This is a genomic window from Echinicola pacifica DSM 19836 (assembly GCF_000373245.1).
Taxonomy (GTDB): domain Bacteria; phylum Bacteroidota; class Bacteroidia; order Cytophagales; family Cyclobacteriaceae; genus Echinicola; species Echinicola pacifica.
Genome location: NZ_KB890738.1, coordinates 461,372 through 519,042 on the forward strand (window position 1 = coordinate 461,372; position 57,671 = coordinate 519,042).

Annotated in this window: 39 protein-coding genes (2 of these 39 running past the window's edge); 18 read left to right on the top strand and 21 right to left on the bottom strand. The window is 45.0% G+C overall.

From position 1 onward, the window contains the following. The 12 genes from B050_RS0101935 to B050_RS0102005 form a co-directional block, all read right to left on the bottom strand. Positions 1-1,234: the 5' portion of a glycoside hydrolase family 28 protein gene (locus tag B050_RS0101935; protein ID WP_018472186.1), read on the bottom strand. The gene continues 365 nt to the left of window position 1, outside the view; 1,234 of the gene's 1,599 nt are visible here — the first part of the coding sequence; it begins with the start codon at positions 1,232-1,234; the stop codon falls past the left edge of the window. 149 nt (positions 1,235-1,383) lie between these two features. Next, the gene (locus B050_RS0101940) at positions 1,384-2,808 is read right to left on the bottom strand and encodes a glycoside hydrolase family 140 protein (RefSeq protein WP_044201636.1); all 1,425 of its coding nucleotides are present in this window, start codon (positions 2,806-2,808) and stop codon (positions 1,384-1,386) included. A 94-nt stretch (positions 2,809-2,902) separates the two neighbouring features. Then, the gene (locus B050_RS0101945) at positions 2,903-5,995 is read right to left on the bottom strand and encodes a DUF6298 domain-containing protein (RefSeq protein ID WP_157492487.1); all 3,093 of its coding nucleotides are present in this window, start codon (positions 5,993-5,995) and stop codon (positions 2,903-2,905) included. 72 nt (positions 5,996-6,067) lie between these two features. Then, entirely contained in the window at positions 6,068-6,724 is a 657-nt protein-coding gene (locus tag B050_RS0101950) for a DUF3826 domain-containing protein (protein WP_157492488.1), read from the bottom strand. 114 nt (positions 6,725-6,838) lie between these two features. Next, positions 6,839-8,554 (bottom strand): pectate lyase family protein, encoded by a 1,716-nt coding sequence (locus B050_RS0101955; RefSeq protein ID WP_229802426.1) that lies wholly within the window; start codon positions 8,552-8,554, stop codon positions 6,839-6,841. Positions 8,555-8,947: 393 nt separating this feature from the next. Continuing rightward, positions 8,948-10,945: a RagB/SusD family nutrient uptake outer membrane protein gene (locus tag B050_RS0101960; RefSeq protein WP_018472191.1), complete on the bottom strand. Its 1,998-nt coding sequence runs from the start codon at positions 10,943-10,945 to the stop codon at positions 8,948-8,950. Positions 10,946-10,975: 30 nt separating this feature from the next. After that, positions 10,976-14,224, bottom strand: a complete 3,249-nt coding sequence (locus tag B050_RS0101965; protein WP_229802425.1) for a SusC/RagA family TonB-linked outer membrane protein — start codon at positions 14,222-14,224, stop codon at positions 10,976-10,978. Between the two features lie 865 nt (positions 14,225-15,089). Next, entirely contained in the window at positions 15,090-16,211 is a 1,122-nt protein-coding gene (gene pelA, locus B050_RS0101980; RefSeq protein WP_018472195.1) for a pectate lyase, read from the bottom strand. Further along, a complete protein-coding gene (locus B050_RS0101985; RefSeq protein WP_044201638.1) occupies positions 16,208-17,833 on the bottom strand; it encodes a glycoside hydrolase family 28 protein in 1,626 nt (541 codons plus the stop codon). The genes pelA and B050_RS0101985 overlap by 4 nt, the downstream gene beginning before the upstream one ends. 194 nt (positions 17,834-18,027) lie before the next feature. Beyond that, a complete protein-coding gene (locus B050_RS0101995) occupies positions 18,028-19,599 on the bottom strand; it encodes an Rne/Rng family ribonuclease (RefSeq protein WP_018472198.1) in 1,572 nt (523 codons plus the stop codon). A gap of 182 nt (positions 19,600-19,781) precedes the next feature. Continuing rightward, positions 19,782-20,600, bottom strand: coding sequence for a tetratricopeptide repeat protein (locus B050_RS0102000; RefSeq protein WP_026235547.1), 819 nt, complete (start codon positions 20,598-20,600; stop codon positions 19,782-19,784). A gap of 18 nt (positions 20,601-20,618) precedes the next feature. Then, on the bottom strand, positions 20,619-20,927 hold the full coding sequence (locus B050_RS0102005) for an HU family DNA-binding protein (protein WP_018472200.1): 309 nt from the start codon (positions 20,925-20,927) through the stop codon (positions 20,619-20,621). Positions 20,928-21,085: 158 nt separating this feature from the next. Between B050_RS0102005 and mutY the strand changes: the two genes are divergently transcribed. The 5 genes from mutY (at position 21,086) to B050_RS0102030 (ending at position 31,019) form a co-directional block, all read left to right on the top strand. Beyond that, positions 21,086-22,159 (top strand): A/G-specific adenine glycosylase, encoded by a 1,074-nt coding sequence (gene mutY, locus B050_RS0102010; protein WP_026235548.1) that lies wholly within the window; start codon positions 21,086-21,088, stop codon positions 22,157-22,159. Between the two features lie 209 nt (positions 22,160-22,368). Beyond that, positions 22,369-22,836: a single-stranded DNA-binding protein gene (locus tag B050_RS0102015; protein WP_018472202.1), complete on the top strand. Its 468-nt coding sequence runs from the start codon at positions 22,369-22,371 to the stop codon at positions 22,834-22,836. A 66-nt stretch (positions 22,837-22,902) separates the two neighbouring features. Further along, entirely contained in the window at positions 22,903-24,252 is a 1,350-nt protein-coding gene (gldE, locus tag B050_RS0102020) for a gliding motility-associated protein GldE (RefSeq protein ID WP_018472203.1), read from the top strand. Positions 24,253-25,036: 784 nt separating this feature from the next. Beyond that, on the top strand, positions 25,037-29,536 hold the full coding sequence (gene gltB, locus B050_RS0102025) for a glutamate synthase large subunit (RefSeq protein WP_018472204.1): 4,500 nt from the start codon (positions 25,037-25,039) through the stop codon (positions 29,534-29,536). Position 29,537: 1 nt separating this feature from the next. Then, entirely contained in the window at positions 29,538-31,019 is a 1,482-nt protein-coding gene (locus B050_RS0102030) for a glutamate synthase subunit beta (protein ID WP_018472205.1), read from the top strand. A gap of 201 nt (positions 31,020-31,220) precedes the next feature. Here B050_RS0102030 and B050_RS0102040 read toward each other — a convergent pair whose 3' ends face one another. From B050_RS0102040 to B050_RS0102055, 3 genes are all read right to left on the bottom strand, one after another. Then, the gene (locus tag B050_RS0102040; RefSeq protein ID WP_018472207.1) at positions 31,221-31,823 is read right to left on the bottom strand and encodes a TIGR04282 family arsenosugar biosynthesis glycosyltransferase; all 603 of its coding nucleotides are present in this window, start codon (positions 31,821-31,823) and stop codon (positions 31,221-31,223) included. Positions 31,824-31,990: 167 nt separating this feature from the next. Next, the gene (locus B050_RS0102050) at positions 31,991-32,383 is read right to left on the bottom strand and encodes a DUF4890 domain-containing protein (protein ID WP_157492489.1); all 393 of its coding nucleotides are present in this window, start codon (positions 32,381-32,383) and stop codon (positions 31,991-31,993) included. A 522-nt stretch (positions 32,384-32,905) separates the two neighbouring features. Then, positions 32,906-33,151 (bottom strand): hypothetical protein, encoded by a 246-nt coding sequence (locus B050_RS0102055; RefSeq protein ID WP_157492490.1) that lies wholly within the window; start codon positions 33,149-33,151, stop codon positions 32,906-32,908. A 186-nt stretch (positions 33,152-33,337) separates the two neighbouring features. Here B050_RS0102055 and B050_RS0102060 point away from each other — a divergent pair, with 186 nt between their 5' ends. Then, on the top strand, positions 33,338-33,784 hold the full coding sequence (locus B050_RS0102060) for a gamma-glutamylcyclotransferase family protein (protein ID WP_018472211.1): 447 nt from the start codon (positions 33,338-33,340) through the stop codon (positions 33,782-33,784). A gap of 517 nt (positions 33,785-34,301) precedes the next feature. Here the strand turns inward: B050_RS0102060 and B050_RS0102070 are convergent. Next, positions 34,302-35,639: an NAD(P)/FAD-dependent oxidoreductase gene (locus tag B050_RS0102070; protein WP_018472213.1), complete on the bottom strand. Its 1,338-nt coding sequence runs from the start codon at positions 35,637-35,639 to the stop codon at positions 34,302-34,304. A gap of 158 nt (positions 35,640-35,797) precedes the next feature. On the opposite strand from B050_RS0102070, the gene B050_RS0102075 reads away from it, so the two are divergent. The 4 genes from B050_RS0102075 (at position 35,798) to B050_RS0102090 (ending at position 38,026) form a co-directional block, all read left to right on the top strand. Then, entirely contained in the window at positions 35,798-36,505 is a 708-nt protein-coding gene (locus B050_RS0102075) for a YebC/PmpR family DNA-binding transcriptional regulator (RefSeq protein WP_018472214.1), read from the top strand. Between the two features lie 291 nt (positions 36,506-36,796). Beyond that, the gene (gene yjjX / locus B050_RS0102080; protein WP_018472215.1) at positions 36,797-37,369 is read left to right on the top strand and encodes an inosine/xanthosine triphosphatase; all 573 of its coding nucleotides are present in this window, start codon (positions 36,797-36,799) and stop codon (positions 37,367-37,369) included. Positions 37,370-37,473: 104 nt separating this feature from the next. After that, positions 37,474-37,788, top strand: a complete 315-nt coding sequence (locus tag B050_RS0102085) for a thioredoxin family protein (RefSeq protein WP_018472216.1) — start codon at positions 37,474-37,476, stop codon at positions 37,786-37,788. Then, entirely contained in the window at positions 37,769-38,026 is a 258-nt protein-coding gene (locus B050_RS0102090) for a DUF6952 family protein (RefSeq protein WP_018472217.1), read from the top strand. Before B050_RS0102085 ends, B050_RS0102090 begins: the two co-directional genes overlap by 20 nt. 86 nt (positions 38,027-38,112) lie before the next feature. Here the strand turns inward: B050_RS0102090 and B050_RS0102095 are convergent, their stop codons facing one another. After that, positions 38,113-38,715, bottom strand: a complete 603-nt coding sequence (locus B050_RS0102095) for a nitroreductase family protein (RefSeq protein WP_018472218.1) — start codon at positions 38,713-38,715, stop codon at positions 38,113-38,115. A gap of 224 nt (positions 38,716-38,939) precedes the next feature. On the opposite strand from B050_RS0102095, the gene B050_RS0102100 reads away from it, so the two are divergent. The 4 genes from B050_RS0102100 (at position 38,940) to B050_RS0102115 (ending at position 46,097) form a co-directional block, all read left to right on the top strand. Continuing rightward, complete coding sequence (locus B050_RS0102100) at positions 38,940-39,371, top strand: VOC family protein (protein ID WP_018472219.1); 432 nt, start codon at positions 38,940-38,942, stop codon at positions 39,369-39,371. 194 nt (positions 39,372-39,565) lie between these two features. Then, positions 39,566-40,738 (top strand): MFS transporter, encoded by a 1,173-nt coding sequence (locus B050_RS0102105; RefSeq protein WP_157492491.1) that lies wholly within the window; start codon positions 39,566-39,568, stop codon positions 40,736-40,738. A gap of 460 nt (positions 40,739-41,198) precedes the next feature. Then, positions 41,199-44,375, top strand: a complete 3,177-nt coding sequence (locus B050_RS0102110; protein WP_018472221.1) for a SusC/RagA family TonB-linked outer membrane protein — start codon at positions 41,199-41,201, stop codon at positions 44,373-44,375. Between the two features lie 21 nt (positions 44,376-44,396). Continuing rightward, a complete protein-coding gene (locus B050_RS0102115; protein WP_018472222.1) occupies positions 44,397-46,097 on the top strand; it encodes a SusD/RagB family nutrient-binding outer membrane lipoprotein in 1,701 nt (566 codons plus the stop codon). Between the two features lie 108 nt (positions 46,098-46,205). On the opposite strand, the gene gldB is transcribed toward B050_RS0102115, so the two are convergent. After that, positions 46,206-47,207 (bottom strand): gliding motility lipoprotein GldB, encoded by a 1,002-nt coding sequence (gldB, locus tag B050_RS0102120; RefSeq protein WP_018472223.1) that lies wholly within the window; start codon positions 47,205-47,207, stop codon positions 46,206-46,208. 118 nt (positions 47,208-47,325) lie between these two features. Between gldB and B050_RS0102125 the strand changes: the two genes are divergently transcribed. Continuing rightward, positions 47,326-48,675 (top strand): fasciclin domain-containing protein, encoded by a 1,350-nt coding sequence (locus B050_RS0102125; RefSeq protein WP_083923229.1) that lies wholly within the window; start codon positions 47,326-47,328, stop codon positions 48,673-48,675. A gap of 28 nt (positions 48,676-48,703) precedes the next feature. Here B050_RS0102125 and B050_RS0102130 read toward each other — a convergent pair whose 3' ends face one another. Together B050_RS0102130 and B050_RS0102135 are read right to left on the bottom strand one after the other, a co-directional pair. Beyond that, positions 48,704-51,016, bottom strand: coding sequence for a glycoside hydrolase family 20 protein (locus B050_RS0102130; protein ID WP_157492492.1), 2,313 nt, complete (start codon positions 51,014-51,016; stop codon positions 48,704-48,706). A gap of 287 nt (positions 51,017-51,303) precedes the next feature. After that, positions 51,304-52,653 (bottom strand): DUF1214 domain-containing protein, encoded by a 1,350-nt coding sequence (locus tag B050_RS0102135; RefSeq protein ID WP_018472226.1) that lies wholly within the window; start codon positions 52,651-52,653, stop codon positions 51,304-51,306. Positions 52,654-53,039: 386 nt separating this feature from the next. Between B050_RS0102135 and mtgA the strand changes: the two genes are divergently transcribed. Beyond that, the gene (gene mtgA / locus B050_RS0102140) at positions 53,040-53,732 is read left to right on the top strand and encodes a monofunctional biosynthetic peptidoglycan transglycosylase (protein ID WP_044201642.1); all 693 of its coding nucleotides are present in this window, start codon (positions 53,040-53,042) and stop codon (positions 53,730-53,732) included. A 28-nt stretch (positions 53,733-53,760) separates the two neighbouring features. Here mtgA and dgt read toward each other — a convergent pair whose 3' ends face one another. Next, positions 53,761-55,107 (bottom strand): dGTP triphosphohydrolase, encoded by a 1,347-nt coding sequence (dgt, locus tag B050_RS0102145; protein ID WP_018472228.1) that lies wholly within the window; start codon positions 55,105-55,107, stop codon positions 53,761-53,763. A 193-nt stretch (positions 55,108-55,300) separates the two neighbouring features. On the opposite strand from dgt, the gene B050_RS0102150 reads away from it, so the two are divergent. Together B050_RS0102150 and B050_RS0102160 are read left to right on the top strand one after the other, a co-directional pair. Continuing rightward, positions 55,301-56,359 carry a carbohydrate-binding family 9-like protein gene (locus B050_RS0102150; protein WP_018472229.1) on the top strand — a complete coding sequence of 353 codons (1,059 nt, stop codon included), beginning with the start codon at positions 55,301-55,303 and terminating at the stop codon, positions 56,357-56,359. Positions 56,360-56,941: 582 nt separating this feature from the next. Continuing rightward, positions 56,942-57,671: the 5' portion of a DUF4382 domain-containing protein gene (locus B050_RS0102160; RefSeq protein ID WP_018472232.1), read on the top strand. The gene runs 83 nt beyond the window's last position; only the first 730 of its 813 coding nucleotides appear in the window; its start codon is at positions 56,942-56,944; its stop codon lies off the right edge, out of view.

A 57,671-nucleotide genomic window follows, 5' to 3' on the forward strand; every position in this document is an offset into this window, starting at 1 on the left:
TGATATTAGAAAAGCTTATATTCTCTATCGGCATCTCAGGGATTCCGAGAATTTTCCCTGCCACATTGACTTCTGAGCCAGTGACATTAGAAATATGGATATTTCTAAACTGCGGGGTTTTCTCTGTCACCGGGCCTTGGGAGGTGTTTTTGTCATAAAAAAGGTTCATCACAATGGCTTCCAGCTGGATATTCTTCATGACCACATTATCTATGCGGATCTCCTCCACGATGCCCCCGCGTCCACGGGCAGCCTTGAGACGGATGCCACGGTCTGTTCCATCGAAGACACAATTGGAGATGGTGATTTTTCGGATACTTCCCGAAACTTCGCTGCCGATCACCACGCCACCATGACCACTGAGCATGGTGCAGTTGGTGATGGTTACATTTTCTGTAGGCGTATCCCATTTCCGTCCATCGATATCCCTGCCTGATTTGATGGTGATGCAGTCATCTCCCACACTGATATGGCAATCAGAAATATGGACATTCTTGCAGGAGGTAGGGTTGATCCCGTCGGTATTCGGGGAGGGAGGATTTTCGATGGTGATCCCTGTGATGGTCACATTTTCGCAAAAGGCTGGGTTGACGGTCCAAAAGGGTGAATTGACGATCGTCACACCCTCGATGCGCACGTTCTTGCAGCGGAATGGCTGGATAAGTGGAGGCCTAAAAAACTTAAGGCTCATGGTTTTTTGGTAATACGGCTCCGTTTCCAAATCAGGATTTGCGGCAGTCCACATTTTTTGATACTTGGTCTCTTCTAGGGTGTTGGGGTCTGCCTCATGGATACGGTACATCTCCATCCACCAGTCATACCCCTGTCCGTCGATTTTGCCGCGACCCGTGATGGTGATGTTCTCTGCTTCAAACGCATAAATTAATGGAGAGAAATTCTGCATCACTGAGCCCTCCCAGCGCGTCTGCACAAAGGGTAAATAATGATCAAAGTTGGTCGAAAACCGCAATACTGCACCCGCTTCCAAATGGATCGTAGTATTACTCTTCATCCGTATGGCGCCAGTAAGGTAATCCCCAGCGGGGAAATATACCGTCCCTCCGCCGCGTTGATTAGCCTCATCGATGGCCGACTGGATAGCCCCAGTGCACAGCTCCCCCTTATTATTTCCCCCGGCTTCCAGGATATTGATCCAGCCCGGAGTCCTGGCAAATACACCATTCAGGCAGGCCACTGCCGTCAGCACTAATAAAAAACTTACTATTCTTTTCATGGTTATTTTAGGCTTTCGGATGAATAAAGAGGAACATCTCCAGGTCATCCTATTATCATTAGGCAGCTGCCACCGACTATTATCCTTCGGCCCAGCTCCCTTTTTATTCCTTCTTAGGACAGATTGATTATTTCTACCCTCTAATTACTCTATTCGTAATTTAAGACCAAGACCCAGTCATTGCCATCCTGCACCTCCCCGTCTGGCTTAAATCCCTCTGTTCCTTCTGCCCGAAACTCCCCTATCGGATGCTTCTTGCCTGTCCGTGGATCAAACCAGCTGGCTTTGACTTTTTCTCCTTTGATCAGCCCCATATTCACCTGGATAGCTCTACCAGTATAAGTATAGATCAAGGCATAGTCATCCCCTCTGGTCGCTGCTAGATGGTCATGCTTCTCCCCTTGATTCGCAATAAGCGACTGATCAGGCACTCGCTCTAGGTAGGGAAATTCCATCATCAGGTTTTTCAGATAGGTCATCTGTATTGCCCCCGGATCATTGATCGCTTCGGTCCATAGCTTCGTATTGCCATAGGCACCGACCTTATCATCCTCGGGCCCCTGCATCTGCATCACCGCACTATGTCCATAAGTATGGCCTGCCGCCCCGGAAAACACCGCCCAATAGGCGTATCTTCTGGCATCTTCGGCTTGCCAAAAACCCTCTTTTGGATCATGCAATCCCTTAGGGATACCCTCATATGAAGGCTCCCCATCCAGGGTAGGCATGATCCGGGCTTCCGCATAGTCATCCTCCACATACCGCCAATTGTCCTCCCCATAAGCCCGCTCGGTATCATCCTGATCATAGCGTCGATGGCCCGATTGGAACATATGAAAATCCATCCATGAGGCCTCCGTAAACCAATCCGAGGATTGCATCCTGCCAAATGGGTGAAAGGTAATCAGGTGATTGGGGTCATTTTGATCAAGCGTCTCCCCAATGGCATTCCAGACCTCGGTGTATTCATCGCCTTGGGTATCACCGCCATTGAGCCAGATGACATTGGGCTGATCTCTATACCGATCCGCCAAAAACTTCGCATAAATGGTGGCCTGATCTACCGACACTTTCCCGTCTTTTACATTGGTCCCCCAGACAGGCACCATGGCGATATATATCCCCCTTTCTTGCGCAGACTGGATCACAAAATCCACATGATCCCAGAAATCATACGCTTCAGAATCCGAAAAATCATGCCCCTCTGTCAGCAGGGGCGCACCGACATTTTGATTTACCAAAGCACTATCTCCATACGCATTGCTCATATCAAGGCTGTGCAGGGTCATGACTTGGATTATATTATACCCCTTGTCCTGGCGGTCATCTAGATAAGCCAACGTCTCCTCCCTGTCCAGCTTCCTTAGCAGCAGCCAGCCCGTGTCTCCAAGCCAAAAAAATGGTTCCTTATCCTCGGTTACGAAATAGCGTTTATTATCGGAAACTTCCAGCAGAGGAAGACCTGTCGATTTGACGGCCACCTGTTCGATGGAGGACTTCTCCCTAGAGGACTGGCATCCCAATAGAGAAGCTATACTCAGGACGGCCATGCCCAGCTTGATTGTATTTTTCATGCTTGTTGTAGAATTATTATTTTTATCCATTTTGGGTTTCTATTTTTTCTTTCCTTTTGGAAAGGTGACTCTTATGTTCAGTTTTCAAATCATCTTATTCTACCATCCGAATCCAGCAAATCAGTGGAATGTCTTCCGGAAAGCCATTTACCGGCTGGCCATTTATGAGTTGGTCTTCGGCGATTATTTTTCCATCTTGAGGAGAGATATAGATTATTTTGGCCTCCGGCAATACTGATAAATCCATGGGTAGATCATTATTCCTCTTATAGATCATATAGTCTCCGGCATCATTTTTCATTTTCCAATGACCTTTGTTATCCTCCAGCGGGCTCATGGTGCTGAGGCTTTTCTTCCATTCAGGGTGCTTTACTGCGGGGATATTGGGTAATGAACCTCCCCCAAAAAGCACGGCCCAGCCATATCCAGCCCCCGCTGGGCTGGAATAGATAAGGGCTTTATCCGGATAGGTCTTTCGGTACCGCCGGATGCCTTCATATACTGCGGCGGGGTTTTCCTTTCCTGCTTTCATCTGCCTGGCATGTTGGCGAGGAGCGAGATGCTTGCCTCCGGGAGGGGCATAATCCCCTTGCTCCGTAGGATGCCAATACCTAATATCGATCACCTCCACCAGTTTACTTCTAAGGGGATCTTCCAATATCGCATCTTGGACATCTTTGGTGGCACTCAAGGTCACCATGGCGTCCTTGCCGGTTTCGGCTTCCCACTCGGCGATTATATCCAGCCAAAACTCCATAAAATGCAAGGGCCCGGTGTATTCTGCACTCGTGAGCTGCAGCACATTACTGTATTGAGCAAAATTGTCAAGACACTGCCGGATGTATTTCCGGTGCAGTTCTCGCCTTTGGGGATGGGAGATATCATAAAAATACTCCCCCATAAATATCCTTTTGTCGCCAGCATACGGGGGTGGCTCGGGGAAGCCCGTGGCATTGATATTATTGGCTGGCCGCCATGGGGAATCAGCCCAATGAGCTCCTGCCTCCAGGATATTATGCTGAAAATAATTTTGGTGTAATAATAATATCCCCTCCTGCTCGGCATATTGGGCAAAGGTGGCGAGCCTGCTCCAATAGAAATAATTATAGCGGCTAAGGTCGTATTTACTAAGCCGGTCCCAGGCCTCCCCCTGACCACTACGCGCAAAGGGCTGCTCATAAAAAGGAGGCCACACTTCTGGGTCCAGCCTTCTTACCCGCTCATGATCATCCCTTCGCCTATCGTACCAAAGTCCATAATTATGATCCATCGCTACACTTCCTTCCTGCGCCATATTGGTCACTAGGTCCGGGAGAATATCGGTATAAGCCGGACCATATCTTCCCGGCACAAATCGCGTAATATGTGGCCTTGCTGTCGCAATATCCCGAGGACGCAGGCTGCCTCGCCACCATTGGACAGACTCGGTGGCACCTGTCAGCAGCTGCCCATCCCATAGGATCCTGCCCTGCTGGATATGGACTTTTGCTGCGCTGGAAGCTTGCTTCTCTTTCGGGGCCAATCCCAAAGCTTCGAAAGTCTCCGCTTGGGTGGCTTCAGAGGAAATAGGATTCCGGTCCCGGGATCGGCGGATCCACTCCTTGAGCACCAATACCGGCTCGGTGGCCATTGCTGTCAGTGCCGCTGCCTGCTCCACCGTGGGGCTGCTGGAGGGCTCAGAGCCCATGGGCAATAGCTGTGGATCCATTGGTAATTCCCCTAGGCGATCCTCCAGCTGAGCGTAAAATAAGCTGAGAGGACGGACATGGTTATTGGTCTCTGCCCAGTATCCATCTCCCTCAAACTGACCCCAGCTTCCTATGGCCCAATTCTGTGCTGTAGGAGGGCTATAGTTTATTATTTTGGCAGCATCACACTGCCACAGGACACTATTGGCAGCGGTCCATCCCGCTCCCCGGCCATCTTGCATTCTATTGGCGAAAGCTAAGGCCTGGCCATCGATGCTGATCCTATCAAACAGCATCCCCGTGGCCCATCCCTGCTGGGTTCCGCTAAAGCCAAATGATCTATATGCCTGGCATTCCACAAAGGCATTGGGCCCCGCAACTGACAGTCCTGAGCTGAAGTCATGGATGCCAAACTCCGAATAACAGCGCTGAAAAAGGGTCTGCTGTCCTTCTGTGAAAAAAGTGTTGCGACGCTCTCCTCCTATCTCAGATATAGGATCAAAAGACCGACAATCCTCCACCGTCACCCTTCTGCCCGACTTATATACGGCAACAGCCGACCCTGCAAAATGCTGGAAATCTATTTGCCTTACCCATGCATCCTGTACATTTTCCATAGAAATGCCCGACCATCGGTGGTCTTCATCTTTTTTATTTTTATGATCATAACTGGAGCGAAGAATTAGGTTTTCCACTCCTATATGGCTGATCCTTCCTGGCCAGCTATATTGCACCAAAAAAGCCCTCCCAAACTGTCGGTCAAGGCTATTGGTAAGTGGCAGGTCCAGCATCACTTTCCTATTATTTACCTGAATAATCTCCCGATCCCACATCAGAGTATGACCGCCTGGCTTCCATCCTATCCAGCCGGTCTCCCCACCAAACTCCACCATCCTCAAGGTATCGATCCAGGCCTGAGTGGAAGGACGAACCACCATCACCGCCTGCCCTGCATCTGTGGGGCCATCTACCGAAAAACTAGAGGCATTTACAGGAATATAGTCATCTGTCACCTGTACGGTATCCCCAAATACCTTATCGTCAATTCCTCTGATCTGGATCAGCGTCTCTCTGCTTTTTCCCTTCCCAAGGATCAGAGTTTCTCTTTCTCCCTCCCGGGTTCCTCGGAGGACCACGCCAGAATGCCGCATCAAAAGCTGCCCCTCCACTTCATAAATTCCTGCCTCAAGCACTACCGCCCCCCTGAATCCATGCGCATTCATCGGCAACTGGCCCACATATTCTAATGCCGCCTGAATTCTCGCTGTATTGTCACCCTCTTCGGGGCTAAGCAGCACTTTGGCGGGGAGATTCGGGATAGGCACTTCGCTGGAACCATAGCCACAAAAGGAGAAATCAGGCATGCGATCGCCATTCTGTAGGGCTGAATAATGAAGTTTTCCGTCTTTATAATACACCGCCTGATCTTCCTGTCTTGCCTTTGCCGGCAGGCACAGAAATCCCAGAAGGCTAAGCACAAGAAAATTCGAGAAAAACATTTTTCCCGAATTTTGATTAAATAAACCCCATATTCTATGCAAAAGCATATTTCTATATTTCATTACTCCTGATCAATGAGTGGATGCTTTTTGTCTTTCCATCATGTCCTTTTCAGCTTGCTTGAGATCCACACCCAGGTCAGAAAGGTAATTATTGATCTTACCCTTATATTTCCCAAACCAAGCATGCTTATCATGAGAGGAGCCAGCATCCATCGCATGCTCCCGGGCTTCCACCAGCCATGACCAGATTTGCTCCTGCTGATCCTGGCTAAGGTCAGGAACCATCTCCTGATACACCTTATAGGTCCTCGGCGCCACACTATAAGTCATCCCATCTTTCACCTGGTCCACCTGGTCGGCGGTGAGGACTTCATTGAGCTGGCTCAGGTATTTCTTATGTAATTTGGCCAGGGCCCTATCTGATTTCTTTTCTACTTTGTCCATCATCTTCAGCTTTTTATCCCCTTCATACTGCTCCTTTACCTGGGCGAGTGCCTCATCCCTTTGTTCATGGATCAGGCTCAGGTTTTGGTATTGCTCCGCTATATATCCCTTCACCTTCCCCGCTGTCTCCGCATCTGCGATATCCATTTGGCTTATGATTTTTTGGGCTCTTTCATTGGTCACCTTTATATAGGCCGCTTCCACGGTTTGGGCTTTTGCAGGATAAGCCCAGCTCAAAAGCAGCAGTCCAGCCATTCCTATAGTTTTTATGATTAAATCCATGATGTATCTTTTTACGTTTTTACTGACTTTATTATGCTTTCTCTGCTTCTCCAGCGCTCCTCTTTTGATGGAAAATGGCGGAGGCCAGCAGGGAACTATTTCAGGAGCTGCCGCTTACTGAAGCAGTCCTCCATTTTTGGCTATCTCCAGCAGGGTATCCTTATTATTCTCCCACTTAGTCCAGTCGGTTTTGGAGCGAGGGTCTATGCCATTGAGGTATTTCTCTAGATTGGTATAGCCATCCCCATTGAGGTCTTTATTGGCATCTGAAGGGTCTTTTGGGTCAAGGCCATATTTCTTTTCCCAGGCATCCGGGATACCATCTCCATCGCTCTCCACATAGGGGCTTCCCGAGTATTCGGGGTATCCACCCACTTGGTCAGGGTGGACGATGATCCCTTTTTTATAAGAATCCTTATCCAATCGTCGATTGATAAATTCTGCTCCGATCTCCATTTGGCGACCTTCGGGGGCATTGATTTCTCCAGAGCTTACATTTTTGATGATCCTAAGGTCCACAGCATCTCTTCGGGGCAGGGTAGCGCCAGCATTCTCCAGGACGAAATCATAGGCTTCCTTAGCGGATAGGATATTCAGTGGAGCCATCTCAAAAGGCTTTTGCTGCTTCATATAGGCGAAGTGCTTTTGAGCCTCTTCCCTGCTGAGGTCACCAGGCTGCACGCCCCCCGCCCAGTTGTCAGCGGACACCTTGTCATTTCCTTCCACCACATTGCCCTCCACATAGGCCCGTCCAAAGGTCTTTGGATCCATATAGCCAGACTCAGGCTTGAGGATACGGTAGCTTATTGGCTCGCCTTCAGGAGTCATCGGGCCTGGTTTATAGTAGTTATTGATGATATTATAGAGCGAGCGATAATCCCCCCCATCCACGGAGCGATTCCACCAGTTGAAAAGTACATTATTCACAAAAGTGAAGTCCCCATACATCCCAATGGACGGGTTGCGAGAGATATTATTGGCCCATAAATTACGGATAAAGGTGCTGTTAAGTCCGCCGATAGTGCTTCCAAATGCATGATTATACGTGTCCAGTCCTTCGGAGGAAATGGTATTTTGGATGGTAATATTGGCAGTGGGTAACTTCTGTGTTTTGGACTTATCATCCGCTTGGAACATATTTCTGTACATGGAAATATTCTCATCCAGCCCCCAGCTTACCGAACAGTGGTCGATAATCACATTCCCCATGGGATCACCGCTCAAGGCATCATCCCTGCGGGTGACGTCTGTGGCTCCACGTCGAAAACGCATATGCCTAATGATGACATCATGGGTATCTACTGCAAAGGTCTCTCCGGCCACGCATACTCCATCTCCAGGGGCAGTCTGTCCGGCGATAGTCACATAGGGGGCACGAATGCTAATGGGTTTCTCAAGTTGGATAATCCCAGCGACATTGAACACGATGGTTCTGGCCCCGCCAGCTTCACAGGCTTCCCGGAGGCTGCCTGGCCCACTATCTGCAAGGCTGCTCACCACATACACCTTTCCTCCACGGCCTCCGGGGGTATAGGCTCCACCTCCTTCAGCACCGGGAAATGCCGGAATGTCTGCCTTCACAAAGTCCTTTGGATATGAAGCCCAGCGCAAATAGGGTTTTCCTTCTGCCGCTTCCTTCTCAATAATTGGATAGATAGTTTGCCATACCTGATCCAATCTCGCCTCCTCTATTGCCATGATAGAATCCGTCTTGGCCTGTAAGGCAGGTGGAATTTTAGGGTATTGAGCTAGTGCAGGAAAACTCAAAAGTGCCGTGACAGCCATTAGCGCTATCGATTTTGGGACTTGGGTCATGCAAGGTATATTCATCAGCTAGATTAGGTTTTGGGGAAGGGTTATTTTGATAATCCTTCGCTTGTTAATTGATGGTCGCAGAAGCCTCATTGGTGAGTAAAGGGCGATCCCCTTCGCACAATGAACTTTAACTTCCTTATGTAAAGTTACTTATAAACCAGGCTAAACTTACCTGAACTATCCTGCCCGAGGTGCCTGCATCTCCTTCGAAATGGATATTCGTGCTATGAAATGGGATATAATGCCTCCCAATCAAAATAATAATTTAGCCTTCCAATGAATATTTTTAAAAAATCTCTGGCAAATTAATAGACGCTAGCCCTATGCATCAGCGGTATTCTATAAAGCAAAAAAAATCCCCGAAACCAGTGAGTTTCGGGGATTAACAGCAATCATTAAACCATTTTATTATTCTGCTAAGGGATCAAAAGTCCCGTCTCCATTCATGCTATTCCAGCCTACCGTCTGCTCCAGGTAGGGCGAGGAGCTCAGTATTTCCTCATCCAGCCCAAAGAAATAGTATTCGGGATACCAGGTGAAGGTCCAATCATTGTTGGTAGGGTCAAGATCATCCTTTATGCCCACCTCAAAATAATTGTCGTATAAATAATCCAAATACTCGTCTTCATTGGTAATTCCCTCAGGGTATTCCTCGGGGCTACGATCGATTACAATGGCATTTCCATCACTGTCAGCGATCATAGGGTCGTCATTTCCAATATATAATTCTCCAGCATCATCCTTTACCATCACATAGATTCCTTTTCTTCTCATGCCATTGATAGGCTCCACACCCAGTCGCTGCGTGGTGCCGTAGGTATCATCCATGAGTAGCCATCTTCTCAGGTCCCAGAATCTTCTTCCTTCAAAGGCAAATTCCACCTTGCGCTCGTTAAGCACCGTGGCAAAAGCCTGATCTCTTCCGGCCACTCCGGACAGGCCAAAGGAGCCATCGAGGTTTTCTACACCTGCGCGTTCTCGGATTTCCATGATGGCGGTAATCCCTTCCTGAATATTGCCGATGCCAATCGCAGCCTCCGCAAGATCAAGGACCACTTCCGCAAATCGTATTTCCATGATATCTGTGCCGCTTACAGCGAAGTTATCACTGCTGGAAGCGCTAGGATTATTAGCTTTCTTCATATACACCCCACTGGCATTGGCCCCCTGGGTTTCGGTGGTTTTGCTAGGCTTTTCCTCTGAGGCAGTTTTGAACCATCGATAGGTCCAGTGTCTGTAGGCTGCATCTTCTTTATAGGCCCAGGGAGCACCGTTGAAGACGAAAGTCTGGTAAAACCTAGGATCTCTATTTTTATAGAAATGGTTCAGGTCATACTGATAGGTGGGAGACTGCCCTATGGGGCGGCCATCCTTCATCGGGAAGGCATCCAGCAGCTGGATGGTGGGTTCCATACGTCCTCCACCGCCGAGGTTTCTCGGGCGACAGGCATTTTCCCATCCATTATTTTTTTGTGTTTGATCCGAAGTTTTATTGTTAAAACCATAAATCATGACCGCTTCGGGATTGCCTACTTCCTTGACAAACATATTACCCCAGGCTTCACCATTTTCCAGGTTTCCTTCTTTATATAAACCAAAGCCATTGCTTTCGAGGATGGATCGAGCCTCAGTGGCAGCCGCATAAGCCATTTGCCATCTGGAAGGATCATCATTTCTATTAAATAGCGGACTTGCCCAAGCGATGAGCACCCGGCTCTTGAAGGCTGCTGCAGCGCCGCTCGTAATCCTTCCCCAGTCAGAATCTGGCCATCTTCCTGGCAATAAACTCATTGCCAAGTCTAGATCTGCCACGATCTGATCGATACATTCTTTGGTGCTGCTGCGAGGTACCTCCGTCTGCTCAGCATCAGCAATAATGGGATTTTGGGGGTCCAATACGATGGGTACTCCTCCATATAATTTCACAAGATCATAATACTGCCAAGCTCTCCAAAAGTACATCTGACCTTTGAGGTTATTCCTGGTTTCTTCCGGAAGGCCTCCATCATCGATCTGATCGAGAAACAAATTGATTTCTTTCATCCTAGTCCAGGTATTATTCCTGATACTGGTGGACATCCGCTCACCGAAATAAGGGAGAGCATGATCCTCCTGGTAGGAAATCTGAGCGTACTCGCGATTGATAGCACTATTGCCCGGCATTTCATCGCTATTTTTGGAAAATTCAAATCCTCCGTATAAATCCCAGATTAGATTTCTCCCGTTATTTCCGGGGGAAAACAAATAATACACATAATCTACATAGGCTTGAGCCATGGAAGCATCCTCAAAAACCTCCTCATTGGCACCTGTAAGATCTTTCTTCTCTTGTAAGAAGTCATCATTGCAGCTGGACAGCACGAGCAAGCCAAGTGCAAGGGTCCATATATTTTTAAATTTCATCATTGCTAATAATATTTTGGGTTTGCAAATAGCTTATAGTGACAGATTGATACCCAGCGAATAGGTCCTCAACACTGGATAAGCATCCCATGAACCGCTAATGGGGCTCTTATAGCCATAAGGGTTGTAGAAGTTTACAGGATTCAGAGCCGTAAAGAAGAACCTTGCATTGCTTACTTTAAGCTTATCATTGATATGACCTGGAAGGCTGTAGCTTACCGTGATATTACGGATATAAGCTCTGAAGCTATTGATTTTCCAAAATTCCGAACGTGGAGACAGGCTTACACTTTCATAAGCTGGATTTGGGAATTCACCGCCAGGATTAAGTTCCGGGTCGTAGATATTATTCCAGTATTTAGGGACACTTTGGTAAGTTCTGCTGATGCTTTGGTTCATGGCTTTTCGTGCATCATATTCATACCATCCTCCCCATGAGGAGGACAGCACGGCATTCAAGCTGATGCCCTTATATGCCAATTTGATGGTGGAGCTCATCCCATGCTGGGCATTTCCTTTGGCCAGCTGGATCTGGTCATTATCATCGATGATGCCATCTGGAGCTGCAAAGGAGCCGTCCGCCTGCAAAGGTCCACGGATATCACGGTAGTAGAGCATTCCCGGCTTGAGGTTATCCGATACGGTACCGAAAACCTGGGTGATATCATATTGCTCGATATAGTTATCAATGTCTGCCTGATTTCTGAACATCCCTAGGTAATCAAATCCCCAGGTGCCATTGTCAGAGGGCTCTCCGGGGCGGTTTTTCCATGGGTAAAGTGCATCAGTATCGTTAAAGTTACCCACCATCACCTTATTATATCCTCGGCCATACCGCACATCCAAGCCGTATCTAAACTCCCCAATATCATCGCTCCAGCCTAAGCCCAGCTCAAATCCGTAGGAGTTTAGCTCCATATAGTTCTCCGCAGCTACCGTCCCGCCTACAGTGACTGGTACATTGCCTGTTCTCTCGCCCAGTTTATTGGTTTCTTTATTATAAAACATCTCCAAGGTGGCTCGGAGTTTTTCGTTCATGAATCGCGCATCCACACCTAGGTTATTTTTGAACTCATCGCCCCAGGTGGCATCGCGGTTTGGAGAGGCTTCCATCTTCATGCCTGTGCTAGACTCTGAATTGCCTCCAAATACTGCTCCCTTGCCATTTTGGAAGGTATATCGCTGTCTCCACTGCCAGGCACGCAGCTCATCCCTCCCTAGGAGACCTGCTGAATAGCGCACTTTCAGGAAGTCTATCCATGAGGAATTAAAGAAATCTTCGTTGGAGATAATCCAGCCTACCGACCCAGAATAAAACTTGCCCCAGTAATTTTCGGGAGCAAACTTCGTGGAGGCATCCGAGCGAAACAGAAACTCCGCCAGATAACGTCCCCCATAGCTATAATTTACCCGGCCTACATAGCCTAAGGAGCCAGACTCAGACCCTGAGGTACGCCCATCGATCTGTCCAAAAGCAGTACTAAACTGGCCATTGGTATAGGCAGTAGGCTGCTCTTTCCACACATCCTCCTGAGAACTCTCTCCCTCTGCCTTTTCTATGCTGAACACCGCACTTATATTATGCTGGCCAAATTCATTATCATAGCTCAAGGTTAGGTTGGATTGGGTACTTAGGAAATTCTGATTGGAATAATATAAGCGGTCTCCATTTTTATATTCTTTACTGCTGGCGACTTCTGCACCATCATAGATATGTCTATTTTCACCTAGATTATCGAACTGATACAGACGATAGCGTGTGCCGACCTGGGTACCTCTTCCGCTGCCCATATTACGGCCATAGGAGACCCTGGCACGCAAGCCATCTATGAATGGTACCTCGTATTCTGCAAATAAGTTTACACTCATATTCATATCCCTATTGGTCGCTAGATTTCCTAATCGCTGGATTTCAAAGTAATGATAGTCCCCTACATTATTGCTAGGTGGATCCACTGGCAGGCCATTTACATAGGCGGGGATATAGCGAGGAATCATCAGCAGGTTTTTATAATCATTTTCATCATTTTCACCACCGATTTTATTGAATGTCTTAGTACGATCTGCGTAATATCCGGCTACTTGCAGGCCCGCTTTCAGATTGTCCATCACTTCTATATCTGCGCCGGCACGAAAGTTCCAACGGTCATAATCAAGGGTGCCCAGATTACCATCCTGAGTAAAATAAGAGGCATTGGCAAAGTAATTTGACTTGGCAGTTCCGCCACTTACATTTAGGTTTTGCTTCATCGTAAATGCTGAAGACCAGGCATCCTCTAACCAGTCGTTATTGATGGTTTTGAAATAAGCCATCTCATCCTGAGAGAACACATAATCGCTATTATTATCGCTGGCGACGCGATTGGAGCCATTAGGACCATTCATGATATTATAATACATCCCAAACTCATAGGCATCAAGCATCTGTGTCCGGTAGGTCTCGTCGGCTATACCGTAAGAACTGCTGTAACTGAACCTAGGCTTCCCATCTCTGCCACGCTTGGTGGTCACGATGATGGCGCCATTGGCACCTCTGGAGCCATAGATTGCTGCTGAGGCATCCTTCAGGAAGGTGATGGTTTCTACTTCATTTGGGTCAAGATTGTTGAAGCGTGTCTCGTCATTACTGCCGTCAGCGGAGATTTGGATGATCCCATCGATGACATATAAAGGGGTGGTACCACTGCCATCCTTAGCGAATGTTTCAGGGTTTCGAATGCGGATAGATGCAGGATCTCCGGGACGTGTCCCTCCACCACTTACGCCCACGCCAAGTACTCTCCCCGCAATCATGGTGGACAGATCCCCCGCTGGGAGGTTGGCGATTTCCTCGGCTTCGAGGGTTTCCACCGCCCCAGTAAGGTGGGATTTCTTCACTTCTCCATATCCTGTAAAGACAAATTCCTCTAGTGAATTGATATCCAGTTCCAGGGTCACGTTGATCTCTGAGCGATTACCGACCTGCACTTGTTTTTTGATAAAGCCTATAAAGCTAAACTGGAGGGTGGCACCTTCTTCCACATCTAAGGAATATCGGCCTTCGCTATCGGTAACGGTGCCTTTGGCAGTACCCACCACCGTCACTGCAGCTCCCGGGAGGACCTGTCCATCATCATCAGTCACCGTACCGGTCACCTTGACTCTTAGGTCAGCGCTCTCCTCCAAAAGGAATCCTCCAGTGGGAGCCTCCGCATATAGGAGCGTGGGAGAAAATGCCTGCATGGCAAGCCCCAATAGGCATATACAGCCCATGGTTTTAAGGGGGTATAGTTTTTTTCTCATAATCATTGGTATTTTGGTTAATTGTTAATTGTACCTGATAGGTGATTTAGTCACTTATATCAGGTTGGTTTTGGGTTTGAAATTTTCTTTAGCCACTCTACTCCTAGCAGCTGTGGCCACAGTCTGTTTGCTTTAATCATCCCCTTCGGGAATATTATTTAAAGGCCCCCAAAGGGATTTATAGTACTGATCCAGAACTAGCTCCAGCATAGGCCCGCTAATCTCAGGTATGGACCTTATAGGCTACTTCATGCTAAAAGGCATCCTCCGGATCCAATATCGATGTGTGGTAAAATGGCCAGAAATACCATTCGTCTATCCTGTGGCAGGATACCAGAAGGAAATTTCCTTCATCTATTCAGTGCGCTGAGCTAGGTTTTATAACAGGTCTTGCATAATCAAGTCCATGGAAATCGCCCTTGCTAGGTCTGCTAAATCGCCCTAGCAAAAAAGAATTTTCAATAGCTGCCTTCTTGCTTTACAAATAGCATTTTTGGGTTTTTCTAGCTTATACAAAATTATAGTTCTTGATTTCTAAACCTCCCTGTACTTACCTGCAATAGGCTTTTTTGATCCTTTTAAATGGAAAATTCCCCAATGATCAGATTTGCGCAACTTGCCAAATCAGCCAGCATGCAGATCAAAACAGCCCAAAAACTGACAAATGATGCGGAGATAAAAAGAGGTGAATTTTAAGGAAGTAGGGCTGAATATATGTGCCAATAAGATTTCTATCTGGCTGGAATTAGAATAAAAAAATAAGAATTAAGGTAATAATCCCATCAAAATAAAAGACGTAGCGATTCCCTCCAAATGAAAATGGCATAAATCAACCAGCAGCAAGGACCTGCCGGCATGGACAGGTTTAATACACCTTGGCCTTCCAGGCAGGATATTCCACCTCCAAAAGCTTCTCTGCATAGTTTCCTATATAGCTATAGCCCACTCTGCGTTCGTACTCGATTTCAGAAAGCTGCTTTTTGGGAATGCCATCTCTGCCTACAAACATAGGTTCCTGCTCTTTGAGATCGTAAAATCTCGCCCATAGTGGGCCGGCATTAGCATCATCCTCTATCACGAGGTCGTAGCCTTTGGCGAGTGATTCATCTTTAATCTTCACCACTTTCTTACCTCTGATTGCATGGCTCCCAAACCAGGCTACGGCGCTCTCTATGGCCTCTATCACCTGCTGATCGGGCTGATCCAGACCCATCAGAAATTTCACTATCCCCACACTTTCGGCACTAGAAAGACTAGGTAGTTCATAGGCTCTGGCCTTGGCAGGAGCTAGGCTTTGTTCATCATGCTGGGCACACCAGATGGTTTTCTTCCCTGCTATCTCCACCTGTGTTTGTACTATGATTTGCAGGCCTTTTTGCAGGGCAAGGCTGGCTTGATCCCGTCGATCCTGATCCACAAAGTCATAAGGAGCACTTCCTTCGGCGATACTCTTTAGGCTGAGCATCACGGCTATCATCGCATTATCATTATAGGTGATATGGGTGTAATAGCCCTTTCGCAACGGATAATATTGCGGCCAGCCGCCATTATCATATTGGGCGGCGAGGAGGTAGTCGATTCCTTTCACCAATGCCTGCTGATATTTCTTTTCTTTGCTGGCCTGATATACTTTGGCCAGATAATTCATCTGGCTGGTCGTGGCGCCATTATCAATGGTGGTACCGATTTCTTTAGATTTATCAGCAGATAGCTTTTTCTTATCCGCCTGATCGAGCACTTTTGCCATATCGATATTCTTATTCCAGCCCCCATTATTATTCTGGAATAGCAGGACATTATCAGCGATTCTCAGCGCCTCCGCACTGCCAAACCATTCCCCTTTTTGCCTTTGCGCTTCATTCCAGGAGAGATTTTTACCAGATTGGGCCTGCGAAGTAGTGGCGATGCTGATCAGCACTAGCAGGCAGGAAACTAATATCCTAAGCAAATAAGCAGGGAATCGGTTAGCTTGTCGGGTATTTTTCATGGTTTATAGTAGTTGGATGAAGCCCAGCCTTTCGGTTTGGAGGGCTGCGTATTTATAAATCGTATGCTATCGGAGGCTTCCCCTTTTATAGTGCTAATAATATTGCCGCCAGGCACATGAAAAATAGCCTTATCGAAAACCACCTCTCGGGTATCCAGGAACTGGAGAAGGGAGTCGTCACTGACCACTTCAATATTCCTGAAGCTCAGCTGCCTGGCATCATCGGCCCGGAATAGTTTTCGACTGTCTTTGACCACTACATTCTCCATTTGGAGATTTTGGAGGGGTGACTCGGGGATTCCATTGATATTCACAAAGGTGGAGGCGGTCTCCACCAGAATATCCTTGATATAAATATCCTTAAACTGCGGGGTGAGCTCATTGACTTCCCGCGGTGGATTTCTTTTGGCCAGCTCTCCCACATATAATTCCTGACCGAGCATATCCCATCGGAAGGCTGTCTGCCGGAGATTCATCCTCAATCTTTCATAGTATAGATTTTCGCCACCACCACCTCTGGGTCTGCGGGTTTTGAAGCGTATGCCCACGCCTGTATTGTCAAAAACACAGTCATGGACATAGATATTCCTGATCTTTCCTGCGGTCTCGCTGCCCACGGTGATCCCTCCATGACCTTCCTTGGCCAGGCAGTAGCGCACCACCACATTTTCGGTGGGCTTATTGACGCGAATGCCGTCTATGCCCCGCCCAGCTTTCATGGTAAAGCAATCATCACCATTGTTCAAGGTGGAGTATTCGATGAGCACATTTCTGGAAGATTCTATATCGATACCATCTCCCCGAGGGATACCCACCGAGTTTACCGTGACGCCACGGATGATCACGCCGTCGCAGTACACCGGCACAATATTCCAAAACGCAGTCTGCTCAAGGGTGAGCCCTTCGATATACACATTGGTGCAGGCGGTGGGCGAGATGAACATGGGCAGGAAAATCGATTCACCATCATGGCCCTCATATATTCGTTGATGCACGGGCAGGTCCACATTGACAAAATTCTCTGTGACATCCTCGGTCATCATCTGGTCCTTGACGGGTCCATCTTCAGGGCCGAATAATGTACCTTGGCCCGTCAGGGCAATATTATCCTGCTGGTACGCGTATATGCAGGCGCCGAGGGACATGACTTCCACCCCCTCGTGCCGTGTAAATACCGCTGGGCGATAATCTTCCAGCTGTCCACTAAAATGCAGCTCGGCGTCCTTTGCCAGGTGAAGGTTTACATTGCTCTTCAGGCTGATTCTGCCGGACTTCCACCGTCCTGCCGGAATCAGGACCTTACCACCACCCTGCTGGCTCACCTCGTCGATGGCTTTTTGGATGATGGCTGTCGCCAAAACACCTTCCTCCGCACCCCGGTCTTTGATGCTGATAGTGAGCGCCGGGAAGGTAGGAATCTGAAAGCTCGGCATTGGAAATGGGGCCTCCACAGGCTCAATGATTGCGGGCATAGCTGCGGCCCCCACCTGATCTTTGGTCAGGAGGCTGTCTAGTGGAAAGGGGGCCTCCTGGCTTTGGCTGCTATGATTGGGATCAGAGCAGGCAATAAGCAAGGCAGATATGCTGAGCAAAAAGACCCTTGGAAGGAGATGGTTTATCATTGGGAACATTGTTTACCTACTGGATCAAGGTACTAGGAGTATTCTCAAAAGCTATCCTGTCCTATCCTGAAAGTCAGGAAAAAAAGTGAATGGGAAGTGGGATGGGGAAGACTATATGATTTGGGGGGGGCAGTGGAGGGATTAGGGGTTTGGCAAGGGAGGCTGAAGAAAATTTGGGCAAAAAAAAACGGAGCTTATTCGGCTCCGTCTTTTACTTCCAGTTCTATTTCTTCTCCTGATTGATCCAGGAATTTATACTCCGTCACTGGTAATGAAGAATCTTTGATCAAGGTTACCCATTTGAAATACTTAAAAAACCACTTGACCCTTTTGGATATCATGCCATGGGTAAAGTAGGCATGAAGGTAAGGGTGTAGACCAATTTTAATGGTTGATAAGTTTTGGTGCACTGCAGTATGTTCAAGGTCTCTTTCCAGTTTGTCAGCTACCAGGATCGAAGCCTGGATTTTGCCTGTACCATTACAAGAAGGACAGGTTTCTTTAGTGACAATATTTACTTCCGGTCTGACGCGCTGCCTGGTTATTTGCATTAAACCAAACTTAGTGAGTGGCAGGACGGTATTTTTGGACCGGTCATCCTTCATTTCATTTTTCATGGCATCATAGATGGCGCGTTTATTTTCGGCCTTTTTCATATCTATGAAGTCAATGACAATGATACCTCCCATATCCCGGAGGCGAAGTTGTCTGGCAATTTCTTTTACGGCAACCAGGTTAGTTTTCAGTGCTGTAGTTTCCTGGTCACTTTCTTGATTGGACTTATTACCGCTGTTCACGTCGATGACGTGCAGGGCCTCGGTATGTTCGATGATCAGATAGCCACCGTGTTGGAGGCTAACTGACTGTCCAAAGAGACTTTTGATTTGTTTTTCAATACCAAAACTTTCAAAGAGCTTAGCTTTTCCGTTGTAAAGCTTAACAATTTTTTCCTTTTCTGGGGCGATAGATCTTATATAAGTTCGTATCTGATCATAAATTACCTCATCCTCTACCGTGATTGCATCGAATGATTCGTTGAGCAGGTCTCTCACAATGGAGCTGGCCATGCTCATTTCTCCTATAACCTTGTCTTTGCTTTTGGCTTTCATCAGCTTGACCATACCTTCATCCCAGCTTACTACCAGGTTTCTGAGGTCTTTGTCTAATTCTGTGACAGATTGACCTTCAGCAACAGTTCTGATAATAACGCCGAAATTATCGGGTTTAATGGAAGTGATGAGTCTGGCGAGTCTTTTTCTTTCCTCTGCTTTGCGTATCTTTTTGGATACGTTGACAGTATTGGAGAAAGGTACCAGCACCAAGTAACGACCGGCTAGGGAGAGCTCACAGGATAGTCGTGGGCCTTTTGTAGAAATAGGCTCCTTTACAACCTGAACTAAGATTTGGTTATTTTTAGAAAGGACTTGGGAAATTTTTCCCAGCTTTTCTATCTCAGGTTCTAGATTAAAGCCCTTAAGGGTGGGTTCCTGTTGGTGGTTATTCCTGATCTGTTTGGTATATTTGATCAGGCTTTTCACCTTAGGACCTAGGTCTTGGTAGTGCAAGAATGCATCTTTTTCGTATCCTACATCAATAAAAGCCGCATTAAGGCCATTGACGATTTTACGAACAGTACCTAGGTACATGTCCCCCACTTTAAACTGATTGCTGTCCTCATCAGAGTGCAGCTCCACCAGTCCCTTATCTTTTACGAGGGCAATTCGACTTCCGTTTTGAGCAGAATCTATTACTAATTCCGTACTCAAATCGTGTCTCCTTTTTTATGTTAATGAACGTGTTTGTTTAAAAACTCAAAAAGAAGAAGTGTATTACTTCTTCTTATGTCTGTTTTTTCTTAGTCTTTTCTTACGCTTGTGCGTAGAGATCTTATGTCTTTTTCTTTTTTTACCGCAAGGCATAATCTTATGGATTTAAGTTTAACAATACTTTATAGTTGTCCCATATAATTCTCCACACTTGAGAGGATCATAGGATCTTCTGTCATGTCTTGAACCAGCTGAAACTGTTTTTTCGCTTTATTTTTTTGATTTGATTCCAGATAGCTTACGCCCAGATAAAACTGGCCCTGAACGTTCTCAGGATAATAACCTATCAATTCTTCAAATCGTTCCACCGCCCTTTTGTACTGACCGGACTGCATGGAAAGTACTCCCATATTGAAGAGTGCTTCTTGGTTGGTCGGGTCTTCCTCCAATACTTCACGCAGCATCATGATGCCTTGCATGGGATTGGTGGAGGACACATGAGTCATCGCGACTTTGGTCTTCAGGTCCAGACGCTCCGGCTGATCTTCCAAAACCTTGTTAAGATAACTGCGGGTTTCTTCTGCCAAAACGGCCATTTTCTCCTGACTCATTGCGAAGCCAAAGGCCTCGTAATAGGCATTTCCTGCTTTTTCCATGTTATCTACAGTGGGATACTGCGCTGCAGCTTCCCCCAAATAGTAAGCCGCACTGTCGTATATCCCTGATTTACGGTAGATACCTGCCAATGAATCTGCAAATATAGTAAATTTTTCTTTACTATCTGCAATTTTCAGTTTGGCTATCAGGCTACTAACCGCATCTTTCTCACCATCGGACACTCGAGCATCATGGGCCTGGAGAACAGAATCAGTTGCCACAGCATCATTCTGACCGATATTTTCACTCTCCTCAGCATTATCCACCACCACGCGGGGCAAAGAATAAATTATTCCTACTAAGACAATAACAACAACGATCAGAATGATTTGTGACTTCTTCATATGCCTTTTTGCTCCGGATTAATCCTGTAGAGCGACTTGTTTAACTTTTTTACTGTTCTTGATTTTGTCAATGAACACCTTGGACGGCTTGAAGGCCGGCACATAATGCTCGTCAATCACAATAGCAGTGTTTTTAGAAATGTTTCTAGCGATCTTTTTAGCTCGCTTCTTGTTGATGAAGCTGCCAAAGCCTCTCACGTAAATATTCTCTCCCTCAGACATAGAATCTTTCACTACTTTGAAGAATGCTTCAATAGTCTGGGTCACGTCATCCTTCTGGATTCCTGTCTTGTCCGAAATCTTGGTAATTACCTCTGCTTTAGTCACTGTATTTGAATTTTAATTTGATTAAATTGCTTAACAATCTATTAACCAACTAATTTTGGGACTGCAAATTTAAATGATGCTTTTCAATATAAAAACAAAATGACGAAAATTAGCGTCTTTTGTTCAACGAAAAGTTTTCTCATAAAATTCCAAACATTTTGACTTTCAGCCCTTTTACCCCCCAGCTCTTGCATTGGTACCCCCTTCACAAAAGGGATTTGCCTTGGAGAAACACCCAAAATCCATACATCATTTGGCTGTCAGAAATCATTCTGCAACAAACTAGGGTCTCCCAAGGCCTTCCCTATTTTGAAAAATTTGTTAATAATTACCCAACAATCCGCCATCTCGCCGAAGCTCCCCTCGAAGATGTGCTAAGACTTTGGCAAGGTTTGGGCTATTATAGCCGCGCTAGAAATCTCCACGCCTGTGCCCGGCAAATTACCTATGAGCTCAACGGACAATTCCCTAATTCCTACCAGAATCTGCTCAAGCTAAAAGGCGTGGGTGAATATACTGCCGCCGCGATTGCCTCCTTCGCCTTCCTCCAGCCTGTCGCCGTAGTGGACGGAAATGTCTTCAGGGTCCTCAGTCGATATTTTGGAATTTATACTGACATTGCCTCCGGCAAAGGAAAAAAAGAATTCCAACTGCTGGCCAATAGCCTCATCCCCGCGGACTCCCCGGACACCTTCAATCAGGCCATCATGGAATTTGGTGCCCTCCAATGCGTGCCCAAATCCCCCGACTGCGACCAATGTCCGCTCCAGGATAGCTGCTTTGCCTACCAAAAAAAGGAAATCAACCTCCTCCCTGTCAAATTAAAGAAAGTAAAAGTCAGCACCAGGGCCTTCCTCTACCACGATATCGCCTGTGGAGACGCTGTCGTGGTCAATACCCGTCACGAAAAAGACATCTGGCAGGGCCTTACAGATTTCCCTTTGGTGGAATACAATTCCCCTGAAAACATCGACCCCGAAGACAGTAATTTATTCCAAGAGCTTCAAGCCTTTGAGCCGGAAGTAAACTATGAAAGCGAAAAGACTTACAAACATATTCTTTCTCATCAAAAAATTTTTTCAAACTTTGTAAGCTTCAAAGTCCCCGGGGAACATTATACCTCTCTGGAAAGTTGGGCCCATAAAAGAGGCTTTGCAGTGATGCCAAAATCAGACTTGGAAAAGTTGGGGAAACCACAACTTATAGTACGGTATTTGAACGATAAAAAATAATCCTTAAATTTAACAAAGCTCCATTGCGGGAATAAGGAATGTGGGATGGATAATAGGGAGCAGGCCTAGAGGCTGCCGTGGTTTTGTCTAAGGAGAATAGGCAATCATCCCATCCTTTGTGAGGATCATTGCATCGAAGGAAGGATTCTTCTTTTCGTGGATCATGGAGTATTTTATTAACCTAAATTTTAATAACAAAGCGTAAAATTATGGCCGGTGTAAACAAAGTAATATTAGTTGGCAATCTGGGTAAAGACCCGGAGGTGAGGCATTTGGAATCTGGTAGTGTGGTAGCCAACGTGACACTAGCGACGACAGAAGCATACAAGGACCGGAATGGAAACCGGGTAGAGAATACTGAATGGCATGATCTGGAAATGTGGGATGGCCAAGCCAAAGTGGCTGAGCAATACCTGCGAAAAGGAAGTCAAATATTCGTGGAAGGGAAGATCAAGTCCGACACATGGCAAGACGAGCAGGGGAATAATCGCAAGAAAATGCGGATCCGCGTACTGAGCTTTACCATGCTGGGCAGCAGAACAGGAGCTGAAAATGGCGGTGCGCCACAAGGCAATCCCAACACCATGAACCAAGGATCTCCCGCCCCACAAACTTCCGCCTCCATGCCTTCTTCTGGTGTTGATATGGACAATGTGGAAGACGATCTTCCGTTCTAATATCATCTATTTGAAATTTGTAATGGATAAATCATTATTTTTGCCAATCAACCTTTGAATCATTTAATGGACGATCCATACCCGAGTATTATGATGCTGGCTGAAATCAATCAGGTTTCAGTCAGCTATATCTTGATCAATAGTTTTATTTTTATCTTTCTGCTATTAAGTTCAGCTTTGATATCAGGCTCTGAAGTAGCCTATTTTTCGCTGACTCATGATGATTTAAGTTTACTAAATAATGAGGCGGACGAAAAGTCTCATATGGTAATCCAACTGATAGAAGCCCCTCAAAAACTCCTCAGCACCATATTGATCCTTAATAATATGATCAATATCGGCATCGTAACCCTGACGACCTTCTTTACCCTGGCGCTTTTTGGTGCCAATGCCACAGGTCTTATGGTGGTGCTCATCCAGACGGTCGGTGTTACCTTTGCGATTGTGTTCTTCGGGGAAATAGTCCCTAAGGTATATGCAAATAATGCCCGGGTATCTTTTTCGAAAATGATGGCCAAGACCTTAAATTTCTTTTCCATTGTCTTTGCCCCACTTTCCTCCTTCCTGATGACCATCAGTAATATTATAGAGCGGCGCATAGAGCGCAAAGGCTATACACTCTCCGTAAACGAACTTCACCAAGCCCTGGAAATCACCTCCGAGCACACCACAGATGGCGAGAAGGACATCTTTAAAGGAATCGTGAACTTCGGCACCTTATCCGTGAAGCAGGTGATGTGCTCCCGTATGGATATCACCGCGGTGGATATGGAGATGGACTTCCATGAGCTCATGGACAGAATCAACAAAAGTGGCTACTCAAGGATTCCTGTGTATAATGAAACCATAGACAATATTGAAGGCATATTATATATCAAGGATCTCCTAGCGCATATAGATAAGGAGGAAGATTTCGAATGGCAGACGTTGACCCGTAAGGGGCTCTTCGTTCCAGAAAACAAAAAAGTGGATGCCCTCCTGAAGGACTTCCAAAATAAACGAGTACATATGGCCATCGTCGTAGACGAATATGGCGGCACCTCGGGATTGGTCACCCTGGAGGACCTCATCGAGGAGATCATTGGTGAGATCAATGATGAGTTTGATGATGCTGATGACCTATTTTTCAAGCAGATCGATAGCAATACCTTTGTTTTTGAAGGAAAGGTTTCCTTGAATGATTTTTGCAAAAAGCTAGAACTTGATCCACAGATTTTTGATGAGGTGAAAGGAGATAGCGAATCTCTAGGAGGATTGCTCCTGGAGCTAAACGCCAAATTCCCAAAAACTGGCACCAAAATCCACTTCGATTACTTCACCTTCACTATCATGGCCGTGGATGCACGACGAATAAAGAAGATAAAAGTCCACCTGGAGCAGCAAGAAGCCAAAGGTGCGGCCCATAATGAGGACTGAAGAAAGACAATGGGATAGATCCCGCAAATAAATAAGGTGCTCCTCCTTCAAATACCAAGATTTCTGATTTTTAAGGACACTAAAATTATTCTACCTCTCAGGCTGCGTTTTTTCCATTAAGATAATCACCTTTCCCTCCTAAAAAGTGGCCAGCTTGGCCGATAACCCAACATCTGATTTTCTAGTAATGAAGGTAGCCACTCAGCGAAATAGCGCTGCGGAGAAAGTGGAAGTTTTCATTAACCGGCTATTATGATCAAAAATTCTGTAAAAACTCCTTTTAGGCGTTACATTATAGGCTATTGGGCTTTCAAATTAGTCTTTCTCAAAATTTTCATAATGATAGCATCGAAGCTTTTCTAACAAAGGGTCTATCGAGTGAATTAGTCGGTGTAATCTAATTAATCCCATACAATACAGGTTGTTTTTCATTATTGTCAAAAATATCTAGCAGTTATTAAGAGATTTATGAATCTGCCCAAAAATTAAGACTATAGAAAAATATAGGTCATTTTTTGTTTTTCGAAACCTACTTTCCCTAAAACCGCAAAATTTTCAATAAATCGAGGTATTTTTTTAACCTATTTTATACTTATTTACACAATTTTAAAAAATTACCACCAAAGGCTCACCCACATTTCCATTTTGGTAATTGTAAAAATCATGCCGGAATTTGGTTATTAATGCATTTTTTTCGTTCTTTTGTTGCCGAGATTTTAAAAAATGAAAAATTCTTTGTAATTTATTCAATCGAATTTACAAACCTTATTAAATAACACTAACTATGAATGAAGGATTATACCATTCACAGTTTGAACACGACGCCTGTGGGATTGGCGCTGTGGTCAATGTGAAGGGCATGAAAAGCCATGAGACGATAAGCGATGCGCTTTTTATGCTGAGCAATATGGAGCACAGAGGCGGGAGAGGCAGTGATCCTAAGACCGGTGATGGAGCGGGGATACTGATTCAAGTACCTCATGATTTTTTACAGATGGTAAGCAAACGTGCTGGCTTCGAGCTTCCTGAAGAGGGGAGCTATGGAGTAGGCATGACCTTTTTTCCGAAAAACAAGCAATTACATAAGAAGTCCAAGGAGCTATTAAACAAGATCATCAAGGAGATGAATTTTGAGCTTATTGGCTACCGGGCAGTACCGGTAGATGAGACGGTCCCTGGATCTGGGGCTCTTGAAGTGATGCCAAATATTGAGCAGCTCTTCGTGAAGCATAAGGATGGCCTGGTGGGTCAGGACTTAGAGCGTAAGCTATACGTACTAAGAAATTATGCGACCAAAATCATCAACTCCACTGTACCAGGAGTAAACATGTCCTTTTATTTTGCCAGCTTCAGCTCGCAGACACTTATATATAAAGGACAACTAAGAACGGATCAGGTTTTGGCCTTTTATAAGGATCTTCAAAACAACCAGATCACTTCTGCATTAGCATTGGTTCACTCAAGATTCTCCACTAATACATTCCCTAACTGGAGACTGGCTCAGCCATTCAGGTTCCTATCCCACAATGGTGAGATCAACACCATCCGAGGTAACCTCAACAAGATGAGATCTAAGGAATATCTGATGAAGTCTGGTCTGTTTACAGATGAGGAGTTGGATAAACTAATGCCAGTGACCAATGGCACTTATTCTGATTCGGCAAACCTCGATGCGATGGTGGAGCTACTGACCCTAAGTGGTCGTTCCCTTCCTCACGTATTGATGATGCTGGTACCGGAATCATGGCAGGACAATAAATCGATGAATAAAGCCAAAAAGGCCTTCTATAAATTCCATGCTGCTCTTATGGAGCCTTGGGATGGTCCTGCTGCGCTATTATTTACAGATGGCAAGTCCCTTGGTGCCACGCTTGACCGTAATGGTCTTCGTCCATTGAGGTATTTTATCACCAATGATGACCGACTTATCCTATCTTCAGAAGCTGGTGCCCTACCTATCCGTGAGGCTACCGTGACTGAAAAAGGAAGAATCAGCCCAGGAAAAATGATCCTTGCTGACCTGGAAAAAGGTCGTGTGCTATTTGATGAAGAAGTGAAAGGTGAAGTTTGTGAAAACAAACCTTACGACACCTGGGTGCGTAAAGAGCGTCTGAAATTACGCTTAATGCCTACCCCAAAAGTGTTGTCTCAGCCTTATAACACTCAGAATATCAAGCAAAGACAGACTGTATTTGGATATACTACTGAGGATGTCAATACGATATTGGCTCCGATGGGAGATACTGCCTACGAACCACTAGGTTCTATGGGTGCAGATACTCCTCCAGCGGTATTGTCTAAGCAAAGTCAGCATATAGGCAATTACTTCAAGCAGCTATTTGCTCAGGTAAGTAATCCGCCGATTGACCCTATCAGAGAGCGATTAGTAATGTCCCTATTCACCAGATTGGGAGAAAGCTATAATATCCTGGAGGAAAGCCCATTACATACTCGTCAGATTCATATTTCTCAGCCAGTACTTCTCAATGAGGACTTGGAGAAAATCAGGAATCTAGAGGCTAAAGGATACCGTGCCAAGACCTTATATGCGCACTTTGTGGCGGATCATAAGCCTGGCCGTATGCTGGAAGCATTGGACAAATTGTGCCAGGATGCTACCGACGCGATCAATGATGACTATAATATCCTTATCATTTCGGATAGAAATACCTATGAAGGCATAGCCCCGATTCCATCGTTATTGGCGATTGGCGCGGTGCACCATCACTTGGTAAACACCAAAATGAGAACCAAAGCTGGGCTGATCGTAGAAGCGGGTGATATCCGTGAGACCCATCATTTTGCTACAGTGATAGGCTATGGAGCGAGTGCTATAAACCCTTATCTGGCGCTGGAAACCCTCGTTCATCTGAACGAAACGGAGCAGCTTTCTAAGGTATTTGAAGAGAAAAACTTATTTGAAAACTACCAGGCAGCAATTGGCAAAGGCCTGTTGAAGGTACTTTCCAAAATGGGTATCAGTACACTTCAGTCTTACCAAAGTGCACAGATCTTTGAAGCGGTAGGCTTGGGTCCGGAGGTTATCGAAAGATGCTTTAAGGGCACGATCAGTAGAATCAGTGGCGTGTCATTCGACGAGCTGGCTGAGGAAGTACTGACTCGTCACAATGCGGCCTATGGCAATGAAGGTCCACGCCTGGAGACTGGCGGGGTGTATCAGTGGAAGCGAAGAGGCGAGAAGCACCTTTTCAACCCTGAGACCATCCATTTATTACAAAAATCCACAGCAAACAACGACTACAATCTGTACAAGAAATTTGCTGAGAAAGTAAATAACCAAACCCGTGATGCATTAACCATCCGTGGTTTGTTCGAATTTAAGAAGAGGATTTCTATTCCTATCGAGGAAGTGGAACCAGCGGAGACCATCATGAAGCGTTTTGCTACAGGAGCGATGTCTTTTGGATCCATTTCACATGAAGCCCATAGCACTTTGGCCATTGCGATGAACCGCATCGGCGCCAAGTCTAACAGTGGTGAAGGTGGAGAGGATGAAATCCGATTTGCGAAAAAAGAAAACGGTGACTGGGAAAGATCTGCGATCAAGCAGGTGGCCTCAGGTAGATTTGGTGTGACCAGTAACTACCTGACCAACGCCGAAGAAATTCAAATCAAAATGGCTCAGGGAGCTAAGCCTGGTGAAGGTGGACAGCTGCCTGGTCATAAGGTCGATGACTGGATCGGTAGAGTAAGACATTCCACTCCTGGAGTAGGATTGATTTCTCCACCACCCCATCACGATATTTATTCTATTGAGGATTTGGCTCAGCTGATTTACGATCTAAAAAATGCCAACCGTGCTGCAAGAATCAATGTAAAATTGGTATCTCAGGCAGGTGTGGGCACCGTAGCTGCCGGAGTGGCCAAAGCCCAGTCGGATGTGATCTTGATATCTGGTGCCGATGGAGGTACTGGAGCCTCTCCTTTGAGCTCTATCCGCCATGCTGGTCTTCCTTGGGAACTTGGATTGGCCGAAGCACACCAGACCTTGGTGAAGAACAACCTTCGAAGCAGAGTCACCTTACAGACCGATGGTCAGGTAAGAACAGGCAGAGATTTGGCCATTGCGGCACTTCTAGGCGCCGAAGAATGGGGTATTTCCACTGCCGCCCTGGTGGTAGAGGGATGTATCATGATGAGAAAATGCCACCTGAACACTTGTCCAGTGGGTATAGCCACTCAGAACCCAGAGCTTAGAAAACTCTTCACTGGAAATCCTGATCACGTGGTAAACTTCTTCAGATTCCTTGCTGAGGACCTTAGAAGCATCATGGCTTCTCTAGGCTTCCGTACAGTGAATGAGATGGTGGGCCAATCCAACGTGTTGAAATCCACAGGTCACCTGAATCACTGGAAGTGGGATAAGCTAGACCTTAGCCCGATCTTCCATATGGTGGAGGTTCCTGAGCATGTGGGGATTTATAAGCAGATCGATCAGGACTTCAAACTGAAGAAGGTACTGGATCGTAAGCTGATCAAGTCTGCCTTGCCAGCACTGGAGCAAGCCAACGCTGTAAGAGAAGAATTCCAGATCAAAAATATTGACCGTTCTGTAGGAGCGATGCTTTCCAATGAGATCTCTAAGATCTATGGAAGTCCAGGCTTGCCGGACAATACCATTCACTTTAAGTTCACCGGTTCTGCCGGCCAGAGTTTCGGACTATTCACCACTCAAGGGGTAACTTTTGAGCTTGAAGGTGAGGCGAATGATTACTTTGGAAAGGGACTTTCTGGTGGACATCTAGTGGTATATCCAAGCCGCAACGCGCAGTTTAAGGCAGAAGACAATATCATCATCGGAAACGTGGCCTTCTATGGTGCCACTTCTGGTAAAGCCTATATCAATGGTAAAGGCGGTGAAAGATTCTGTGTAAGAAACTCCGGAGTACATACAGTAGTAGAAGGTATTGGCGACCACGGTTGCGAATATATGACCGGTGGACAGGTAATCATCCTGGGTGAAATCGGTAGAAACTTTGCTGCGGGTATGAGTGGCGGTGTAGCATATATGTTTAAGGACAATGTGAAGCTGATCAATCAGGAAATGGTGGATCTTGATCCGCTCAATGATGAAGATTTTGATATCATCAATCATGAGCTTCAGATGCATCAGAAGTACACGAATAGTGCCTTGGCCGCTAGATTATTGGCCAGCTGGGATACTGAGAAGGAGAGATTCATCAAGGTAATGCCTAGGGACTATAAAGCTGTACTCCTACAGAAAGCCGAAAAAGAAGAAGAACAATCTAAAACACTAGTGTAAGATGGGTGCGAAAGACGGATTCCTAAAATATAATAGAGAACTAGAATCAGACCGTGACGCGAAAGAAAGGGTCGGTGACTATAATGATATCCATATTCCGATCAAACCGGAAACTTTAAACAAACAGGCAGCCCGTTGTATGGACTGCGGCGTTCCTTTCTGTCATCAAGGTTGCCCGCTGGGCAATGTGATTCCAGAATTTAACGATGCAGTTTATCGTAAAGAATGGGGTGAGGCGTATGATATCCTTCGTGGTACCAACAACTTCCCTGAGTTTACGGGCCGTATCTGCCCTGCTCCTTGTGAAGCCAGCTGCGTGCTGGGCATCAATAAGGATCCAGTGGCGATTGAGCTGATCGAAAAAAATATTGCCGAAAAAGCTTATGATCTTGGCCTTGCCAAACCTAAGACTCCTGAGACACGGACAGGCAAGAAAGTAGCTGTAGTAGGAGCAGGACCAGCAGGTCTTGCTGCTGCTGACCAGCTCAACCAAGCTGGACATGATGTGACCCTATTTGAAAAAGATCAAAAAGTCGGTGGATTGCTCCGTTATGGTATCCCTGATTTCAAGATGGAAAAATGGGTGATCGATCGTCGTGTGGCTTTGATGGAAGAAGAAGGAGTGGTCCTGGCTACCGGTAAAGAAATCGGTAAAGATATCCAGGCAGATGAGATTCTTTCTCAATTCGAGGCAGTGGTTCTTTCTACTGGTGCTCAGGAACCTAGAGATCTTAGGATCCCTGGTAGAGAGTTCAAAGGCGTTCATTTCGCGATGGAGCTCCTTGGGGAGCAAAACCGCGTGGTGAGTGGAGAAAGAGACAGCGAAAACCCCATCAGCGCAAAAGGAAAGCATGTCATCGTAATCGGTGGTGGTGATACAGGAAGTGACTGTATTGGTACCTCCAATCGCCATGGTGCTGCTTCTGTAACGCAACTGGAGTTACTCCCTAAGCCTCCTAACCAACGTACTCAGCTGAACCCTTGGCCAGAATGGCCTATGACCTTGAGAACGTCTAGTTCTCATGAGGAAGGTGCTGACCGAGTATTCTCCGTATTGACCAAGGAATTTACCCAGGATGGTGAAGGCAATGTAAAAGGCCTCGTTTTGGTAAATATCGAATGGAAAGAAAAAGATGGCAGAATGCAATTCGTGGAAGTGGAAGGCTCCGAACGTACCGTTCCTTGTGATCTCGCGCTATTGGCGATTGGATATACAGGACCAAAACAAAATGGTATGTTGGATGCTTTTGGCGTGGAAGCGATGGATAATACCCTGCCTAGATCTAAAGACTATCAAAGTACAAACCCTAAAGTATTCCTTGCGGGTGATATGAGAAGAGGCCAATCACTAGTGGTTTGGGCTATCTCCGAAGGCAGAGAAAGTGCCGTGAAGGTCGATGAGTACCTTATGGGCAAATCACATCTCCCTCGTAAAGATCGTTCGTTCTTCGAGAACGTGGAAGACGCTGAATTCTGTGAATAACAGTAGTTTAGTAAATTTAACAATGTTTGTTAATTCGATGAAAGCTCTTCGCCTAGGTGAAGAGCTTTTTTTTGCCTTAAAAATCCCAATATGGGGACTCATAGGGCAAAAATCTTAGGCATTGAGAAAATAACTTTAAGAATAAAACAAAAAAAGTCCAGTCAGCATAGCCAACTGGACCCTATAGATGATGGTTTATTTCTATTTAATATTTAAGATCCCTCTAAGACTCTTCAGGTCTTCGTAGCTTTCTACATCGAAGAGCATAGGCAAATTATGACAATTCACCTTCTTCACCTTGGCATCCAACACGATGTTTTCGCAGGTGGTACCATCTTCCCAATCAATATGATCCAATAGGTCGGCATGAAACATCTTCATTCCCAGCAGGTAGGCATTGCCATCCTGGGCTGGCCCGATCACTAGATCCTGGTAGTTCAGCACCTCAAATGCCTCATCCAAAATGTCTAGCGTCAACTCCTTGGTATCAGGTCTTAGGAATAAAACCTTCTCAAAGCCCTTAGAAAACACCTCTTCATAAGCATTTTTCATTTTCTCAGTATTCGTCCCAGCGCCCTGTAAGGCCAAATGGTAATGATCATTGAGCATAAAATCATGATCCACCTCTTCGCTAAAATACACAAATACGTCGGCTGGATAGTTCCTCACCAAGTCATGGATATTTCGCAATAGATACTTATAAACTTCAGCAGCCTTAACACCACCAATCACCTCACCTAGCTTAGTTTTTACCTTTCCTGGGGTAGGATTTTCTTGAAAAATAATTATAGCATTTTCATTCATGGTCTTGAAAGTTATATTCGGGTAATCAATTATAAACAGAATTTTCCAAAAATCATTCTCAAAAGCACTGCCAATTTAAAAAAAAAGAGGACCTTTTTTGGTCCTCCTTTCATTATATACCAGATTTAAGACTGGTTTTCAATATATTAGGTGATTTAAACTTTTTCTTATTGCGGTCTTCCTCCGCCACCTCTGCGGTCTTTCATCTTTTCACGCTGCTCTTTTTGGATTTCCTCCCATTTTACAAACTGGTCATTAGTAAGGATTTCCTTAAGTTTTGCCTCATGAGCTTCCTGGTCTGCTTTCATATTCTCACGAGCAGCCTTCTTATCCGTTTGCTCTTTAGCCATCATCTCGGTGCGCTTATTAGCAGATTCCAGATTTAGGTCATATACCTCTTGCTTCTGGGCTTCATCTAGCTTTAGGTCTTCCGTCATTTTCTCGGTCATCCTTTCGGCCATTTTCTCCGGAGTCATATTCTCACGGTTTCCACGCTGTTGTGCATTTACACTAAGTACAGTCACTGCCATTAGGCACATTACGAACAATATTTTTTTCATGATATGGTATGTTTTGTTATGTTTTATACTCCTTTGACCCCACCATATAGTTTTGGTTTAATCTGCTCAGGAATTTTTTTAACATGAGTATATCTTCAAAGTCGTACTTCTGTGCGCCTGGCAATACTATAATCCATTGTCTATGAATACCTTATAATCAGATAAAACGTATTGGAAAGCCAAAATATAAAATCTGACACTCCTATTTTTTCTGTCGATGGAGGTCAATAATGGAGCAAGGTCAACTACTAGTGTGACACTATGAAAAAGAAAACTACTCGGTAAAACCACCTGGATGAGCTCCAAAACTATGTCCAATTAGATAGTCTAGCCAAAAATGATTTGAAAGGCCTATCATTGCTGCTATTTATCCAAGAATGGCTTCATTCCAGATAATGATAATGTGCGATAAGTCAAATACCAATAGGAGTAGATCATCATTTCTCACGTTGATACCCTTTAAAAATCTTCCTCATCCCTGAACCTCAATGGAATTTTTACAGACAGAAAGTATCGACCTTCTTAATAGAATATCTCCAAAGGCATCTTATTTGGCAAATAATCGCAAATGATCAGCCCAAGATTCTCTATTTCCTTTCCGTCTGCTTTGTTTGTTATATAGTATTCAATACCCTGTGGTGGATATCCCTTCCCAAATCCTATAGTAGCACCAAGCTCCTGCGCCATCAGCAAGCTGAAAAGGTGAAATTTTCCATTCATCTCTGCTGATTTAAAGTAATCCATCTTACTAGTGTAGTCTTTCCTCATGACTTCATTAGATATACCCTTGCCTGCCGTATCGATCGAAATGAATGTGGTCAAACTGAACTCCCCCAGTAATTCAGACCGCTAATGTCCCGTTCTTAGTTTGATTTTTTTTAGCTATCAAAATAATTCACCCTCCATAGACATCTCCATTTTTTTCATTAGTTTCATTGAAAACAACGCTCCGATATGTCCACTCGTCTTTACTTTGGTTATGCCAGCAATTTGGATCAGGATACACTAGTAGGAAGATTACAGCATCCACCAAAATTGATTGGAGTGGGTGTGCTTCCCCATTACGGTTTCCGCTTTAGCCACCCTAATCCCGATGGTTCCGCTCGCGCCAATATCCTTCCAAGCCCAAATGAAAATGTGTATGGTGCGGTCTATGAAATTACTGAAGCTGATGTCTCGCACTTCTTGACTTCCGAGAAAGACTATGAGTTTACTGAAGTCTCCATCGCTATGAAAGAGGGAAACAGCTCTGCTTATACTTTTATTTCTAATCAAAATGTAAGCAATATTTTCCCAAATCAGGACTATTACGAAACCATACTACGGGGAGGAAGAGCCCTGCAACTTCCCAACTCTTACCTCAGCAGCATAATCAACCGATCACCCAATAAACTGTATTAAAAAATAGTTAAACTGTCTATTTTAATAAATAAACTAAATGATTAGGATGTGTGTTAAACCAAGATAATCTCCTAAAACCATGAGATTTCCGAAAGGCTTGGTTCTTACAAACTCCTAATCATTTTGCTGATTTGGGAATAGGAGGCTAGCTCTCGAATTTCATTCGAGAAAAAGGAATTTCTTTTTTTTCTTGAAATAATATTGCCACTCCAAGACTATTCTATTTAACCCATATATGGATCCCAGGTCGCCGCCCAACACGTGATTCTCAAGCATCATGCGAGCAGATAAATTGTATGAAAATATATAATGGGGAATAGAAGAATATATAGCTTTGCCCATGGCTAATACCTCTCTATCCTAAAGGTCTAAAGTGGCCCATCATCCATACCTTAAAGGTAGCTCCTGCCTCATGCGCTTTTGCGCAGCGGTAGGGGGTAATGGTGCGAAACGAACCGCCAACAGGATAGCAATCCTCATGTACTGAATGGAAGGGATGTTGCTAAACAGCCTAATATTAATCGTGTTTTTCTTCTACCAATTCATCCTGATCTTTGGGCTTCACATACCTAGGTCGGATGAGTAATCTCAGTGCAGGATCGAAGGAAAGGTAATTCCAAGCCCAGTCCATAAAGATCATGATGCGATTTTTCACGCCGACGATAGCCATCAGGTGAACAAACAGCCAGGTGATCCAGGCAAAAAACCCCTGGAATTTCAGGTAGGGAAGATCGACTACAGCAAGTTTGCGACCGACGGTAGCCATAGAGCCTAGGTCTTTATATTTGAATTTCTTCAAAGGCCTATTGTCCGTCATCGCCTTAAAATTATCAGCCATTCGGTCGGCTTGTTGGATCGCTACCTGAGCCACTTGTGGATGGCCACGAGGATAGTCCTCATCGGTAAGGACACAGAGATCGCCGAGAACGAAGATATTTTCGGAGTCTTTCAGCTGGTTGTATTGATTGACGATCAGCCGTCCATTTGGGATCATCTGATCCTCTTTGAGGCCTTTTATCAGGTTAGGTTTCACCCCTGCAGCCCAGAGTAGGGTTTTCGTTTGGAGGCTTTCATGTTCTTTGATCTTGATGGTCATGCCATCATAGTCCTCCACGGCAGCATTCACCATGACTTCCACACCTAGTTTATCGAGATATACCACGGCTTTATCACTCGCCTCGGTGGACATTCCTGCGAGCAGTTTTGGGCCAGCCTCAGCGAGCACCACGCGCATATTCTTAAAGTTCAGCTCTGGATAATCTTTAGGGAAAACGGTATTTCTGAGTTCCGCGATAGCTCCAGCGAGCTCCACGCCAGTAGGCCCACCACCTACGATCACCACATTCATCAGGGCCTTGCGCTCTTCCACATCGGCGATATTGATAGCCATCTCATAATTGGAGATGATGCGATTACGAATATATAGGGCCTCAGAGACGGTCTTCATGGGCGTGGCATGCTCCATGATATTTTTCATTCCAAAATAATTGGTATCTGCCCCCATGGCAAGCACCAAGTGATCATAATCGATATAGCCGACATTGGTAAACAGCCTATTGTTTTCCTGATCCAGCTTTTGGGCTTCTGCCATTCTGAAGCTGACATTTGGCGTATGGTGAAATACCCTACGAAGAGGGAAAGATATCGCACTTGGCTCCAGTGCAGCGGTGGCTACCTGATAAAACAAGGGTTGAAACTGGTGGTAATTGTTCTTATCCAGCAAAATGACCTGATACTCAGATTTGATCATCTCTCTGGCGAGCTTCAGTCCCGCAAATCCACCCCCTAATATTACCAGCTTGGGCCGGTTTGACACAGGGAGATTAGGAATCGGTTGGTTAGCTTCAAATACCATGTAAATTGGATTTTTGTGAAAAGTAAGTTATGCTGGTTATCTGGCGGTGGTAGTACAAATATAAAAATCCCTCGATGGAAATGCACTTGTTTAGTCATGAATGATGGGCACATTCAAAAGATTTATTATTTTTACGAAGCAGAAAAGTATATATATATATGGGAAGAGCATTCGAATTTAGAAAAGAGAGAAAATTCAAGCGATGGAGTAAGATGTCCAAAGTTTTTACCCGATTGGGAAAAGACATCGTAATGGCCGTAAAACTGGGTGGCCCGGACCCTGAAAACAACCCCAAGCTGCGGACGGTTATTCAGAATGCCAAAGGGGCTGCTATGCCCAAGGATCGTATCGAAGCGGCCATCAAAAGAGCCAGCAATAAGGACCAGAGCAACTATGAAGAGGTGGTATATGAGGGCTATGCGCCACACGGTGTGGCCATTCTCGTGGAAGCCTCCACAGATAATATCAATCGGACCGTCGCCAATGTGAGGCATTATTTCTCCAAAGGAGGAGGTTCTCTGGGCACCTCCGGATCAGTGAGTTTTATGTTTGATCATAAGGCGGTGTTTAGATTCCCGCAGGGAGAGCACGATTTGGAAGAATTGGAACTGGAGTTGATTGATTTTGGCTTAGATGATATTGACGAAAATGAAGGTGAAATCTTCATTTATACCGCTTTTGAAGACTTCGGATCCATGCAAAAGGCATTGGAGGACAAAGGTATTGAGGTCACTAGTGCTGAATTTCAGCGCTTCCCTACCACCACCACCGAGCTTACTGAGGAGCAAGAGGAAGAGGTCAATAAAATGATCGAAAAAATGGAAGAGGATGATGACGTCAACAGCGTTTATCACAATATAGCTTAAGCATTAATAAGCCTTTGGGACTGTCCAAAGGCTTATTTTATTTCCCATTTATACAAAAAAAACAGTAAATTGGGTTTACTTTAGATAGTCATTATAGGGAACGGTTCCTTATAATAAGTCCTTTTTTCCTACCAGCTTTGGACCAGAAAAGCCAAATGGTAAAAACTCCGCATTCTTTAAGCGGCCCGCCCAAAATCCTAATGACTAGACTTAGGAAAAAAGATACGATCCTAGTGCCTTTCGTTATAGGCCGACAAAAAACAAAAACCTATTTTTATTAAATCATCGAAAATGATATTTCCAAAGAGAAAAAACATTCAAACCGCCACCAGAGAGCAGCTCATCGTGGTGGGAAGCAAAAACCCCGTCAAGGTAAATAGCACTTCCAAGGGCTTCCATAAGATCTTCGACGAGCAGCACTTTATCGTGGAAGGGCTCAATATCAACTCCCAGGTCAGCGATCAGCCCATGGGAGATCAGGAAACTTATCAAGGAGCATTCAACAGAGCTTCCAATGCCCAAAAAACTTTCCCGGAGGCCGACTTTTGGGTAGGAATAGAAGGAGGTGTGGAAGATACAGGAGAGGAGATGTCCGCCTTCGCTTGGGTGGTGATCCTCAACAAAGCGGGTAAAATAGGCAAGTCCAAAACCGCTACTTTTATATTGCCGGAGGCCATAAGTAAGCTGGTCAGAGGAGGCATGGAGCTGGGAGAAGCAGATGATAAGGTGTTTGATAGAGAAAACTCTAAGCAGGAAAGTGGAGCAGTGGGTATCCTCACCAAGGGAGCTGTGGATCGCGCCAAATACTATGAGCAGGCCGTAAGTCTCGCCCTCATACCCCTATCCAATGAAGGATTATATTAAGACCATCTATCGTTAATAGATTTTATCAATTGGTTTAGAGAATTTATAGATATTATCTTTGTTGTACCAAAAAGAAGGAATTAACAGCTAAATTGAATTAAGATATGTTACAAGAACTTGAACAAGACAACCTACAGGAAATCATTGCAGAGAATGACAAAGTGATCGTTCAATATGGAGCGACATGGTGTGGCAATTGCCGCATTATGAAGCCTAAGATGAAGCGATTGGCAGGCAGCTACGAAGGCATCACCTTCTTATATGTAGACGCCGAAAAGCTTCCAGAATCTAGAAAACTCGCTCAAGTAACGAATCTACCAACTTTTGCAGCCTTCAAAGGCGGTGAATTGGTAAATCAGACACAAACAAATAAGGAAGAAAAACTAAAAGAACTAATCGATGAGATTGCCGATAATTAAGCACGTTCTTCAATTTATAGAAGAAAATGATGAAGATTGGGTAAATGAAACCATTGAACTTCTGGAAAATATGACCGAAATCTCTTCTTTGAAGGATGAGGAGCTAGAGGTAATGGGCGAATTGCTCTCCAATCTATACGGAACCCTGGAAGTAAACAATATGATCAAAGAGGGCATGGACAAAAAAGAAGCCATGAACACCTTTATGAAAAGAGTGATGGGTTCCATAGACAAATAAAATTGTCCTCAATGGATGAATCAAAAAAAGCCTTTGAATTAATTTTCAAAGGCTTTTTTTGATAGTTTACTCTCTTTATTAATGAATTATCTTACCCACTTCACCTTATCAGCGATAGGCTTACGACGGCCGGTAGGCCATACATCCAGGTTAGGCTTGGCCACATAGAAGAAGCCCATCAGCTGGTCATTCTCCTCCAGCTCGAAATATGCCTTTGCCTCGGGATAAAAAGTCACTCCACCCGTACCCCAATAAGCGGCAAGCCCATGTGCACAGGCGGTAAGGTACATATTCTGGACGGCCATCGCCACAGCAGATACCTCCTCCATTTCCGGCAAACCAGAAGCTTCATTTCTTTTCATTATTATCGCAATAATATGAGAGCACTTCAGCGGGCTTTCTTTGAATTTATCATATACGGCAGGCTTGAAAGTCCCCATTTTCTCCGATCTTTCCTTGTACAGCTCCGACTGATAGTCGGCCAGCTGCTGAAGACCATTTCCGCTAAAAACAGTAAATCTCCATGGCTCGGTAAGCTTATGTGTCGGCGCCCAATTGGCATTTTCCAGCATCTCCTCAATGATGGAATCCTCAACAGGATCATTCTCTTTGAACTGCGATACGAACATTGATCGGCGATTACGAATGATCTTATTGACTTCCTCAAGGTTAAAAGTCGGTTTTTCCATAATATAGTGGTGTTATGTTTTTATATTTTCCCGTGTATCCCCTCACAATTGAAAGGAATGTGATTTCCCAACCTCAATTTAACAATTGTAGTTCAAGTACTGGTAAAATTTACATAAACTACCTTATAAATTTTGATTTAATTCCCATTCTTCCCAAACCATAAGTCATTTTCTTTGTGTAACTTAAGCTTCATCAAAGTCAAAAACAAAAAAACCAGAAGACTATGCCCAGCATTCATCCCTATCTCAATTATCTAGGCAATTGCGAAGACGCATTCAAGCTTTATAAGTCCCTCTTTGGTGGGGAATATTCTTATTTTTCGAGGTTTGGCGAGATGCCCCCTCAGGACGGTATGGAGGTGCCAGAAGAAAAGAAGAATCAAATTATGCATGTTTCCTTACCTATAAATGAGCACATCACGCTGATGGGAAGTGACGTAGGATTTGGCTGGGAGTCCAAGACCATTGTTGGAAATAACATCTCCGTATCGATCACAGCAGACACTAAGGAGCAGGCAGAGCAATTTTTTTCGGGTCTTTCGGAAGGGGGTCAGGTGATCATGCCTATGGCCGATACCTTCTGGGGGGATTATTTCGGGATGCTAGTGGATCCCTTTGGTATCAATTGGATGGTAAGTTATAATGCTGACGCTTGATAATAAGGATCTAAATTCCATTCACTTATAGCCCCCTGAGCGCCCAAAAGGGCTCTTCAAGGTTTATATTTTACAGAAATTGCCCCTTGCCTCATTGATAGGTAAGGGGCAATTCATTTTATAGGCTAGAGGAGAAATTGATTTCCAGCGAAAAGGCAAGGTGATTTTTACGCTAAATGTTTAATTTTGGCCATATGCCAGCTAACCCACCCCGACCTATTCTTCCGCTAATAGTACTCGCCCAATTTTGTTGCACCTCGATATGGTTTGCGCCTAATGCCGTGGCGGAGAAGATGCTTGCCAGCTATGACATCGCCGGCAATACGCTTCAAGACATTACCTCAGCGGTACAGTTTGGCTTTATCATTGGCACTTTATTATTTGCCATCCTCTGTTTAGCAGATCGATTTTCTCCTTCCCGGCTATTTTTCTTCAGTGCTCTCGCCGGCGCAGGGCTGAATGCCATGCTGCTGTGGGAAGGGAATACACTCAGCAGCTTACTTATACTTCGCTTTTTGACGGGGATTACTTTGGCAGGAGTTTATCCTGTGGGCATGAAAATCGCTGCTGATTATTATGAGCGCGGTTTGGGAAGGACCTTGGGCTATTTGGTTGGCGCTTTGGTCCTAGGCACGGCTTTCCCTCATTTCCTAAGCGCCTTTGGCTCCTCCATGACCTGGCAAAGTGTCGTTTATACCACCACCTTTTTATCCACCCTGGGCGGTATAGGCATTGTTACGTTGGTCCCAGATGGTCCTTATCGCAGGCCCGCCGCTAGGGTGAACTTAAAAGCAGCCTTTAATGCGTTTAAAAACAGCACTTTTCGAAAAGTGGCTTTTGGATATTTTGGTCATATGTGGGAGCTCTATACCTTCTGGGCCTTTGTGCCATGGATGATACTATTCTATAATAGCAGCCAAGGGGCTCACATTAATGTCCCATTATGGTCATTTCTGATAATTGGAATTGGCAGTGTGAGTTGTGCTTCAGCGGGGCTAATCTCCCTTAGAGTCGGAACTTTGCGAGTGGCAAAGCTATCTTTAGGGATTTCCATGCTTTGCTGCTTAGCCTCTCCAGCGGCATTTTTACTTCCTTCGGCCCCTCTATTTTTGTTGTTTATGATGGTCTGGGGAGCGGTTGTTGTTTCGGACTCCCCCTTATTTTCCACCTCTTTGGCCAAAAACAGTCCTCCCGAAATCATCGGCAGTGCCCTCACGGTGGTCAATGGACTTGGCTATGCGCTCACCATCATTAGCCTTCAGGGAAGCGCCTGGCTGATGACTATTATACCCGAGCAATATGCTTTATTTGGCTTAGGATTAGGCCCATTATTAGGCCTATGGTCATTGGCCAAAATAGGTAGATAGACCTAGCGATAAGTAATAACAATTTGGTAATACCGCAGTCTGCCCTACAATTTTTTACTTGTATTTTTCATTTTCTGTTATACCAACCTTTTTTACATAATTTGCAATAATCGAACGTAAAACTTGCATTATAATTACCAAAATTTGGTTTCATATAACATTATTAGCTGAAACTTTACCAAAATTAATTGTTTAAAGCACAATAAATCTTAAACATTGTTAAAAAATTTATTGATGTTCTTTAGATTACTTTAAAAATTTTTTTACATTACTGGAGAATTAAGTTAAAGATTAGGTAAACATTGAGTAAAAAGAGTCAAATATCCTTAACAGATTAAACCCAGAGAAGTAAGTAAAAATCACCCAAAAAATCCAAGAATTTTAGCATCGGTTCATCATCCATACGGGCATGATGAAATAAAGTAGTTTAATGTTTAAAATATTACCATAACCCTATTTTATGAACTCGAAAATTTTACAATTCGTCAAGCCAGCCGCCTTAGCGGTTGTTTTTGGGAGCTGCCTACAGACATTCACTGTAGTAAATGCTCTCGGAGCAGAGGCGCCAAGGGCCCTGAGTCCCGCTTTGGTAGTTCAAGCGCCAGTGACCATCACCGGAGTGGTCTCCAATAATGAAGATGGCATTCCTTTGCCAGGAGTGAGTGTGACCATCGTTGGCTCTGCCAAAGGCACCATCACCGATCTAGACGGTAACTACTCGATCAATGTAGAACCCGGACAATCCCTTAAATTCTCTTACCTAGGCTTCACCGAGCATATCGTCAAAGTAGAAAGCCAAACAGTCATTGACGTAAGCTTGTCTGAAGATGTGGAGCAGCTCAATGAAGTTGTGGTAACGGCATTTGGTTTGGAAAAGGAGAAAAAATCCCTAGGATATGCCGTTCAGAATGTGGATGGTGAGGACATCGCCGCTGTAAAGGCCTCCTCTAGTGCCATCTCCAACCTTAAAGGTCGAGTGGCCGGGGTAAATATTACAGAATCCGGATCAGGTCCAGGAGCCGGCGTGCGGGTAATCATTAGAGGTAATAACTCCCTTACCCAAAGCAACCAACCACTGTATGTAGTGGATGGAATTCCAATGGATAATACCAGCCTTAACGAAGGTGGTGGAGTCTATAGCAGTGGCAACTCAGGATCTGGTATCTCTGATTTGAACCCTGATGATATAGAATCCATGACCGTGCTAAAAGGTCCAAATGCTGCCGCACTGTACGGTTCCCGTGCCGCCAATGGTGTTATCATGATTACCACCAAAAAAGGTAACAACCGCAAAGGACTCGGAGTAACTTACTCCAGCAGTACCATGGTCTCTAACCCAATGCTGCTTCCAGAATTCCAAAATGAATATGGTCAAGGAAGCGGAGGTAGAACCCCTGCCACTACTGAGGAACTACGAAGCAGTGGCTCCAGCTGGGGTGGCAAATTGGATGGAAGCGACCAATTATATTGGGATGGCTCCACTAAGCCTTACTCTCCACAGCCTGACAATGTGAAAGACTTCTTCGTATCCGGAGGAAACTATGTAAATACATTGGCACTAACCGGAGGAAACGAAAAGGTGACGGCCAGATTCTCTTATACCAATACCTATAATAAGGCCATGGTGGAGAATTCCTTCCTGAAGAGAAACAACTTTAACTTAAGAGCCACCGCCAAGCTATCCAGCAGACTTTCTATGGATGCTAAGGCCACTTATACTAACCAGTTTACCAGAAACCGTGTAACACAGGGTACTGAAGGACTATTGGCAGGTGTATATAATATGCCTCGTAATGCCATCCTGGATGACTTCAGAGACTATCAGGATGAGGAAACTGGAAACGTACGCAGTGTAACTGACAATTCTAGCAACCCTTACTGGACCCTATACCATGATAAGGCAGAAGATACGCGTAACCGTTTTATGGGATTTGCAAAAATCCAATACCAATTGACGGATTGGCTATCTGCACATGCCAGAGTAGGTACAGACTGGACAGACATCCGCTCTGAGAGCGTTACCCAACCGGGTCACTGGTTCGTTCAGGATGGAGCCGTAGGATTTGCGAATAATAAAATCCAGGAAACTAACGCTGATTTCCTCTTGATGATCAACAAAAACATCACAGAGAAATTCCAGATTACTGGTAATATCGGTGGTAACCACCTGCACCAATTATCTCAAGCCATGAGTGTAACTGGCCAAAACCTAAGAATCCCTACTAAACCAACCATCGGAAGTGCGGATATCGTGAATTCGAGCGCAGGTGTACCCGTAACGCGAGTGACTAACTCCCTTTACGCTTCTGCTAGCTTAAATTACGGTGGCCTGGTGTACCTGGATATCACAGGCAGAAATGACTGGACCTCCACTTTGCCAAGCACCAACTGGTCTTATTTCTACCCATCTGTCAGCTTAGCGGTGATGCTAGGAGAATTTATTGATCCAGGACAAAAAGTAATGGACCTACTTAAAATCAGAGGTAGCTGGGCCAGCGTAGGTAAGGATGCTTCCGCATGGAGACTTCAAAACAGCTATAACCTGAAAGACAAAATCAGCTCTTACTTAGGGATCACTACCCTGACTATTCCAAACACCTGGTATGATCAAAACCTAAGCCCTGAATTCACCAATACGGTGGAAGTGGGTGCTGAAGCAAGCTTCTTCAAAAACAGACTTTATGTGGATATGGCCTATTACCAAATCCGCACCACTGATCTGATCGATATCGTAAGCACAGATAACCAAGCGGTGAATCCATTTGGCTATCCAAATGTACACACCAATGTGGGTGAGATCGAGAACAAAGGGTTTGAAGTAATGCTAGGTGGTAGCCCAATAAGAAAGGACGACTTCGGATGGGATGCTAATATCAACTTCTCTCATAATAAAAACGAGCTAACTGAATTCCTTCCGGATGTGGTATCACGTCAGTGGAATGTGAATAATAGCGGGTCTGTGGATACCAGAGCAGTAGTAGGTGGCGGATACGGAGAAATCTGGGCTACAGAAGTGATGACTAACCCAGAGACTGGTGACTGGATACTGACTGCTGATGGCAGACCACAGAGTTCTGGTCAGCGAGTAAAAGCCGGAAGCTTCCAGCCTGACTTCTTATTAGGCTTCAACAACTCCTTCCGATATAAGGATTTCAGCTTAAAGTTTTTAATTGACGGCCGATTTGGTGGTCAGATGTACACTGGTACCCAATCTGCCATGGATGGTGCCGGGATCAGCCCAAAAACACTTGAGTACAGAGAAGGTGGAATCGTGGTGGATGGCGTAATCGCCAATGCTGACGGTACTTATACCGCCAATACCAACACGATCACTGCCCAACAATACTGGGGAGCGCTTAGCGGTATCGGGTCAAACTATATCGTGGATCAGACCAATGTAAGATTGAGAGAATTGTCATTGACTTACAATCTCCCAAGCAGCCTATTGGGTAATTCAGTACTTAGATCTGCTTCTGTAAGCTTTATCGGAAGAAACTTATTCTTCTTCTACAAAGCATTTGATGGAGGATTTGATCCTGAGGCGAATTTGGGAACAAGCAATGCTGGACAAGGTTACTTGTACTACTCCATGCCTACAGCCCGTTCTCTTGGTTTTAGCCTGAATGTGAAGTTTTAAACCGCCTTAATTAGACAAACCATGAAAATATTTCATAAAACTATACTTGGACTCAGCACCTTGGCAGTATTAGGATCCTGCACGGGTGATTTTGAGGAGATCAATACCAATCCAAACCTTATCGGTGAGGAAGATGCCAGCGCCAAATACTTCTTGACGCAGATGATGATTAGTCCGTATATCCCGGCTCGATATGCCTACTGGAGAGCGAATATCATCCATGCTGATCGCTATGCAGGTCATATCACCTTTGGACATAATGTCTCCTGGTGGAGTGATGACCTCTCTTATAAGTATGATGCAGCCTATACTGATGCCACTTGGGATCACTATAATGGACAGCTGTCCACTATCAAGCAACTTCTGGACTTCACCCAGCCAGGTGGAGCATTTGAGAATGAGCTGACCTATTCGGTAGTACAGATCATCAAAAGCCATTATTACCAGTTATTCACCGATACTTTTGGGATGATTCCTTATAGCGACCTATACAAGGAAGATATCAACTTACCAAAATTCGATACTCAGAAGGAGATCTATCAGGGGATCATTGCTGATCTAGATGCCGCAATGGCGACCATCGGTGACAATACTTCCACTGGAGATGCTTTGGAGGATTTGGGAGATAATGATGTAATCTATGGTGGCGACTTACAGAAATGGAAGCGTTTTGCCAATACCTTGAAGCTCAAGATCGGGCTCCGTGCCCAAGGTGCTGAGGGAGACGACTTCAGCCAGCAAGTCATCAATGAAGCCATGGCGGCTCCACTTCTTGCCGAAGGCGAAAGCGCCCTTATCCCTAAAGACCTGGAAATCAACCAGTGGGATTATTCCACCTACGGTGACGTATGGTATAATTTCGGTGGCGGATCTGACTGGACTGTTAGTAGAGAACTGGTAAATTATCTTAGAGATAATAATGATCCACGTTTGGAGAAATACACTAAGCCATCGCAGGGAGGTACCTTTACCTTATTCAGACCCGCTCAGGCTGAAGATCCAGAAGGATACCAACTGTTCCCTAAGAGAACGGCCTTCCTAAAAAGCATCTTTGACGAGGCTGGAGCGGAATATACCTGGCTAGACAATGGAAGTGAAGTAATAGTGACCATGCCAGAGGAAACCAATAATATTGGCCAGCCGGTAAGGTTAAGTTCTGAAATGAAGCCTTTGGTACAATTTGGATTCTTTAGCAGACCAAGTGAATTGGTGATTGCGCAGAAAAATTCCGGAGATGCCGCCACACCGGAAACGGTGATTTTATCTTCAGAATCTTTGTTTATGCAAGCAGAAGCAATCCTGAAGGGGTACGGCACTGGAAATGCACAAGCACTTTATCAGGCGGGGATCAGCGAAGCAATGAAGCTTTGGGGAGTGGATGATGCCAGCATCAGCACTTACCTTTCCTCTGAGGATATGGCCTTGCTCAATGGGACTTCCGAAGAGAATCTAGAAAAAATAGCGATTCAGCGATGGATTGCTCATTATACTGATGGCTATGAGGCTTGGTCTATCGTGCGAGACACGGGATATCCAGCATCATTGGCAGCAGGTGTAACTGACTATGACCTATATGGTCCTGGTACCATCGCCGCGGGTGCTTACCCTCAGCGAATGAGATACGGTAGTGGAGTACAAACTTCTAATCCTGACAATTATAACCAGGCAACCAGCACCCAAGGTGCCGATTTGCAAGAAACCAAATTATGGTGGTCAAAATAAATAGGGTTTAGTTGATAGATAAAAAGCTGCTTCTTCAGGAAGCAGCTTTTTTTATGCCTATATATCAGCGAAATCTAACCAAAAACCCCTTATATATATTGCTAATCCTTATCGGCTAGGCTTATACCCTGAGTTCATAAAGATCTTCTTTGCATCCCTCTCCCGCATCAAATCTACCAAATCGACCCCCTGCTTTTCTGCATAAGCATCCACAATATTCCATCCTATCCATCTGCCCACTCGTCCTGGAGCATCCGGGCTGATGGCATCGGTGAAAGGAGCCTCCCCGGTATATTTCCGGATCTCAAACGGATTGGTCTCATAGATAATCTCCGCTTCAATAAAGTGCTCCCAAATAAACTCCTCATTGGCGTAGCAGGCGGCAAGTTCCTCAGGTGTATATCCAATCACTAACTCCTCCGAAGTACAAGGCATCATGGCCTTGGTAAAGTGATATGCCTTTCCGTAAAACACCATCTCAGCCAGCAATGAATTGTCTGACAGGTCACTTTCTATATAAGCCGAGCTGATAGCCATCAGAATCATAGGCACCAGATGCTCACGATTATAGCGATCTGTCATATACTGTGGTACTTCGGGAGGCTGAAATTTATGATCCGAGGGAAGGAAATAATCCAAACCTATCACAATCATCTCCTTGTCAATATATAAATCAGAGGTAAAACCACTTACAAAAGTATATATCTTGGGAACTTCAAATTCAGGGTAATAGTATTTGATATGCTTAAAAGCCAATTCTAAATCCGTCAAAATATCATCGATCTGGCCATATTCCTTAGTCACCTCATTATATAATTCCTGCATTAAACTGTCCTGAGGAATGGCCGTGAGGTTGCTGATGAGCGCTTCCCTGCTGGGATATAAGTCCTCTTGAAGGTATTTTTTAGTAAAATAGGGGTACTCCTCCAGCCAAAAAGCAATATCCCCTTCACCTTTGGCTTCAAACAGTCGGTTTTCCATTCGCTGCACCTGGAGCTCGATAGGTATATACGCTACCTCCTCCGCAGGATGGCATTTTTCTTCTTTTTTTTGGCAAGCCAAAAAGATTAAAGGTAATAAGAGATGAAATATCGCCGTTTTTTTTAGCATAGCATGTAACTTTGTAAGGTCAGCACTGCTGACAATAGCCTGATGGGAAGTTTGCTGTAAACTTAAGCACGGCAATTGCGCTTATGCAAACTATCATGGCTCAAATCATAAAAATATAATGAAAACTATACGACCTGCACTATACCACAGCCTAATGGCCCTCCTGATAGGATTCAGTTCTATAATGTTTTTTTCCTGTGGAACAGAAAGTCCAGCGCCGGAATACAAGCAATTAAGCATCAGCGGATTTATCAATCAAGACCCAAATTTCAAGGTATTCGCCGAGGGTATGAGACGTGCAGGATTAGAAGATAGCCTAGAGAACCAAGGACCCTTTACCCTTTTACTGTCATCTGACCAGGCTTTTGAGCAGCGGGGGATCCTAGCCGGGGAAGATCTCAGCCCTGAGGAATGGAGAAGAATTATCCTTTACCACCTCAGCCCTGGAGACCAGAGCAGAGATAGCCTATCGGGCGCCGTGCAGCCTAGCTTGCTGTCGGGATATTATTGGCTGATCAATGAGGAGAATGGACGTCTGACGGTCAATGGGAAAGTAAATCTCATGTCAGCAGATTTGATATTGGCCAACGGCCGAATCCATATCCTGGATGGCCTGCTGGATCCACAAAGGCTAAATTTGGTATCAATGATGAAAAATGCTGGCTATACCACCCTGGCGGAAGGGATAGAAACCGCCGGCCTCTCTGGGCAATTAGCCGATTTTGAGAAAAACTTCACCATCCTCGCCCCCACCAATGAGGCTTTTCAGGCGTATTTTGACGCGCAGAAGATTAGCAAAACTGACTGGCTAGCGATCAGTGACCTGAGCAATCTCCTCAATTATATGATCCGGGACGGAGAATATTCCCAGGCGGATTTTAGCACAGGTTCCTTGCTGATGAATTCTAAGGACTCCTTATATATAAGTTCCTTTCAGGAAAATACCTGGATGAATGGAACCACCCAGATCAGCCGGGGAGATATCACAGGAGGCAATGGTCTCATTCATGAAATAGACCATGTATTAGCGGCTCCCCAACAGTCCCTCGCCACCTTGGTGTCGGAAGGAGGAGATGGCTCCGGCTATTCTGAGTTTAAGGCAGCACTCATTTACGCTGACCTGCTCAGCCTCCTGGAAGCGGAGGAAGTCTATACCGTATTTGCCCCAGATAATGCCGCTTTTTTGGCTTGGTATCAGGAATTAGAAGTCTCAGGATATTATGAAGTGGAAAAGGACCTGCTTCGTGAAACCTTGATGCATCATATTGCCTTAGGCAGAAAATTCACCACTGATTTTGATACCTTGACCGAATGGCGCAGCCTATTGCCGGGATACCCATTAGTACCCGCAGCAGATGGCGGCACGATCAATGGAATTATTCTGGATCCTAATTATCAAAATAAACTGGCCACCAATGGCCTTATCCACGGGATCAAAGGCGTCCTGCCACTACAAATCCAAGAATAAGACGATGATAGGTATCTCCTAACCCATCCTAATACACCATAAGCTCATCAGCAAATAGAAATCCATTATGTGAATTGGTAGCCTTGACCTTGATATACCGGGCCTTCTTATCGATCGCAGTGGTAAAGGGATGAATGATCAGGTCACTATCGGTATCAGGAATGCTATGACTGATGATAATCGGCTCAGAGAAATTGCTGCCATCGGTGGAGGTACTGATCTCCAACTGCCCGGGCAGGAAAACTCCCGGCCCTATCAGCTGCATAAAGGTGATTTTTATTTCATCAATTGATATTTCCTTCTTCAAATCCACGAGAATATCCAAGTCCTTTCCTTCGAAACCCTGCCATTGTCCATCGGAATAGGTAAAGCCTCCATGGCTGCCATTGACTAGGGTATAGTCCCCTTGGGCGGAGTATTTACTGCTATATTCCGAGAGGTATTGCACCTCGGCACCCACGGCTTTATGGTATCCCAATTCTGTTTCTGCCACCGGCCCCATTTCCTTTTCTGAGATTTGAATAGCAGCTTTTATGGTCTGGGTTCCTGCTTCGTAAAATGGCGCTTGGTACTGTCTGCTATTGATATCAGGCGTACTTCCGTCTGTGGTAAACCGAATAATAGGTTGGTACAGCTCTGAGCTGATGGTTACTAAAGAGGCCTGCCGGGCAGTATCTGCAAGAGCCGAAACCGTCAAATCTACTGAGGGATGGTAATAGTTGATTCCCTTTCGCTGCAACAAACGGTAATGGCCCTGCAGTCTTTCAAAGAAGTCTTCCCAATCTTTGGAGGACGATTTTGTCCAGGCAACTTCGGATAAAGCCAGCAAGCGCGGAAAGAGCATATATTCGGCATGTTCCCTGGAGGGTATATACTCAGTCCATAGATTGGCTTGCACTCCTTTGACCAGCTTCTTTTGGTGAGCCTCGAGGTCCGCAGGAATGGGCTCATAACTATATACTTTCTCAATAGGCAAAAATCCACCGATGGCTTCTGGCTGCGTGCTCGGATCAGATTGATAGCTGTCAAAATAGCAGTGGCTACCCGGAGTCATGATCACCTCATGGCCATTCTGCGCAGCCTTCACTCCACCAGAAATGCCCCGCCAGGACATTACCGTGGCTCTGGGTGGAAGCCCTCCTTCCAAGATCTCATCCCAGCCTATAAGATTTCTTCCATTGGAATTCAGAAATTCCTCTATACGGTGAACACCATAACTTTGAAGCTCTTCTTCATCTTCCAGGTGCTCCTCCTTCATTCTTTTTTGGCAGTGAGGACATTTTTTCCAAGCACTCTTATTTGCCTCATCTCCTCCGATATGGATGTACTGTGAGGGAAAGATATCCATAACTTCCAATAAGACCTGCTCAAAAAAATCGAAGGTTGCTTCTTTCCCCATGCAGAATTCACTTTGAGAATACGGCTCTCCGGAGCAAGCGAGCTCAGGGTAAACGGCCAGCACTTCTTCTGAATGACCGGGAAATTCAATTTCAGGAATAATAGTAATCCCACGCTCCCGGGCATAATCGACCAGCTGCCTTGCGTCTTTTTGAGAATAATACCCACCATAGGCTTGAGGATCACCTTCTTCCAGGTATTTCCGACCAGAAGCCCACCAATCTTTCCAGGTATAGTGAGTTCTAAATGCCGCTTGCCCGGTAAGTTTTGGGAAACTCTTAATTTCCAAACGCCATCCTGGCCCATCCGTCAGGTGCCAATGAAAAGTATTGAGCTGGTAAATAGCCATCATATCAATCATCTTCTCCAGAAAAGGCATTGGAAAAAAGTGCCTGCTTACATCCAAGTGCATCCCTCTATACTCAAATCGGGGATAATCCTTAATTTTTACCGCTGGCAATATGGAGCGTTGATCCTGTAATAAGCTTAATTGGACCAGCCTATAAATCGCTCCAGGGAGCACGGAGGCTTTTGATCCCCGAATAGCTATGGTATTCTCCAGCACCTCAATTTCATAATAGCCCTCCTCCTTCTCAAGGAGTGACTCTTCAATTTTGATGGATATATAAGGCACTTCAGCGGTTAATTGATCCGCTAGGATTATATTATTTTCAGCCAATCCCAGACCCTCAGCTAGCAGAATGCCGTGATCTATAAAGTCCTCTGAGGAAACCACAATTTTGGTGTCTGGTAATAGCGTAAAGGAACTTTCTCCTCTTTCCATCTCCACCGGCTTAGGGATAAGCGCTAAAGACTGGGAATAGGCTAGGGGCGATATAAATAATAGGCCTAGCAGTAATAACAGACCAATAAGAATGGGAGAGGACATTCTATTTTTGATAGCGCTTAATAGAGGCTCATTTCTAAAATGAAGATCAATCATTGAATTTTGGTAGAGTTGATAGTAATGTATTATTTACAATAATAGCATATTATTAGGAGGATTAGGGTGGAAAATAATCCGTTTTTGGGGATAGTTATTTTTGCGCCGCAAAAAAAAGAGAGACCAGCCTGTAACAGCTAATCTCTCTCTTCTATAGGCAAATGTCAGTTCAAGTAGAAACCAATATTAGGAATCCAAGATCTTCCAATCCTAGTGAAGGCGGCTAATACCAATCTTTTATATCTATTATTATCGCCTATAAAGGCAAATTTCCGTGAACCAATCTCCTATTGCTTTTGGATTGGCGGCACGTAGTAATCACCACTTAGCACCTCGGGTTTTGGAACGTAAAACCTATTGGTAAGCGAAAAGTTCTGCCCTTTAGGGGAAGGCAGCCAATTGCTTTTTGGGGCTCCAGCGGGCAATTCGGAGGCCAAATACAACTTTAAGGAGCCATCTTTTTCATAGTTAAAATCCATCAAGCTATTGAGGTTATATCGCTGCAGTTCGTTGGGGATCACACGGAATTCTGGAGTGCTCAGCATTGTAAGGGACCAGAAGGCATTCACATGTTTACTTGGCAGGTCTTCAGGAGCATAATGGATGATATATACGTTATCGCCATCGAGAACTTTCTCATCACTGTCCACCGAGGCGGTATAATACACCACTTCCGAAGAGGAATTCCACCAAATCCCACCAAAGTTTACCAGTGCATGAAACCAGATGTCTTCTCCGATGGAAAGGTATTCGCGGGTGCTGGACCATCCTCCACGCTTGTCGCCGTATGTATTTAGAAAATTTCCAAAGGCGGGGAAGGCTTTTTCAGCAATAATTTTTGAAACCATTTCTTTATTTTCTGCACTTTGAGACACAAATTTAGCTACTTCCAAGGCCTCTTCTTGATATTTTTGACCATGTGGATTAGAATCTGGGGCACTGTCAAATACCTCCCTCAGTAGTTTCTCCTCAAATATCTCCGCACGGATTAGCTCTGTATTGGTAAACTCAGGAATCGCTATAGCAGGCGCTATGATGGGATTACCAAGAGGGCTGACCTTAAAAGCCTTTTGTAGGGCGATGGCGGCGGTTTTATCCTTTTTCAGCTCCACTCTAGCCAGCATTTTCGCTTTTTTGGAAGGGATATCCAAGCGCAAGGCTCCTTCGGGTATCTCCACATTTGAGCCCTTCAATGCAATGACATATTTGCCATAGGGATGGTCCGGAAAATTGCGCTCATTAACATTATAGATGATCTCAGCCCATTCATCCATAATCTGAGCCGTATAGTATCGTCCTTCAATTTTTGGGATCTCGAGCAGGACCGCATTATTTTCATCCACGGCAAACCAGGTTTCTAAATAAGCAACGTCCAAATTTGGATTCACAAACTCTGCCCGCCCAGGCTCATTGAATTTTATACGATTATAATCAACATTCTCTTCAGCGATATCAATATTCTCCTGGCGGATCACCAAAAACCTCGACAAGGAATAGATATAGCTTTCGATAATCTGCTCCTCTGAGGGAGTTTCCAGGTGCTCGGAGCTGGTACTTTCTGTAGTGGAATTCTCAGATTTACAGGAAAAAAATCCCATAAAAAATAATGCTAGTATTACCTTATAGCTGGTTTTCATCTTTAATAATTATATAGTGTTAGGTGTATTCTAAAATAACAGGCTCAAATGCTAAATATAAGGGCCATGTATATGTTTTTCACCAAAAATAGGTAAACCTTGACTCTGTTACAAATGAGAACTAGAAGGGATTTGTTTTGTCTTTAGTCCTAAAAACAAATATAATAAGGAATTATTATATATAAATTCTATGAAATGGGATCAATGGAAGGCACTTACCTAGAGAATTACGGGGGCTAATTTCCCTACGCACATCAACCTAACGATGGAACCCAGCAGGTATAAAAACCCTATCGACAACTGAAAAAAACTCCTAAGGTTTTGGCTGATTAAATCAATTGCAGACAAAATTCCTTCTATTTTTGCAGGAGGAATACCCTTATTTTATGAAAAAACTCTTCCGCTTCATTGGCAGGTTGCTGCTTTGGTTTTTTGGTATCACCATTGGCATGACGCTGGTATTACGATTCGTGCCCGTGTACTTCACACCGCTGATGGCTATCCGCCTGGTGGAAGGGCCAGCGAATGAAAAAAGCGACCGGCAGTTTAAGAAGGATTGGGTGCCACTGGAGGAGATCTCTCAGCATCTGGTACAGGCAGTGGTGGCCTCAGAAGACCAAAAATTCCTTGATCATAATGGCTTCGACATGGATGCCATAAAGGAGGCAATAGAGGGAAACCAGTCTGGAAAAAGGCTGCGTGGTGGAAGTACTATAACGAATCAAACTGCCAAAAATGTTTTTTTATGGCCTGGCAGAAATTACTTAAGAAAGGGTCTGGAAGCCTATTTTACCGTTCTTATAGAATTCATATGGTCCAAAGAAAGGATTATGGAAGTCTATCTAAACGTCATCGAAATGGGAGATGGGATCTATGGAGCGGAGGCTGCGGCACAGGCGTTTTATAAGAAGCCTGCGGCAAAGCTAAGCCGTCAGGAGGCGGCGATGATAGCGGCAGTATTACCCAATCCACTGCGCTGGTCCCCAGCCAAACCTACTGCCTATAACCAAAAAAGACAAGCCTGGATCCTCAGGAATATGAATAACCTGGCACCGGTAAAATTTGACACCGCCAAATAACGAGCTAAGCACAATAGCCAGTTCCTGATCAGGTGCCTGGCAAAGCGATTCCTTTCACCTTTCGGTAAAGAGACAAGGCATATTTGTCAGTCATTCCACTGACAAAATCAGTCAGCTTACGCAGCAATAAATAAGGCATGGGCAGTTCATGTTTAGGAAGAAAATTCTCTGGCAGCAATCGTAGGATGCTTTTATCCTTACCCGAAAACTGGTCCTGCTCAAAATACTTATGGTAAAGAGCGAGGGAGAAAACCTCCAGCAAGCCTTCCAAAACCTGAAATCCTGCCGCTTCTTTTTCTAATACCGGCTGGGATCTGTAAATTTTCTTCACCGACATGGAGGTAATCCTTTCAAGTATTTCTGCCGAAGGGATCACATCAGTCAAGGCCTGGTCAAATTCCCCCAGGAGCATTTTCTCTTCATGCTCACAAAATGCCTCCACTGCCTCACCGATAAGCTGACCAATGGCCATAGCCCGCAAAATAGCCAATTTCTGGCTCGAGGTCTCCAGCGCATCTAGCTTTTCGGCGTCAAATCTATCTCCTATAATACCTGCTAATAGCTGAATCACATCCTTCAAAGAGACGAGTCCAAGGGTACAGCCGTCCTCCAGGTCGATGATGCTATAGCAGATATCATCGGCTGCTTCCACCAAGAAAGCCAAAGGATGCCTCAACCAGCAGTTTTCGGCAATTTCGGGAATCCCCAGTAGGGTAGCCAAATTGCGATAGTCCTGTTTTTGATCGCAGAAAAAGCCAAACTTCTTATGGCTTCTTCTTTTAGGTAATTTTTCCTTGACAAAAGAAGGGCGAGGATATTTGGTAAATGCCGCAAGGGTGGCATAGGAAAGCTGCAGTCCATTGGTCTTCTCCAATAGCATCCTGAATCCCTGTGCATTTCCTTCAAAGGCCACCATATCGGCCCATTCACCCACCTGAAGGTGACTTTCCCAAAGCCTTCCCGCTGGATGATATTTAAAAAAATCAGAAATGGCATCCTCCCCAGCATGGCCAAAAGGAGGGTTTCCAATATCATGCGTCAATGCCGCTGCCGCCACAATAGCACCGATATCGTAGCTACTGACCCCCTTTTGCTCCAAATCAGGATATTTCTTCAATAAATATTCTCCGGCTGACTTGCCTAGTGACCTGCCCACACTTGATACCTCCAGACTATGCGTAAGGCGAGTATGTACAAAATCAAGCTCAGGCAATGGGAATACCTGCGTCTTATCCTGGAGATTACGAAAAGGAGCTGAAAATATTACCCGATCATAGTCCCGCTCAAACTCGCTTCGATACGGGTTGGAATTGGCAATAACACCCTTTTTGAGGTCTCCACGACCCGATTGTAGCAATTTTTCCCATTTCATCATCCCCAAAATTAAGAATAGCTCCCTAATTATGGCCTATTATCCGCACATTTTGTCCCCTTTTCATTCTCATTATCCATTCCCAATACCCCAAAAAGGTGGGCGAGGAGCGCTAATACTGCCTTTTTCCTTAAAAAAAGACTTATTTATACAATATTTTTGATTAAGTTTACATAGTTCTGAAAATAATTATAAAATGAAATACAGCCTACTTCTCGCTTTCTGCTTTATCATTTCCGCCTCTTACGGTCAAGCCCTAGAAGATCGACAACATTATGTGGCATTTAGGACCGATGTGGATTTGGAAATGGATGGATTCCTAGACGAAGCCGACTGGGAGAAAGCCGAATGGTCCAATCTATTCGTCGATATCGAAGGCGATAAAAAGCCAGCACCGCTTCAGGATACCCGCTTGAAGATGCTGTGGGATGATGAAAACCTATATATAGGAGTGTGGATGGAGGAATCAGACCTCTGGGCGACCTATACCGAAAGAGAATCGGTGATCTTTCATGAAAATGATATTGAGGTGTTTATCGATCCTGATGGAGATACCCACAATTATTACGAATTGGAGATTAATGCACTGGGCACCGAATGGGATCTGATGCTAACCAAGCCCTACAGGAATCTCGGCTCGCCGATCAATGGCTGGAATATCAATGGATTTGAGAAAGGCATCCAGTTATTTGGAACACTAAACGACCCTAGCGATAGAGACAGTTGCTGGACTGTGGAGATGGCCATTCCCTGGAAGGCACTTTCGCAAAGTGGCCCCAGCTTCGCCATCCCCAAAGATGGTCAGCAATGGCGCATCAACTTCAGCCGGGTCCAATGGCAGCTGGCCGTAGAAGATGGAAAATATATAAAGAAGATCAACCCTGCCACCGGAAAGTCCTTTCCAGAATACAACTGGGTATGGTCAGCTCAAGGCCATATCAATATGCATTTGCCTGAGTATTGGGGCTATTTGCAGTTTGCGGATCAGCCAGTAGGGGGAAATCAAGAATATACCCCCGATCCAGATAGCCCAATCCAGGAAGCCTTGCGAGAATTATACGGACTACAAGCTGAATACCTCGCCGCCAAGGGTCATTATGCCACAAGCCTCAAGGAACTTCCTGGTGGAAGCAAATACAAGAAATGGAATCCCTCCTTCGAGGTGAGCCAAACACGCTTCAAAATGGCGATCGACTCCAGTCAGCCAGATAAAAAATGGTATATCACAGAAGACTCTAGAATTTGGAGAAAGTAGGGGCCTCGGGCTTAGGCTTTGGAAACCGACTGAGGCCATTGCCAGGTGACCCTAATGGGCTAAGGTTGTGAAAAAATTCTAAATCCTAAGCATATTCCTGAATGGACTTATTTATATAACTAAAATACAATTTATTGCTTGTGCTAAAATCTATTTTGGCCCGACAGGGCCGTATCAGCCAAGGAATCAAAAGGTACATTGTACTAAATAAGTGAATCGATTTTAATGTTGACTTGAAATTAGAATATATTGAATTGTAAGGTGAACTGTGGATTTTTGGTTGTAAAAAGATGATTTTTGGCATGCTTATTGGAAAAATCACTGTGAAACTAAACCAATTATTTTTCTTACAGTCCTTTGAAAGAAAGCAAAGCCATTAGCAAAACTGCTAATGGCTTTTTTTTTGGCTTATGGATATATGGGAGGGGATAAGCGCAGAAGCAATAGGGCAGAAGGATAGGGTAAGCAGGATCAACTATCCTGTAAATGGCACTTTTTTATAATTCATGAACATTGTACAGCCATATTTAAATGAAATCCTTCTTGAAATCATTACTTTTGCTATAATATAAATGTGAGTAGATGCTGAAAGTAAAAAACCTTATCTTATTTCTCCTCCTCTCAGTGACTCTGGGCGCCTGTCTGGATGGCGATGCCAACCAAAAATCGTCCTTGGTCAATGTGTATATTACCGATGCGCCGGGAGACTTCGACGAGGTGTACCTGGAGCTCAAGCGTGTGGAAGTATTCGTGCAAAATTCAAATCGAGGTGGTGATGATGCCTGGGTATCCTTATACTATATCCCCCTCAGTAATGTGGTCAATATAAGTGCATTGGTAAACGGCTCACAGCTGATATTAGGAAGATCTGAATTGCCCCTGGGCAAAATCACTCAAATAAAGCTGGTCTTCGGAGATGAGCAATACCTGGTGCTCGATGAGGAGCCACTCAGCCTAGTATGGGAAGACCCGAGCGAGATGGAATACATCATCGATGTGGACTATACACTGGAAGGCGGCCGCTCTTATGATATAGTATTGGACATTGACTTGGCGAGATCCATCACTGACTCCGACCAAGAGGAGGTATATTTATTCTCTCCTAAAATCCGAAGTTTCGAGACGGGCTCGATCGCCGCCATCTCTGGTACGGTGAGCCCTCTGGCCGCCCAGCCTTATATCTACGCTATCCTCGGCGAAGACTCCATCTCCACCCTGACCGATGACAGTGGCAATTTTCTGTTCAACGGCCTGGAGGCGGGAGACTATGCGATATATATTAATCCCCGAGCCCCCTATCAGGACAGTTTAT

Coding starts and splice junctions, on each gene's coding strand:
- B050_RS0102105 (WP_157492491.1), top strand. CDS start 39,566: ATGCCAGCTAACCCACCCCGACCTATTCTTCCGCTAATAGTACTCGCC.
- mtgA (WP_044201642.1), top strand. CDS start 53,040: ATGAAAAAACTCTTCCGCTTCATTGGCAGGTTGCTGCTTTGGTTTTTT.
- B050_RS0102040 (WP_018472207.1), bottom strand. CDS start 31,823: ATGAATGAAAATGCTATAATTATTTTTCAAGAAAATCCTACCCCAGGA.
- gltB (WP_018472204.1), top strand. CDS start 25,037: ATGAATGAAGGATTATACCATTCACAGTTTGAACACGACGCCTGTGGG.
- B050_RS0102095 (WP_018472218.1), bottom strand. CDS start 38,715: ATGGAAAAACCGACTTTTAACCTTGAGGAAGTCAATAAGATCATTCGT.
- pelA (WP_018472195.1), bottom strand. CDS start 16,211: ATGAAAAATACCCGACAAGCTAACCGATTCCCTGCTTATTTGCTTAGG.
- B050_RS0101940 (WP_044201636.1), bottom strand. CDS start 2,808: ATGAAAAATACAATCAAGCTGGGCATGGCCGTCCTGAGTATAGCTTCT.
- B050_RS0101955 (WP_229802426.1), bottom strand. CDS start 8,554: ATGAATATACCTTGCATGACCCAAGTCCCAAAATCGATAGCGCTAATG.
- B050_RS0102050 (WP_157492489.1), bottom strand. CDS start 32,383: ATGAAAAAAATATTGTTCGTAATGTGCCTAATGGCAGTGACTGTACTT.
- B050_RS0101985 (WP_044201638.1), bottom strand. CDS start 17,833: ATGATAAACCATCTCCTTCCAAGGGTCTTTTTGCTCAGCATATCTGCC.
- B050_RS0102060 (WP_018472211.1), top strand. CDS start 33,338: ATGTCCACTCGTCTTTACTTTGGTTATGCCAGCAATTTGGATCAGGAT.
- B050_RS0102015 (WP_018472202.1), top strand. CDS start 22,369: ATGGCCGGTGTAAACAAAGTAATATTAGTTGGCAATCTGGGTAAAGAC.
- B050_RS0102000 (WP_026235547.1), bottom strand. CDS start 20,600: ATGAAGAAGTCACAAATCATTCTGATCGTTGTTGTTATTGTCTTAGTA.
- B050_RS0101950 (WP_157492488.1), bottom strand. CDS start 6,724: ATGGATTTAATCATAAAAACTATAGGAATGGCTGGACTGCTGCTTTTG.
- B050_RS0101965 (WP_229802425.1), bottom strand. CDS start 14,224: ATGAGAAAAAAACTATACCCCCTTAAAACCATGGGCTGTATATGCCTA.
- B050_RS0102130 (WP_157492492.1), bottom strand. CDS start 51,016: ATGATTGATCTTCATTTTAGAAATGAGCCTCTATTAAGCGCTATCAAA.
- dgt (WP_018472228.1), bottom strand. CDS start 55,107: ATGATGAAATGGGAAAAATTGCTACAATCGGGTCGTGGAGACCTCAAA.
- B050_RS0102150 (WP_018472229.1), top strand. CDS start 55,301: ATGAAATACAGCCTACTTCTCGCTTTCTGCTTTATCATTTCCGCCTCT.
- B050_RS0102055 (WP_157492490.1), bottom strand. CDS start 33,151: ATGAGGAAAGACTACACTAGTAAGATGGATTACTTTAAATCAGCAGAG.
- B050_RS0101960 (WP_018472191.1), bottom strand. CDS start 10,945: ATGATGAAATTTAAAAATATATGGACCCTTGCACTTGGCTTGCTCGTG.
- yjjX (WP_018472215.1), top strand. CDS start 36,797: ATGATATTTCCAAAGAGAAAAAACATTCAAACCGCCACCAGAGAGCAG.
- B050_RS0102070 (WP_018472213.1), bottom strand. CDS start 35,639: ATGGTATTTGAAGCTAACCAACCGATTCCTAATCTCCCTGTGTCAAAC.
- B050_RS0102115 (WP_018472222.1), top strand. CDS start 44,397: ATGAAAATATTTCATAAAACTATACTTGGACTCAGCACCTTGGCAGTA.
- B050_RS0102090 (WP_018472217.1), top strand. CDS start 37,769: ATGAGATTGCCGATAATTAAGCACGTTCTTCAATTTATAGAAGAAAAT.
- B050_RS0102085 (WP_018472216.1), top strand. CDS start 37,474: ATGTTACAAGAACTTGAACAAGACAACCTACAGGAAATCATTGCAGAG.
- gldE (WP_018472203.1), top strand. CDS start 22,903: ATGGACGATCCATACCCGAGTATTATGATGCTGGCTGAAATCAATCAG.
- B050_RS0102135 (WP_018472226.1), bottom strand. CDS start 52,653: ATGAAAACCAGCTATAAGGTAATACTAGCATTATTTTTTATGGGATTT.
- B050_RS0102100 (WP_018472219.1), top strand. CDS start 38,940: ATGCCCAGCATTCATCCCTATCTCAATTATCTAGGCAATTGCGAAGAC.
- B050_RS0102030 (WP_018472205.1), top strand. CDS start 29,538: ATGGGTGCGAAAGACGGATTCCTAAAATATAATAGAGAACTAGAATCA.
- B050_RS0101945 (WP_157492487.1), bottom strand. CDS start 5,995: ATGTTTTTCTCGAATTTTCTTGTGCTTAGCCTTCTGGGATTTCTGTGC.
- gldB (WP_018472223.1), bottom strand. CDS start 47,207: ATGCTAAAAAAAACGGCGATATTTCATCTCTTATTACCTTTAATCTTT.
- B050_RS0102110 (WP_018472221.1), top strand. CDS start 41,199: ATGAACTCGAAAATTTTACAATTCGTCAAGCCAGCCGCCTTAGCGGTT.
- B050_RS0102075 (WP_018472214.1), top strand. CDS start 35,798: ATGGGAAGAGCATTCGAATTTAGAAAAGAGAGAAAATTCAAGCGATGG.
- B050_RS0102125 (WP_083923229.1), top strand. CDS start 47,326: ATGAAAACTATACGACCTGCACTATACCACAGCCTAATGGCCCTCCTG.